At 72.1% G+C, this 55978-nt stretch carries 56 protein-coding genes (2 of these 56 only partly in view); 35 read left to right on the top strand and 21 right to left on the bottom strand.

Going from position 1 to position 55978, the window contains the following annotated elements:
• A protein-coding gene (locus tag LDL48_RS01535; RefSeq protein ID WP_225253119.1) for a non-ribosomal peptide synthetase crosses the window boundary here: on the bottom strand, nt 1–4 show its 5' end (the start). Its footprint begins 3221 nt before the window's first position; 4 of the gene's 3225 nt are visible here — the first part of the coding sequence; it begins with the start codon at nt 2–4; its stop codon lies off the left edge, out of view.
• Nucleotides 1–1806 carry a non-ribosomal peptide synthetase gene (locus tag LDL48_RS01530; protein WP_225253118.1) on the bottom strand — a complete coding sequence of 602 codons (1806 nt, stop codon included), beginning with the start codon at nt 1804–1806 and terminating at the stop codon, nt 1–3. Before LDL48_RS01530 ends, LDL48_RS01535 begins: the two co-directional genes overlap by 4 nt.
• A 545-nt stretch (nt 1807–2351) precedes the next feature.
• Between LDL48_RS01530 and LDL48_RS01525 the strand changes: the two genes are divergently transcribed.
• The 6 genes from LDL48_RS01525 (at nt 2352) to LDL48_RS01500 (ending at nt 9196) form a co-directional block, all read left to right on the top strand.
• Nucleotides 2352–5402 carry a non-ribosomal peptide synthetase gene (locus LDL48_RS01525; protein ID WP_225253117.1) on the top strand — a complete coding sequence of 1017 codons (3051 nt, stop codon included), beginning with the start codon at nt 2352–2354 and terminating at the stop codon, nt 5400–5402.
• A complete protein-coding gene (locus LDL48_RS01520; protein ID WP_225253116.1) occupies nt 5399–6172 on the top strand; it encodes an alpha/beta fold hydrolase in 774 nt (257 codons plus the stop codon). Before LDL48_RS01525 ends, LDL48_RS01520 begins: the two co-directional genes overlap by 4 nt.
• A 3-nt stretch (nt 6173–6175) precedes the next feature.
• Nucleotides 6176–6376: an MbtH family protein gene (locus LDL48_RS01515; protein WP_225253115.1), complete on the top strand. Its 201-nt coding sequence runs from the start codon at nt 6176–6178 to the stop codon at nt 6374–6376.
• A gap of 14 nt (nt 6377–6390) precedes the next feature.
• Complete coding sequence (locus tag LDL48_RS01510; RefSeq protein WP_225253114.1) at nt 6391–6885, top strand: YbaK/EbsC family protein; 495 nt, start codon at nt 6391–6393, stop codon at nt 6883–6885.
• Nucleotides 6886–6972: 87 nt separating this feature from the next.
• Nucleotides 6973–8166 (top strand): methionine adenosyltransferase, encoded by a 1194-nt coding sequence (gene metK, locus LDL48_RS01505; RefSeq protein ID WP_225253313.1) that lies wholly within the window; start codon nt 6973–6975, stop codon nt 8164–8166.
• 85 nt (nt 8167–8251) lie between these two features.
• The gene (locus LDL48_RS01500) at nt 8252–9196 is read left to right on the top strand and encodes a carbohydrate kinase family protein (RefSeq protein ID WP_255627139.1); all 945 of its coding nucleotides are present in this window, start codon (nt 8252–8254) and stop codon (nt 9194–9196) included.
• An 86-nt stretch (nt 9197–9282) separates the two neighbouring features.
• Here the strand turns inward: LDL48_RS01500 and LDL48_RS01495 are convergent, their stop codons facing one another.
• Nucleotides 9283–10104 (bottom strand): AfsR/SARP family transcriptional regulator, encoded by an 822-nt coding sequence (locus LDL48_RS01495; protein WP_225253112.1) that lies wholly within the window; start codon nt 10102–10104, stop codon nt 9283–9285.
• A gap of 774 nt (nt 10105–10878) precedes the next feature.
• On the opposite strand from LDL48_RS01495, the gene LDL48_RS01490 reads away from it, so the two are divergent.
• The 10 genes from LDL48_RS01490 (at nt 10879) to LDL48_RS01445 (ending at nt 23022) form a co-directional block, all read left to right on the top strand.
• Complete coding sequence (locus LDL48_RS01490; protein ID WP_225253111.1) at nt 10879–11949, top strand: hypothetical protein; 1071 nt, start codon at nt 10879–10881, stop codon at nt 11947–11949.
• Nucleotides 11950–12383: 434 nt separating this feature from the next.
• Nucleotides 12384–13121: an alpha/beta fold hydrolase gene (locus tag LDL48_RS01485; RefSeq protein WP_225253110.1), complete on the top strand. Its 738-nt coding sequence runs from the start codon at nt 12384–12386 to the stop codon at nt 13119–13121.
• A 106-nt stretch (nt 13122–13227) separates the two neighbouring features.
• Nucleotides 13228–13926 (top strand): type 1 glutamine amidotransferase domain-containing protein, encoded by a 699-nt coding sequence (locus tag LDL48_RS01480; RefSeq protein WP_225253109.1) that lies wholly within the window; start codon nt 13228–13230, stop codon nt 13924–13926.
• 62 nt (nt 13927–13988) lie between these two features.
• Nucleotides 13989–14681: a phosphoribosylanthranilate isomerase gene (locus tag LDL48_RS01475; protein ID WP_225253108.1), complete on the top strand. Its 693-nt coding sequence runs from the start codon at nt 13989–13991 to the stop codon at nt 14679–14681.
• A gap of 5 nt (nt 14682–14686) precedes the next feature.
• Nucleotides 14687–15358 (top strand): uracil phosphoribosyltransferase, encoded by a 672-nt coding sequence (gene upp / locus LDL48_RS01470; protein ID WP_225253107.1) that lies wholly within the window; start codon nt 14687–14689, stop codon nt 15356–15358.
• A gap of 23 nt (nt 15359–15381) precedes the next feature.
• Complete coding sequence (locus LDL48_RS01465; protein ID WP_225253106.1) at nt 15382–16062, top strand: NAD(P)H-dependent oxidoreductase; 681 nt, start codon at nt 15382–15384, stop codon at nt 16060–16062.
• A gap of 163 nt (nt 16063–16225) precedes the next feature.
• Nucleotides 16226–20284 (top strand): amino acid adenylation domain-containing protein, encoded by a 4059-nt coding sequence (locus LDL48_RS01460; RefSeq protein ID WP_225253105.1) that lies wholly within the window; start codon nt 16226–16228, stop codon nt 20282–20284.
• Nucleotide 20285: 1 nt separating this feature from the next.
• On the top strand, nt 20286–21251 hold the full coding sequence (locus LDL48_RS01455; RefSeq protein ID WP_225253104.1) for a pseudouridine-5'-phosphate glycosidase: 966 nt from the start codon (nt 20286–20288) through the stop codon (nt 21249–21251).
• On the top strand, nt 21251–22210 hold the full coding sequence (locus LDL48_RS01450; RefSeq protein WP_225253103.1) for a ribose-phosphate diphosphokinase: 960 nt from the start codon (nt 21251–21253) through the stop codon (nt 22208–22210). The genes LDL48_RS01455 and LDL48_RS01450 overlap by 1 nt, the downstream gene beginning before the upstream one ends.
• 80 nt (nt 22211–22290) lie before the next feature.
• On the top strand, nt 22291–23022 hold the full coding sequence (locus LDL48_RS01445) for a methyltransferase (protein ID WP_225253102.1): 732 nt from the start codon (nt 22291–22293) through the stop codon (nt 23020–23022).
• Nucleotides 23023–23120: 98 nt separating this feature from the next.
• Here LDL48_RS01445 and LDL48_RS01440 read toward each other — a convergent pair whose 3' ends face one another.
• From LDL48_RS01440 to LDL48_RS01430, 3 genes are all read right to left on the bottom strand, one after another.
• The gene (locus LDL48_RS01440) at nt 23121–24335 is read right to left on the bottom strand and encodes an MFS transporter (protein WP_225253101.1); all 1215 of its coding nucleotides are present in this window, start codon (nt 24333–24335) and stop codon (nt 23121–23123) included.
• 36 nt (nt 24336–24371) lie between these two features.
• Nucleotides 24372–25298, bottom strand: a complete 927-nt coding sequence (locus LDL48_RS01435; protein ID WP_225253100.1) for an EamA family transporter — start codon at nt 25296–25298, stop codon at nt 24372–24374.
• A 73-nt stretch (nt 25299–25371) separates the two neighbouring features.
• Complete coding sequence (locus tag LDL48_RS01430; protein ID WP_225253099.1) at nt 25372–26016, bottom strand: mycothiol-dependent nitroreductase Rv2466c family protein; 645 nt, start codon at nt 26014–26016, stop codon at nt 25372–25374.
• A gap of 177 nt (nt 26017–26193) precedes the next feature.
• Between LDL48_RS01430 and LDL48_RS01425 the strand changes: the two genes are divergently transcribed.
• Nucleotides 26194–27096 (top strand): LysR family transcriptional regulator, encoded by a 903-nt coding sequence (locus LDL48_RS01425; RefSeq protein ID WP_225253098.1) that lies wholly within the window; start codon nt 26194–26196, stop codon nt 27094–27096.
• A 79-nt stretch (nt 27097–27175) separates the two neighbouring features.
• Here LDL48_RS01425 and LDL48_RS01420 read toward each other — a convergent pair whose 3' ends face one another.
• Genes LDL48_RS01420 through LDL48_RS01400 form a run of 5 tightly spaced genes read right to left on the bottom strand, consistent with a single transcriptional unit; the run spans nt 27176 to nt 30614 of the window.
• Entirely contained in the window at nt 27176–27490 is a 315-nt protein-coding gene (locus tag LDL48_RS01420; RefSeq protein ID WP_504785482.1) for a hypothetical protein, read from the bottom strand.
• Entirely contained in the window at nt 27376–28182 is an 807-nt protein-coding gene (locus LDL48_RS01415) for a hypothetical protein (protein ID WP_225253096.1), read from the bottom strand. Before LDL48_RS01415 ends, LDL48_RS01420 begins: the two co-directional genes overlap by 115 nt.
• Nucleotides 28183–28235: 53 nt before the next feature.
• Nucleotides 28236–29072 (bottom strand): L,D-transpeptidase, encoded by an 837-nt coding sequence (locus LDL48_RS01410; protein WP_225253095.1) that lies wholly within the window; start codon nt 29070–29072, stop codon nt 28236–28238.
• Between the two features lie 57 nt (nt 29073–29129).
• On the bottom strand, nt 29130–30188 hold the full coding sequence (locus LDL48_RS01405) for a lipocalin-like domain-containing protein (RefSeq protein ID WP_308016417.1): 1059 nt from the start codon (nt 30186–30188) through the stop codon (nt 29130–29132).
• A 57-nt stretch (nt 30189–30245) separates the two neighbouring features.
• Nucleotides 30246–30614, bottom strand: coding sequence for a winged helix-turn-helix transcriptional regulator (locus LDL48_RS01400; protein WP_225253094.1), 369 nt, complete (start codon nt 30612–30614; stop codon nt 30246–30248).
• A 74-nt stretch (nt 30615–30688) separates the two neighbouring features.
• Between LDL48_RS01400 and LDL48_RS01395 the strand changes: the two genes are divergently transcribed.
• From LDL48_RS01395 to LDL48_RS01370, 6 genes are all read left to right on the top strand, one after another.
• Nucleotides 30689–31669: a zinc-dependent alcohol dehydrogenase family protein gene (locus LDL48_RS01395; RefSeq protein WP_225253093.1), complete on the top strand. Its 981-nt coding sequence runs from the start codon at nt 30689–30691 to the stop codon at nt 31667–31669.
• A gap of 101 nt (nt 31670–31770) precedes the next feature.
• Nucleotides 31771–32661: an aminoglycoside phosphotransferase family protein gene (locus tag LDL48_RS01390; RefSeq protein ID WP_225253092.1), complete on the top strand. Its 891-nt coding sequence runs from the start codon at nt 31771–31773 to the stop codon at nt 32659–32661.
• Between the two features lie 120 nt (nt 32662–32781).
• Nucleotides 32782–33537 (top strand): GNAT family N-acetyltransferase, encoded by a 756-nt coding sequence (locus LDL48_RS01385; protein ID WP_225253091.1) that lies wholly within the window; start codon nt 32782–32784, stop codon nt 33535–33537.
• Between the two features lie 164 nt (nt 33538–33701).
• On the top strand, nt 33702–34544 hold the full coding sequence (locus tag LDL48_RS01380) for a CPBP family intramembrane glutamic endopeptidase (protein ID WP_225253090.1): 843 nt from the start codon (nt 33702–33704) through the stop codon (nt 34542–34544).
• 75 nt (nt 34545–34619) lie between these two features.
• Entirely contained in the window at nt 34620–35567 is a 948-nt protein-coding gene (locus tag LDL48_RS01375) for a helix-turn-helix domain-containing protein (protein ID WP_225253089.1), read from the top strand.
• Nucleotides 35568–35713: 146 nt separating this feature from the next.
• Complete coding sequence (locus LDL48_RS01370) at nt 35714–36763, top strand: methyltransferase (RefSeq protein ID WP_225253088.1); 1050 nt, start codon at nt 35714–35716, stop codon at nt 36761–36763.
• A gap of 61 nt (nt 36764–36824) precedes the next feature.
• Here the strand turns inward: LDL48_RS01370 and LDL48_RS01365 are convergent, their stop codons facing one another.
• Nucleotides 36825–37697 (bottom strand): helix-turn-helix domain-containing protein, encoded by an 873-nt coding sequence (locus LDL48_RS01365; RefSeq protein ID WP_225253087.1) that lies wholly within the window; start codon nt 37695–37697, stop codon nt 36825–36827.
• Between the two features lie 147 nt (nt 37698–37844).
• Between LDL48_RS01365 and LDL48_RS01360 the strand changes: the two genes are divergently transcribed.
• Nucleotides 37845–38870 (top strand): zinc-binding dehydrogenase, encoded by a 1026-nt coding sequence (locus LDL48_RS01360; RefSeq protein WP_225253086.1) that lies wholly within the window; start codon nt 37845–37847, stop codon nt 38868–38870.
• A gap of 27 nt (nt 38871–38897) precedes the next feature.
• Here LDL48_RS01360 and LDL48_RS01355 read toward each other — a convergent pair whose 3' ends face one another.
• The 5 genes from LDL48_RS01355 to LDL48_RS01335 all read right to left on the bottom strand — a co-directional run bounded on the left by LDL48_RS01355 (nt 38898) and on the right by LDL48_RS01335 (nt 43749).
• Nucleotides 38898–39953, bottom strand: a complete 1056-nt coding sequence (locus LDL48_RS01355; protein ID WP_225253085.1) for a sensor histidine kinase — start codon at nt 39951–39953, stop codon at nt 38898–38900.
• Nucleotides 39946–40653: a response regulator transcription factor gene (locus LDL48_RS01350; protein ID WP_225253084.1), complete on the bottom strand. Its 708-nt coding sequence runs from the start codon at nt 40651–40653 to the stop codon at nt 39946–39948. The genes LDL48_RS01355 and LDL48_RS01350 overlap by 8 nt, the downstream gene beginning before the upstream one ends.
• A 2-nt stretch (nt 40654–40655) precedes the next feature.
• Nucleotides 40656–41216, bottom strand: a complete 561-nt coding sequence (locus LDL48_RS01345) for a DM13 domain-containing protein (protein WP_225253083.1) — start codon at nt 41214–41216, stop codon at nt 40656–40658.
• A 74-nt stretch (nt 41217–41290) separates the two neighbouring features.
• The gene (locus LDL48_RS01340) at nt 41291–42697 is read right to left on the bottom strand and encodes a hypothetical protein (RefSeq protein ID WP_225253082.1); all 1407 of its coding nucleotides are present in this window, start codon (nt 42695–42697) and stop codon (nt 41291–41293) included.
• Nucleotides 42694–43749 (bottom strand): NAD-dependent epimerase/dehydratase family protein, encoded by a 1056-nt coding sequence (locus LDL48_RS01335; RefSeq protein ID WP_225253081.1) that lies wholly within the window; start codon nt 43747–43749, stop codon nt 42694–42696. The genes LDL48_RS01340 and LDL48_RS01335 overlap by 4 nt, the downstream gene beginning before the upstream one ends.
• Nucleotides 43750–43891: 142 nt before the next feature.
• Between LDL48_RS01335 and LDL48_RS01330 the strand changes: the two genes are divergently transcribed.
• The 5 genes from LDL48_RS01330 to LDL48_RS01310 are packed head-to-tail and all read left to right on the top strand — an operon-like array spanning nt 43892 to nt 47649.
• Nucleotides 43892–44551 carry a glycosyltransferase family 2 protein gene (locus LDL48_RS01330; RefSeq protein WP_225253080.1) on the top strand — a complete coding sequence of 220 codons (660 nt, stop codon included), beginning with the start codon at nt 43892–43894 and terminating at the stop codon, nt 44549–44551.
• Nucleotides 44548–45192, top strand: coding sequence for a TIGR04282 family arsenosugar biosynthesis glycosyltransferase (locus LDL48_RS01325; protein WP_225253079.1), 645 nt, complete (start codon nt 44548–44550; stop codon nt 45190–45192). Before LDL48_RS01330 ends, LDL48_RS01325 begins: the two co-directional genes overlap by 4 nt.
• Nucleotides 45189–45866, top strand: a complete 678-nt coding sequence (locus LDL48_RS01320; RefSeq protein WP_225253078.1) for a methyltransferase domain-containing protein — start codon at nt 45189–45191, stop codon at nt 45864–45866. Before LDL48_RS01325 ends, LDL48_RS01320 begins: the two co-directional genes overlap by 4 nt.
• A complete protein-coding gene (locus LDL48_RS01315) occupies nt 45839–47185 on the top strand; it encodes a molybdopterin-dependent oxidoreductase (RefSeq protein ID WP_225253077.1) in 1347 nt (448 codons plus the stop codon). The genes LDL48_RS01320 and LDL48_RS01315 overlap by 28 nt, the downstream gene beginning before the upstream one ends.
• Entirely contained in the window at nt 47182–47649 is a 468-nt protein-coding gene (locus LDL48_RS01310; RefSeq protein ID WP_225253076.1) for a hypothetical protein, read from the top strand. Before LDL48_RS01315 ends, LDL48_RS01310 begins: the two co-directional genes overlap by 4 nt.
• Before the next feature lie 35 nt (nt 47650–47684).
• On the opposite strand, the gene LDL48_RS01305 is transcribed toward LDL48_RS01310, so the two are convergent.
• Nucleotides 47685–48629, bottom strand: coding sequence for an NAD-dependent epimerase/dehydratase family protein (locus tag LDL48_RS01305; protein ID WP_225253075.1), 945 nt, complete (start codon nt 48627–48629; stop codon nt 47685–47687).
• A gap of 68 nt (nt 48630–48697) precedes the next feature.
• On the opposite strand from LDL48_RS01305, the gene LDL48_RS01300 reads away from it, so the two are divergent.
• A complete protein-coding gene (locus LDL48_RS01300; protein ID WP_225253074.1) occupies nt 48698–49135 on the top strand; it encodes a MarR family winged helix-turn-helix transcriptional regulator in 438 nt (145 codons plus the stop codon).
• A gap of 46 nt (nt 49136–49181) precedes the next feature.
• Here LDL48_RS01300 and LDL48_RS01295 read toward each other — a convergent pair whose 3' ends face one another.
• Both LDL48_RS01295 and LDL48_RS01290 read right to left on the bottom strand, forming a co-directional pair.
• Nucleotides 49182–50129 (bottom strand): MerR family transcriptional regulator, encoded by a 948-nt coding sequence (locus LDL48_RS01295; RefSeq protein WP_225253073.1) that lies wholly within the window; start codon nt 50127–50129, stop codon nt 49182–49184.
• A gap of 72 nt (nt 50130–50201) precedes the next feature.
• Nucleotides 50202–51281 carry an epoxide hydrolase family protein gene (locus LDL48_RS01290; RefSeq protein ID WP_225253072.1) on the bottom strand — a complete coding sequence of 360 codons (1080 nt, stop codon included), beginning with the start codon at nt 51279–51281 and terminating at the stop codon, nt 50202–50204.
• 88 nt (nt 51282–51369) lie between these two features.
• Between LDL48_RS01290 and LDL48_RS01285 the strand changes: the two genes are divergently transcribed.
• The 4 genes from LDL48_RS01285 to LDL48_RS01270 all read left to right on the top strand — a co-directional run bounded on the left by LDL48_RS01285 (nt 51370) and on the right by LDL48_RS01270 (nt 54503).
• Nucleotides 51370–51894, top strand: a complete 525-nt coding sequence (locus LDL48_RS01285) for a CGNR zinc finger domain-containing protein (protein WP_225253071.1) — start codon at nt 51370–51372, stop codon at nt 51892–51894.
• A gap of 121 nt (nt 51895–52015) precedes the next feature.
• On the top strand, nt 52016–53035 hold the full coding sequence (locus tag LDL48_RS01280; RefSeq protein WP_225253070.1) for a hypothetical protein: 1020 nt from the start codon (nt 52016–52018) through the stop codon (nt 53033–53035).
• A gap of 63 nt (nt 53036–53098) precedes the next feature.
• Nucleotides 53099–54091, top strand: coding sequence for a glutaminase A (gene glsA / locus LDL48_RS01275; RefSeq protein ID WP_225253069.1), 993 nt, complete (start codon nt 53099–53101; stop codon nt 54089–54091).
• Between the two features lie 112 nt (nt 54092–54203).
• A complete protein-coding gene (locus LDL48_RS01270; RefSeq protein ID WP_225253068.1) occupies nt 54204–54503 on the top strand; it encodes a hypothetical protein in 300 nt (99 codons plus the stop codon).
• Nucleotides 54504–54590: 87 nt separating this feature from the next.
• Here the strand turns inward: LDL48_RS01270 and LDL48_RS01265 are convergent, their stop codons facing one another.
• Entirely contained in the window at nt 54591–54848 is a 258-nt protein-coding gene (locus LDL48_RS01265) for a hypothetical protein (RefSeq protein WP_225253067.1), read from the bottom strand.
• 237 nt (nt 54849–55085) lie between these two features.
• On the opposite strand from LDL48_RS01265, the gene LDL48_RS01260 reads away from it, so the two are divergent.
• Nucleotides 55086–55978 carry the start of a cation-translocating P-type ATPase gene (locus LDL48_RS01260; RefSeq protein WP_225253066.1) on the top strand. 1924 nt of this gene lie beyond the right edge of the window, so the window shows 893 of its 2817 coding nt (coding positions 1–893); its start codon is at nt 55086–55088; its stop codon lies off the right edge, out of view.

Raw genomic sequence — 55978 nt, 5'->3', positions numbered from 1 at the left:
TCACCGGGCATCCACCGGGATTCCGGGCGCGCCGGCCAGTTCCTCGGCCATCGCCGCGACGGCGGCGAGCCGTTCCGGCGCCGCCGTGCGCCGGGCCGCCGCGGCCAGGGCGGCGACGGTCGGTGCGGCGGCGAACTCCCGGACGCTCACCTCGGCGTCGAACAGCTCGTTCACCTGCGCGACCAACCGCATCATCAGCAGCGAGTTGCCGCCGAGGTCGAAGAACCGGGTGTGTACGGGGACCGTCTGCGCGCCCACGGTGTCGGCGACGAGGTCGGCCACGACCCGCTCCACCGGATCGCCGGCCGCCGGAACCGTCTCCGCCTCGCCCGCCGGCGTCCCGCTCGGGCCGAACGGATCGGGCAGTGCGGCGGTGTCGATCTTGCGGGCGGCGTTGCGCGGCATCTCGGGCAGCGGGACCACCACGTCCGGGACGTGGCTGCGGGGGAGCCGGTCCTCGAGCTCCGCCCGCACCCGCGCGGGCTCGGCGTCCCCGCCGGGAACCGCGGTGATGTACGCGACCAGCCGGGCGCCCTCGGCGTGCGGCACGGCGACCGCCTCGTGGACGCCGGGAGTGGCGACGAGCGCGGCCTCGACCTCGCCCAGTTCGACACGGACACCACGGATCTTGACCTGGCGGTCGCGCCGGCCCAGGAAGTCGATCCCGCCGTCGGCGCGCGCACGTCCCAGGTCGCCGGTGCGGTAGAGCCGGGCGCCCGGCGTGCCGCCGAGCGCATCGGGCACGAACCGCTCGGCGGACAGCGCCGGCTGCCCGAGGTAGCCCCAGCTGACCCCGGCCCCGCCGATGTGGATCTCGCCCACCGCGCCGGGCTCGACCGGTCGCTGCCGGTCGTCCAGCAGGTGCACGTCCACGCCCGGGAACGGCGCGCCGACGTGCAGCTCGGCCACCGTGCCGGGGAAGCGGGCCAGGGTCGCCGAGACGGTGCCCTCGGTCGGCCCGTACGAGTTGAACAACACCCGGTCCCGCGCCCATCTGCGGGCGACGTCCAACCGGCAGGTGTCGCCGGCGACCAGCACCGCGCGCAGCGCCGGCAGGTCCACATCGGGCAGTGCGGCGAGCAGCGACGGTGGGATGGGCGCGAAGGTCACCCCGGTGTCGGCCAGCAGGCGGGTCAACCGCACCGGGTCGAGCCGGGTCTCGTCGTCCGGCAGGACGATCGTCGCGCCGGCGTGGAGCGGGACGAACAGTTCGAACACGAAGCCGTCGAACGTCATCGCCGCGTAGTTCAGCGCCACGTCGCCGGGACCGATGCCGAGCAGGTCGGCATGGGTCGCCGCGAGGTTCGCGAGGCCGCGGTGCGGCACGAGCACGCCCTTGGGCGTACCGGTGGAGCCGGACGTGTAGATGACGTACGCCAGGTCGTCGAGCCGGGCCGGTGGGAACACCGCCCGGCCGGCCGCGGCGCCGGGTCCGGACACCGCCACCTGGTCCGCTCCGGACCCGTCCAGTACCGCGGACGGCTGATCCACCAGCACGGTGCGCACGGCGCATTCGCCGGCCATGTGCGCCAGTCGTTCCCGTGGTGCGGTGAGGTCCAGCGGCAGGAACGCTCCGCCGGCCCGCAACACCGCGAGCACCGCCACCACGCCGTCCACGCCGCGGCGACAGCCGACGCCCACCACCTCACCCGCCCGGACGCCGTGGCGGGCGATCAGCCGGGCGGCCAGCTCGGTGACCCGGTCGCGCAGCTCGATCCAGCTCACCGCGGACGTGGCATCCCGGACGGCCACCCGGTCGGGTGTGGACGCCGCCCACCGGTCGACGGCCAGGTCGGCCCTGCTCAAATCAATGGGAATCGAGCCACGCGGTGCCATTCATCAACCCCGTTCATTATTACCATCAGATAAATTCATCGCTCTGCGGGAAGGCATACTCGGCAGCCCGGGAATCCCGGGCTGTCCGTGGCTAATCAGTCACCGGCTTCGACGCTGAATTGCCTGGTGAGAAGGCCAATGCCGCACCCGGTCCCGGTGCGTGGCGGAGAGGATTGTCATCGGTGCGCGTCGATGGCATTGATCTCCCCTTGATCAATAGTCACAGCGACAACGGCGGTTCGGGACCAAGGTTCACACAGGCCCCCTAGGGTGTCAAGGAAACCGGACGGCCGCCGTTCTGCGGTCCCTTGACACTGTCGTGAGTGCCTGGTTACCGTCCTCGGCGGTGACCATGGACAAACGTCGGCATCGAAGGCCGGCATTACATTGGGGTCGTCTTGATTGTGAATACGGGGAATTCAAGAACGGACGCGCACCATTCGGACCCGCCGCTTCTTTCGGCGCCGGACACACATCTCGAGTCGCTTGCCGCAGGTTCGCTCTACGACGTATTCGTGCGGACCTCGGATCGGTATCCCGAGAAGACCGCCATCGTGGCCGGAGAACAGAGCGCGACCTATCGGGAATTGCGTGCCACGGTGGAACGCCTGGCCGCTCAGATCCGGGAGTCGGTGAATGTCGACGGGGTCGCCGCACCCCGAGTCGGGGTTTACCTGCCGCGCTCGGGGGCCGCGGTCGCCACCATTCTCGCCGTACTCGCGGCGGGCTGCACCTACGTGCCGCTGGACCCCTCCTATCCACCGGAACGGCTGCGGCACATGGTGTCCGACAGCGGGATCGTGCTGGCGATCAGCGGCTCGGGCACCGAATCACCGGTCGCGCTCGCGGGTCTGCCCCTCCTGCCCGGACCAGCCGCTCTGGTGGAAACCGGCGCCGATACCGCGCCCGGAACGCGGACCACGCCCGCTGCGGACGCGGACGCGTACATCATTTACACCTCGGGCTCCACCGGCGCTCCCAAGGGCGTGGTGGTCGGCCACGACAACGTTCTGGCACTCCTCAGAAGTACCTTGCCGCTCGTCCGGGCCACGGTGGACGACGTGTGGACACTCTTCCATTCCTGCAGTTTCGATTTCTCGGTGTGGGAGATGTGGGGCTGCTTCGCCACCGGCGCGCGGCTGGTCGTCGTGGACGAGGAGACGGCCCGCACGCCGGGGGAGTTCCTGGCGCTCGTCGAGCGCGAGGGCGTCACCTTCCTGAACGCCGTACCGTCCGTTTTCAAGCAGGTGAGCAGGTGGTACACCGAGGCCCGGCCGCATCTGGCGGTGCGCCTGGTGCTGTTCGGCGGCGAGCCGATCGACCGCCCGTCCATCCGCGCCTTCCTCGACGCCTGGCGCGGGCCGGCGCCGCGCATGGTGAACATGTACGGCATCACCGAGACGACCGTGCACACCACCATTCGCGACATCAGCGACGACGATCTGCAGCACGGTGGCCCGACAAATATCGGTCGACCGTTGCCGCATCTCTCCATTCACCTGATGGCGGACGACCTGACGCCGGTGCCGGACGGTGAGGTCGGTGAAATATTCGTGGGTGGAGCGGGCGTCGCACGCGGTTATCATGCCCGCCCGGAACTCACTGAGCAGCGGTTCCCCAGGTTGCTGACAGACGGAGCGCGGGAACGTTTCTACCGCAGCGGGGATCTCGGGAGGAGGCGGAGTGACGGCACCTTCGAATATCACGGCCGCGCGGACAATCAAGTCAAGGTACGCGGATTCCGAATCGAACTCGGCGAAATCGAGAACTGTCTCGTCGAGCATCCCGAGGTCCGGGAAGCCGTGGTGGCGCCCGGTCCGCCCGGGGCAGAACAACCGCGGCTGATCGCCTTTGTGGTGGCCGCCGGATCCGATCGCCGCGCGGCGGCCCTACGGGCGCACTGCGCCGCCCGGCTACCGGCGCACATGGTGCCGAACGACATCCTGTTCGTCGGCGAACTGCCGTTGACCGCGAGTGGCAAATTGGACCGCCGCGCGGTCTTCGGTCTGCCGACTCTCGCCTCGTCGGCGCAGGACGATCCCGCATCCGGAGTGCTGGCGGTATTGCGGGAGGCGGCCGACGTGCCCGACCTCGCGGCCGACGAGAATCTGTTCGCCGCGGGCGTGACGTCCCTGCAGATCGAGGCGATCGCCGCCCGGTTGATCGCCGCCCAGGGGCGCCGGGTGACCAGTGTGGACATCTACCGGAATCCGACCGCCGACGCGCTCAGTGTGTTCCTCGACACGGCGGCGCCCGTCACGGAGCCGGCGCCCGGCGCCGATCCGGACGCCCTGGTGCCGCTCACCCGAAGTCAGCGGCAGTTCTGGCTGGCCGAGCAGTTCCTGCCGGGCAGCCCGGCGCTGCGCGTCGTGACCGTGCTCGACGTCGACGGCGAGGTGGACCCCGCGGTCCTGCGCGCCGCGCTGGTGGACTGCGCCGCACGGCACGAGGCGCTGCGCACCGTCTACCCGCTGCACCGGGGGCTTCCCGGTCAGCGGCTCATCGACCCGGACTCCGCCGTCCGGCTGGTGGTGTACGACGCGGGACACGTCCTCGGCGACCTTGTCGAGGATGCGCTGAAGGCCCCCGGCGAGCTGACCGATCCGCCCGTGCTGACCGCACTGTGCACACCCGGCTCGCTCGCGCTGCTCACCCACCACATCGCCATGGACGGCCGGTCGCAGGCGATCCTGGTGCGTGACCTGGTGACCGCCTATCACGCGCGGCGGCACGGCCAGGCGCCGCGCTGGCCGGCCCGGGCCGGCAGTCCGCGGGGGTACGCCCTGGCGCAGGCCGGCCGGCCCGCGCCGGTGTCCGAGACGGACCGGGCCTGGGCGGCCCGGCTGCGCGGCGCCCCGGACCTGGCCCTGCCGGGCCTGCAGCCGGACGTCCCGCTGGCGGGGCAGGGGGTGCGGCTGCATCCGGTGACCGTCCCCGCGGACGTCGTGGCGGGCCTGCGGGCGCTGGCGGGCGGTCGGCGGGCCACGCTCTACGCGGCGCTCACCGCCGGGTACGTCGCCACGCTCCAGCTGGCCGGAGCACCGGCCGGGCTGTGCGTCGGCTGCCCGGTGTCCGGGCGCACCGACCCGGCGATCAGCGACGCGGTCGGGGTGTTCATCAACACCGTCCCGCTGCGGCCCGGCATCGATCTCGCGCGCGGGTTCGGCGACGCCCTGGACCGGACGGCCGCCGAGGTCCGTACCGCCCAGGAGTTCCAGCACCTGACCGTCGAGGAGATCGTCGCGGCGAACGGCACGCCACGCACCGGCCGGTCGCCGCTGTACCAGTCGGTGCTCGTCTACCAGGACACCCCGCTGCCCGCGGTCGGCCGGGACGGGTTCGGTGTGCGCCCGGTCCGGTGGCCGCCCACCGCACCGATGCACGAGCTGATGCTCGAACTGTGGCCGGCCGGCGACGGCACGGTCGCCGGTCACCTGCACTGCGCGGCACAGACCGTTCCGGAGCCGCTCGGCCGCGCGCTGGCCGAGAGCTACGTCCGAGTACTCGCGGACGGGCTGCGCGACGCGGAGCGGCCGCTGTCCCGGCTCGGCAGTCTGGTCCAGTGACCGGTCCCGTCGAGCGGACCTTCCGGGTGCACGGCGACACGGTGTCGGCCTACGTCCGGGGCGGGGCGGAGACGCTCGTCTTCCTGCACGGGCTGGGCTGCGCCAAGGAGTCCGCGCTGGGCGCGCTGCGGGAACCGCGGCTGGACCGGTTCGGCCTGTGCGCGATCGACCTGCCCGGCCACGGTGCGTCCACCGTGCCCGACGGCCGGGCGGTGACGGTGGAGTACTGCGCCGAGGTGGTCGACGCGGTGCTGGCCGAGGTGGGCGGCACCGTCACCCTGGTGGGGCACAGCCTCGGCGCGGCGGTCGGCCTGGTGTCGGGTACCCGCTTCCGCCGTTTCATCAGTGTGGAGGGCAACCTGGTCCCCGCGGACTGCGGCACCGTCAGCAGGCGGATCGCCGGACAGCCGCTGGCCGGGTTCCGCGCCACCGGCTTCGCCGACCTGCTCGCCGAGCTGGCCCGGCCGGACGCGGACGTACCGCCGGAGTGGGTGCGCTGGTTCGCCGGCTGCGACCCCACCGCAGTGCACCAGACCGCATGCTCCCTGGTCGCCCTGACCGACAGCGGACGACTGCTGACGCACTACCTGAGCCTGCGCAACCAGACCTACGTCTACGGAGACTCCGCCAGCCGGCCGGAGCAGGCGCTGTTCGCGCTGGCCGGCACGCGTACCCGTGGCATCCCGCGATCCGGGCACTTTCCCATGCTCGACAACACGACCCGGTTCTACGCGCTCATCGCCGATCTCGCCGAGTCAGAGGAGGACTGACCCATGCCCACGCCCGACACCTACCTCGTGGTCGTCAACCACGAGGAACAGCGATCGATCTGGAACGCCGACCTGCCCCTGCCCGCCGGCTGGCGCGCCGAGGGCACCCGCGGCAGCCGGCAGGAGTGCCTCGATCACATCGAGGCGACCTGGACCGACATGCGCCCGCTGAGCGTGCGCGGCGCGAACCCGGCGCCGAGCTGACGTGACCGAGCGCGATGTCGACCACCGGAGAACTCAGCGCATATGACCGCATCGTTCGGCTGCTCGACGAGTACGGCGCCGACTACCACCTGATCGAACACGAGCCCGAGGGGCAGACCGAGGCGGCCAGCGAGATCCGCGGCCACGACCTCGTCCAGGCGGCGAAGTCCATCGTCATCCTGGCCCGGCCGGACAAGCGGACCACCAGGTTCATCCTCGCGGTGGTGCCCGGCAACCGCCGGGTCGACCTGCGCCGGCTGAAGAAGATCATGTACCTGCGCAGCGTCGGCTTCGCCCCCCGGGAGGTCGCCGAGCGCCTCGCCGGCAGCGTCGCCGGCTCCATCATGCCGTTCGCCTTCCATCCCGAGCTCGACCTCATCGTGGACGAGGAGATGCTGCGGCAGGACGTCCTCTATTTCAACGCCGGCCGGCTGGACCTGTCGGTCGGACTGTCCACAAAGGACTACATCCGGATGGCGCAGCCCCGGACGGCCCGGATCGCCGAGTGAGACCGGACCCGGGCCCGAGCGAGTCTCGAGCCCGATTCGATCCGCCTGAGGAACGCTGCGAAGAGCAACTCGTCGAAAGGGTTGATGATGGCAAGCCGCCTGTTCACCTCCGAGTCGGTCACCGAGGGCCACCCGGACAAGATCGCAGACCAGATCAGCGACGGCATCCTCGATGCGGTACTGGCGCGGGATCCGCGCAGCCGGGTCGCGGTGGAGACGCTGATCACCACGGGCCAGGTGCACGTTGCCGGCGAGATGAGTACGACGGCGTACGTGGACATCGCCGGGATCGTGCGGGACGTGGTCCTCGAGATCGGCTACGACTCCTCGCAGAAGGGCTTCGACGGCGCCTCCTGCGGGGTGAACGTGTCGATCGGTGCCCAGTCGCCGGACATCGCCCGGGGCGTGGACGCCTCGATGGAGGTGCGGGCCGGCGACGCGGCCGAGGCGCTGGACCAGCAGGGCGCGGGTGATCAGGGCATGATGTTCGGCTTCGCCTGCACCGAGACCCCCGAGCTGATGCCCCTGCCGATCGCGCTGGCCCACCGGCTGGCACGCCGGCTCTCGGCGGTGCGCAAGGACAACGCCGTGCCCTATCTGCGCCCGGACGGCAAGACGCAGGTGACCATCGAGTACGACGGTTACCGCCCGGTGCGGCTCGACACCATCGTGGTGTCGTCGCAGCACGCCGGGGACATCGACCTGGAGGGCCTGCTCGCTCCCGACATCCGGGAGCACGTCATCGCGCCCGAGCTGGCCGGCCTGGGCATCGAGACCGAGGGTTACCGGTTGCTGGTGAACCCGACCGGGCGCTTCGAGGTCGGTGGCCCGATGGGCGACGCCGGCCTGACCGGCCGCAAGATCATTGTCGACACGTACGGCGGGTACGCCCGGCACGGCGGCGGCGCGTTCTCCGGCAAGGATCCCTCCAAGGTGGACCGGTCGGCGGCCTACGCGATGCGCTGGGTGGCCAAGAACGTCGTGGCGGCCGGTCTGGCCGAGCGGTGTGAGGTCCAGGTGGCGTACGCGATCGGCCGGGCACATCCGGTCAGCCTGCTGGTGGACACGTTCGGCACCGAGAACGTCCCGGTGCACCGGATCGAGCAGGCCGTCGGTGCGGTCTTCGACCTGCGACCGGCGGCGATCGTCCGGGACCTGGACCTGCTGCGGCCGATCTACCGGCAGACCGCGGCGTACGGCCACTTCGGCCGCGAACTGCCCGGCCTGGTCTGGGAGAGCACGGACCGGGCGCAGGACCTGAAGGACGCCGCCGCGGAATGAGCGGCAGTGCCGGAGCATCCCCGCCACCTGAGGAGACCTCGTGCCCGCCGTCATCGTGACCGGCTCCATCGCCACCGACTATCTGATGCGGTTCCCCGGGCGGTTCGCCGAGCAGCTGCTCGCCGACCGTCTCGCCGACGTCTCGTTGTCCTTCCTCGTCGACGACCTGGTCATCCGCCGGGGCGGGGTGGCCGCCAACATCGCCTACGGGATGTCCCGGCTCGGACTCGCGCCGCGGCTGGTCGGTGCGGCGGGCTCGGACTTCGGTGACTACCGGAGCTGGCTGGAGAGTCAGGGCATCGACTGTTCCGCCGTGCTGATCAGCGCCACCCGCCACACCGCGAGGTTCATCTGCACCACCGACGAGCAGATGTGCCAGCTGGCCTCGTTCTATCCCGGGGCGATGGCCGAGGCGCTGGACATCGACCTGGCCGCGGTCGTCCGCCGGGCCGGTGTGCCGGACCTGGCGGTGATCGCCCCGGACACCCCCGAGGCCATGGCCCGGCACGCGGACGCCTGCCGGCGGTTGGGCGTGCCGTTCGCCGCCGATCCGTCCCAGCAGGTCGCCGGGATGGCGGCGGACGACCTCCGGCGGTTCATCACCGGGGCGCGCTACCTGCTCACCAACCAGTACGAGTACGACCTGCTGCGGCACAAGCTCGCGGTGACGGAGGCGGAGCTGGCGGGCCTGGTGGACATCGTCGTGACGACCCGGGGGTCGGCCGGTGTACGGATCCGCGACGGTGCCGGTGCGGTCGACGTGCCGGCGGTCCCGATCACCGGCGCCGCCGACCCGACCGGCGCCGGCGACGCCTTCCGGGCCGGATTCGTGACCGGCATACTGAGCGGCCTGTCGCACGGCACCGCCGCGGCCGTCGGCTGCCAGATGGCCGCCTACGCGTTGCGGGCCACCGGTCCGCAGGAGTACAGCGTCGGCGTGCCGGACGTGTGCCGGGACCTGGACCGGGCCTACGGGACGACGCTGTCCCACGAGGTGCGCGCCGCGCTGGCCGCCCCGGTCTCGCGTTGAGTGCCGGCCGGGCGCTGCGAGCCGACGGTTCGGCGTCCGCCGCTACGCCGAACCGTCGCCGGGCCACCCGCCTTCCGGCCCGGCGGTCACGGCGCGCCCACCCGGCCGGAGGCGATCGGGTTGCGGTGCAGGGTGATCGGGGTGTCGTCGCCGAGCAGGTGGCGTACGTCCGGCGGGCCGTCCGACGTGGCGCGCAGCACGGCCTGCTGGGTCTGCTGGATGGACCAGGACGGCTCGAGGCCGAGGTCGCGGACGAGTGCCGACCGCAGCCGCCGATAGACGTCGAGAGCGTCGGACCGCCGCCCGGCGAGGCAGAGAGCTGACATCAGATGCGAGTGCAGACCCTCGTGCAGGGGATACCGCGCGGTCAGGGCGGTCAGCTGGCTGATCAGTTGCTGGTGCCGGCCGAGGCGCAGGTCGACCTCGACGGACCATTCCAGTGCGGTGAGGCGAGCCTCCTCCAGCTCGATGGCGTGGACCTTGAGCCGCGGACCGAGGCGTACGCCGGCGAAGGCGTCTCCGCGCCAGAGCCCGAGCGCCTCGCGGAGCAGCGCGGACGCGGCCGTCAGGCGCCGCTGCTCCATCGCCTCCCGGCCCTCCCGCACCAGGTGCCGGAAGTGCAGCAGGTCCGACTGCCCGGGCTCCAGGCGCAGCAGGTAGCCGAGCGGACGGGTGACCAGGGTTTCCCGGGCCCGGGCCCGAGCGCGGGCCGGGTCCGCCGGGTCGCCGGCCAGGTGCGCCAGCATCTTGCGGAGATGCAGGATGTACGTCTGCAGCGTGGTCGGCGCACTGGCCGGCGGGTCCTCCTCCCACAGCTCCTCGGTCAGCGCGTCGGTCGGCACGGTGGCGTTGGCGTTGGCCAGGAGAAGGGCCAGGACCGCGCGCGGCTTGGCCGCGGTCAATCGCACCGGAGAGGTGCCGCCCCGAATTTCCAATGGCCCAAGTACGTGAAACTGCACAAGTCCTCCCGTTAACTGTGCGGAAAGTGATAATTACTTCGGTCGCGCCGCTTCGATCGGCCGGCGGGAATGCATTCTCCGGAGTCCCTTATTTGTTTGCCTTCCCGTCCTCGCCCCGTCTCAACCGCCGGTGTCCTAATCGTCCGAACTGGCGGCCGCCGCGACCGGCGGGCCCCGCACGTCTCCGTCCGACCAGTGGGCTTTGACGTGCTGCGAGACGGTGATCAGGCGCTCCGGTCGGATTTCGGACCGGGTCGGTCCCACGTGCACGGCCTGCCACCCGGCCACGGCGGGGGCGCGCCGTGGCCGCTCGCATCGAAGATTCTTGGACTTTGTACGACGCGGCAAAAATACTATTGTTCTTCGGATTTAGTCAACGGGTCCGGATCTATACAATTACTGACACGTCCAATGACGAATTTGAATGACAGCCATGATTTCGATGGATCGGTGCGGCGTTTTCCGCGGGTACGCGGCCCGCCGACGGCCCGGAGAGCGTCCCGGGTGCCCGCCCGAGTGATGCTCGAGCCGGATTCGACGTGCCCGGGGAACGGTTGACGGACATGACGCGGAGAAGATCGACGATTCCGCCCGAGGTCCGCACCGCACACGTCGACCGGTGCTCCGGACCGTTTCACCAAGCCCACGACCGGCCGACGAGCCACGCGCTCGCCGGCCTCTGACGTGATCACGCTCGATTGTTCGAGATATGGGGGGTTCACGATGAGGGTGCCCGACGTGCTGCCGGACGTCGACTGTTCCGGTCCGCTGCCACAGGTGGACAGCGAGACGCTGACGCTGTACCGCCGCGTTCTCGAGATGGACGTCCTCGACACCGCCGCCCTGGAGCGGGAGTTCGGGCCGGACGAGGCGCAGCGGGTGGTGCGGAAGCTCTCCGACGCGCTCCTGCTGCGCCCGGTTCCCGGCGGCCTGGCGGTGCTGCGCCCGGACGTGGCGGCCTCGGCGGTGATCCATCCGCTGGAGACCACCATCCGCGAGGCGCAACGCCGCATCGAGCAGGTCTCCGGCGACTTCGACCGCGTCATGGCGGTCTACCGATCCACCGTGGAGAGACGCAACCAGCAGGAGGGTCTGCTCGACACCGTCACCGATCCGGCCACCTCGCGGGCCCTGGTCCGCGAGCGGATCGCCGGCGCCCGCCGGGAGGTGCTGCTGATGTGCGGCACGGATCCGGAGTCCGAGCACCGGTTCGAGCTGATCCCGGCGGCGGACGGACTGCCGACCCGGCCGGGCGTTCGCCTGTGCGTGCTGCACCAGCACGCGGCCCGCTATCAGCCGGCGGTGCAGGACCACGCCGCCTTCATCTCCCGCGCCGGCGGTCAGGTGCGGACCATCGAGAAGCTGTGGAACCACATCTGCGTGATCGACCAGGAAGTTGTCTTCCTGTTCGACAGCTCCGGCGTGGTGTCGGTCAACCACCCCACGGTGGCCTCGGCGATGACCGCCCTGTTCGAGCAGATCTGGTGCCAGGCGCGACCGTTCCAGGGCGAGTTCGTGTCCCGGTCGGAGGGCGTGCAGCTGCGGGAGGACGTGCAACGGGCGATCGTCTACTTCCTGGCCGAGGGACTGCGGGACGAGAGCATCGCCCGCCGGATCGGTGTCTCGGTCCGGACGTGCCGTCGTCACATCGCGGAACTGCTGGAGGAGATGGGGGCGGAGAGCCGGTTCCAGGCCGGTTACCTGACCGCCAAGCTCGGGTTGCTCGAGTCCTCGCCGAACGGCATCGCCGATCGGGTGCACGACGGTGCCGCGCCGGATCGGCTGAACGGATGATGCGCCACCGGGCACACGGTGTCCAACCGTGGAGGTGACCATCTTGATGCATGGCTACAACGTGTCCGCATGGCCGTGCTCCCGTTGTTGCCATGCAACACCCTGAAGGCATCGACGGTGGCCGATCGATACGGGCCGTGTAAGTGTTGTCACTGTTGGCCGATCAAGTTCGGCCGTGTTCCACCGGGTGCTCCGGCGACGGCCGGGCTCCGGTCGCCGGAGTCCTCAGCCAGGTGAGTTCCCGGCGCGTTTCACTCGTCCCGCAGTGCTGCGGCGAGCCGGCTCCCTGCCGTCCCCGGACCGTGCGCCTGGCGGTCCCTCCGGAAACGCCGGAGACGACGGCACGCGAGCGAGAACCGTCCTTCACATCACGGTCCGGAAGGGGATCAATCATGCCCACGGTGTCAGTAGGAAACGCACGCGTCCCTTACACGGTGACCGGGTCGGGACCGAGCCTGGTGCTCGTACACGGCGTCGGCAAGGGTGGGCAGAGTGCCTTCGGCCACCTGGTCGATCAGTTCGCGGAGCGCAACACGGTGATCCTGCCGGAGCTGGCCGGCAGCGAGGCGGCGGAGGACGACGGTGGCGACCTCACCATCGAGGCGCTGGCCGAGCAGGTCTCCGCGGTCATCACGCACGCCGGCACGGAACCGGTCGACCTGCTGGGCTTCTCCCTCGGCGGCTCGGTCGTGGCGGCCACCGCGGCCCTGCACCCGGAGCAGGTGCGCCGGCTGGTCCCGGTGGGCGGTCTGGTGCGGACCGACGCGTACATGCGCAATCTGATCGGGCTGACCCTGAGCCTGGCGCACGACCCGGTGGCCTTCGGACGGGTCCTGACCACCACCGCGTTCAGCCCGCGGTACATCAACAGCCTGGACAGCATGGCGGACATCGACAAGCTCGGTGCCGAGTTGAGCCCGTCGCGGGGCCGCCTGCGCCAGCTCGAGCTGCTCATCCGGATCGACCTGCGCGGCCTGGTGGAGAAGGTGCAGGCGGAGACGCTCGTGGTCGCCTGCAACCCGGACGCCGCGGTTCCCACGGAGCACTCCCGCGAGCTGCACGCGGCCATCCCGAACTCCGCGTACCTCGAGATGGACAGCGGGCACATGGTGCTCTTCGAGCAGCCGCAGGAGTTCCTGAAGCTGGTCAACGAGTTCCTGCACAAGCCCTGACCCGGCACACCCGCGGCGGGACGGGTGCGGCCTCCGCGGCCGCGCCCGTCCGCCCCGGCACCCGTCGCACGTTCGGTCCCACCCACACACCTGTCAGGGGAGAGAAATGGCCAAGATTCTGCTCGCCGTCAGCAGTCATGACGTACTGGGCGACACCGGTAACCGCACGGGCTACAGCGTTTCCGAAGCGGCCCATCCGTATCACGTGTTCACGTCCGCCGGGCACGAGGTGGACTTCGTGTCGGTGCGCGGCGGTGAACCGCCCGCCGTGGTGTTCGACGGGGAGGAGGACGACCCGCAGGTCGTCGCGTTCCTCACCGACGCGGAGATCCAGGCGAAACTCGCGGCGACCCGGCCCGCCGCACAGGTGCGGTCCGACGGGTACGCGGCGATCTTCTACGCCGGCGGGCACGGCGCGATGTGGGACTTCCCGGCCTCGCCGGACCTGGCCCGGCTGGCCGTCGAGATCTACGAACGCGGCGGGGTGGTCTCGGCCGTCTGCCACGGTCCCGCCGCACTCGTCGACCTCCGCCTGTCGAACGGGTCCTATCTGGTGGACGGCAGGCGGGTGAGCTCCTTCACGAATGAGGAGGAGCAGTCGCTCGGCCTGGTCGAGGTCATGCCGTTCCTCCTGGAGGACCGGCTGAAGGAGCGCGGTGCGCGGCACACCAAGGCCGCGAACTACGTCGCCCACACCGAGAACGACCGCCGGGTGATCACCGGCCAGAACCCGGCGTCGGCCGGCCTGGTGGCGGAACTCGTGGTGGCCGAGATCAAGCAGGTCGGCGGCGACCAGCCGCGCTGAGGTCCGGACCGATCCACCGCTGACGGTCGTCGGGGACGGCCGCGATCGAAGGAGAGACGACGATGCAGGGTTTGATCCAGGTCGCAGGCATCAAGGACCAGGCCGAGGCGGACCTGATCCTCGAGGAGGGTGCGGACTGGCTGGGATTCGCGCTACGCCTGCCGGCGAAGAACGAGGACCTGTCGGAGAGCGATGCGGCCGCCATCATCAAGAACCTCCCACCGGCGAACAAGGGCGTCATCATCACCTACCTGACCGACGCCGACGAGATCGCCGCGTTCTGCGCCGAGATGGGCGTCGAGACCATCCAGCTGCACGGCGACGTGACCCCCGCCGAGTTGCGCCGGCTGCGGCGCAAGGCACCGAACCTGTACCTGCTCAAGAGCCTGGTGGTGAAGGCCGACAACATGGCGGAGCTGTCCCGGACGGTCGCGGACGCCGCCGACTGGGTCGACATGTTCATCACCGACAGCTTCGACCCGGCGACCGGCGCCAAGGGCGCCACCGGCCGCGTCCACGACTGGGAGGTCAGCGCCGCCCTGGTGCGGATCGCGCCGCGCCCGCTGATGCTGGCCGGCGGGCTCAGTCCGGCGAACGTCGGTGCGGCCATCGAGCGGGTACGCCCCGCCGCGGTGGACGCGCACACCGGCCTGGAGGACGCCACCGGGCGCAAGGACCGGTTGAAGGTACGCACGTTCGTCGAGGAGGCGCGCCGGGCCTTCACCCGGACGGCCGCCGAGGTACCGGGGAGGTGAGCGCGATGACCCACGCGACGGAGGCGGCCACCGAGACGGTGCACCTGCTGCCGCAGACCAGGCACCTGCGTGCGCTGCACACCGGCATGCGGGACCGCGACGCGGACCGGGCGGTGTTCGTCCGCAACGCCGGCCGCATCCACCGCCGGCTGGTGGAGGCCGGACTGGAGTTGCTGCCGTTCGAGCCGTACGACGTGCAGACCCCGGTCGGCCGTACCTACCGCGGTGTACGGCTCACGTCCCAGGTCTGTGGCGTGTGCATCGCCCGGGCCGGCGACAGCATGGAGACCGCGCTGACCGAGGCGGCCCCGAGCGCCCGGATCGGCAAGATCCTCATCCAGCGCGACCCGGTGACCAAGCTGCCGCGCCTGTACTACGCCAAACTGCCCGACGACGTCGCCCAGCGGCACGTGCTGCTGCTCGACCCGATGCTGGCCACCGGCGGCACCGCGCTGGCCGCCATCGACATCCTGCTCGACCGGGGGGTGCCCGAGGCCCACATCGTGCTCGTCAACGTGCTGTCGGCGCCGGAGGGCATCGCCGCCGTCCGCAAGCGCTTCGCCCGGGTGCGGATAGTCACCTCCTCCATCGAGGAGCGGTTGAACGAGAACGCCTACATGCTGCCCGGCATCGGCGACTTCGGCGACCGCTACTTCGGAACCGACCCCGTCCGGTGAAGCGAACCGCCAGAGGAGCAACCATGTCGACCGAGGACACCGCCGGAACCGTCCGGATCGCGATCGTCTACTACTCCGGAACCGGCAACATCCACCGGCTCGCCACCGCCGCGGCCGCCGCGGCCGAGCAGACCGGTGCGCAGACCCGCCTGCGCCGGGTGCCCGAATACGTCAACGAGAGCCTGGCGCCCGGCTTCACCGAGTGGACCCAGGCCTGGTCCGAGCACGCCGAGGCGGTGCGGCACCTGCCCGCGGCGGACATCGACGATCTCGAGTGGGCGGACGCGATCCTGTGGGGCAGCCCGGGGCGGTTCGGCCTGCTCGCCGCGCCGCTCAAGCACTTCATCGACCGGGCCTGGCCGCTGGCCGCGCGCCGCGGGCTGGTTAACAAGGTCATGTCGTCGTTCACCTCGACCGGCGCGCCGCACGGCGGACAGGAGGGCACCATCCTGTCCCTGAACACCGTCTTCTATCACTGGGGCGCGATCATCGTCCCGCCCGGCCTCGCCGACGACATCCAACTGGCACCGAGCAACGGCAACCCGTACGGAGTCAGCTCGGTGTCCGGGCCGAAGGCGGTCCCCGGCCGGCTGGCGGAGAACGTGACCGACGACAACCTCGCCGCCATCGCCTTCCAGACCCGCCGGACGATCGAGATCGCCACCGCGTTGCGGCTCGGCTCCCTGGCGGGCGCAACCCGATAGAGCAACGCCGCGCCCGCGGCCCGTTCCGCGCCCGCGGCCGGCCGCTTCCGGACGCCGCCATGACCGGCCGCTGACGCGGGCTCCGGTCTCCGCCGGAGCGTGGCCCGATCCGTCCCTGGTGATCCCCGGCGTGCGCGATCGCCACCGATCCGAGGAGGAACCGATGAACGTAAACCGTGAGGCCGGACGGGAACCGTCCATGCCACCCCACCTGCCCGAGTTGCTCCGCGCCCAGGCGCTCAGACGGCCGCGGGACACCGCAGTCGTGTCCGGCGACGACCGCCTGACCTTCCGGGACCTGGTCCAGCACAGCTCCGAACTGGCGGGCTGCCTGCACGATCTCGGCGTTGCCGCGGACGACTGCGTCGGCCTGTTCGTCGAGCCGTCGACCGACCTGATGGTCGGCGTCTGGGGCATCCTGTTCGCCGGCGGCGCCTACCTCCCGCTGTCGCCGGAGTATCCCGAGGAGCGCCTGCGCTACATGATCGAGGACTCCGCCACCCGGGTCACCGTGGCCCAGGCGGAGCTGGCCGACCGCCTCGCCGCTCTCGCGCCGCCGGACACCACGATCATCACCGTTCGGGACGCCGCCGGGCACCCGCCCGCTCCCGCCACCGCCGGCCCGGAGGACCTGGCATACGTCATCTACACCTCCGGCAGCACCGGCCGGCCGAAGGGCGTGATGATCGAGCACCGCAGCATCGCCAGCCAGATGCGGTGGCTGTCCGCGGCGTACGGCCTGAACGACGAGACCGTCGTGCTGCAGAAGACGCCGATGAGTTTCGACGCCGCCCAGTGGGAGATCCTGGCCCCGGCGTGCGGAGCCGCCGTGGTGATGGGCCCGCCCGGCGTGTACCGGGACGCCGAACGGCTGATCGAGACCATCCGGGCGCACGGCGTCACCACCCTGCAGTGCGTGCCCACCCTGCTGCAGGCGCTGCTGGACACCGAGGAACTGGCGACCTGCAAGTCGCTCACGCAGATCTTCACCGGCGGCGAGGCGCTACCCGCGACGCTGGCCCGGGCCTGCCTCGACGCCGTGCCGTGGGCCGACCTGATCAATCTGTACGGGCCGACCGAGTGCACGATCAACTCGTCGTCGTTCGTCGTGCAGCGGGCCGTTGTCGGCGACGGTCCGAACGTGATCTCGATCGGTACCCCGGTGGCCGACACCGAGTACCACATCCTCGACGAGTCCGGCTCCGCGGTGGCCGTCGGTGAGATCGGTGAGCTCTACATCGGCGGCGTCCAACTCGCCCGTGGCTATCTGCGCCGGCCGGAGATGACCGCGCAGCGGTTCGTGGACAACCCGTTCGGCGCCGGGCGGCTGTTCCGGACCGGCGATCTGGTCCACTGGAACTCCGACGGCACCGTGCAGTTCGTCGGCCGGGTGGACAACCAGGTGAAGCTACGCGGCTTCCGGGTCGAGCTGGACGAGATCAAGCTGGCGATCGAGACCCACGACTGGGTCCGGCACGCGGCGGTGCTGGTGAAGGACGATCCGCGCAGTGGTCACCAGAACCTGATCGCCTGCGTGGAGCTGAACCCCCGGGAAGCCGCGCTGATGGACCAGGGCAACCACGGCGCCCATCACCAGTCCAAGGCGAGCAAGCTCCAGGTGAAGGCGCAACTGTCGAACCCCGGTTGCCGGGACGCGGCGGAACTGCGCGACCGGCCGGCGGTCGACCTGCCCGGCAGGACCGCCACCGAGGCGCAGCGCCGGCAGGCGTTCGCGCGCAAGACCTACCGGTTCTACGAAGGCGGTGAGGTCACCGAGGCGGACATCCTGCGGTTGCTCGACCGGCGGGCGCCCAGCGCGGCGGCGCGGCCCCTCACCGACGTGAGCCTCGCCGAGTTCGGCGAGATCCTGCGCTACTTCGGGCAGCACCTCAGCTCGGAACGGCTGCTTCCCAAGTACGGCTACGCGTCTCCCGGCGCGCTCTACGCCACCCAGCTCTACCTGCAGTTCACCGGCGTCGGTGGCCTGCGCCCGGGCTTCTACTACTACCACCCGGTCCAGCACCGGCTGGTGCTGATCACCGAGACGGACCCCGCCCCGGAGACCGGCGTCCGGCTGCACTTCATCGGCAAGAAGCGGGCGATCGAACCGGTCTACAAGAACAACATCCAGGAGGTACTCGAGATCGAGGCGGGCCATATGGTCGGCCTGTTCGAGGAGATCCTGCCGTCGTACGGGCTCGGCATCGTCGACGGGGAACCCGTGCCGGCCGTGCGGCAGAGCCTCGACGTCGCCGAGGACGACTACTATCTCGGGACCTTCGACCTCGTCCCGTACCCCGGTCCCGCGCCGGACCACGGGCTGGACGTGTACGTGCAGTCCCACCCGGGCAAGGTGGCGGACCTGCCGGCCGGGCTGTACGCGTACACCGGCGGCCGGCTCGAGTCGGTCTCACCCGAGGTCGTCCTGCGCAAGCAGGTCATCGCCATCAACCAGGCGGTGTACGACCGGGCGAGCTTCGGGGTCACCGTGATCAGCCGGTCCGGTCCGGACTGGCGGCGCTACCTCGACCTGGGCCGCAAGCTGCAGCACCTGTCGATGAACGACGACAACCTCGGCTTCATGTCGTCCGGGTACAGCTCGAAGTCGGGCGACGACCTGCCGTCCGCCCGGCGGATCGACGACATCCTGCGGTCGCTGGGCCGGGACACCGGACCGTCGTACTTCTTCCTCGGTGGCCGGGTGAGCGACGAGCAGCGGCTGCACGAGGGCATGAAGGAGGACACCGTGCACATGCGCGGCCCGGCCGAGATGATCCGCGACGACCTGATCACGCTGTTGCCGGACTACATGATCCCGAACAAGGTCCTGATCCTCGACGAACTGCCGACCACCGCCAACGGCAAGATCGACGTTCGGGCGCTCGCCGCCTCCCCGCTGACCGACGTGGGCAGCGAGGAACGCCCGTACGTGGCGCCCCGCACGAACGTCGAGCGCCGCATCGCCGAGCTGTGGGCGCGGGCCATGAAGCGGGAGACCGTGTCGGTGCAGGACGACTTCTTCGCCTCCGGCGGGAACTCCCTGGTCGCCGTCACGCTGGTGAACCGGCTCAACCGGGAGTTCGGTACCGAGCTGCCGCTGCAGGTGCTGTTCGAGTCGCCGACCGTCGAGGCGCTGGCCCGGCGGATGGAGGGGCCGGACGCGGAACGTTCCTCCCGGCTGGTGCCGCTGTACACCGGGGGCGAGGCGGAGCCGATCTTCTGCTGGCCCGGGCTGGGCGGCTACCCGATGAACCTGCGACTGCTGGCCGAGAAGGTGGGCGTCGACCGGACGCTGTACGGGATCGGGGCGTACGGACTCAACGCCGGCGAGGACCCGTACCGCACGATCACGGAGATGGCGGCCGCGGACGTCGACGCCATCCGGCGCGTGCAGCCGGCCGGTCCGTACACGTTGTGGGGCTACTCCTTCGGCGCCCGGGTCGCCTTCGAGACGGCCTACCAGCTGGAGCGGGCCGGCGAACAGGTCGCGAACCTGTTCCTCATCGCACCCGGCTCGCCGCGGGTCCATGCGGACGACGGGCCGGACGGCGTGCCCACGTACGACAACAAGGCCTACGTGACGATCCTCTTCTCCGTCTTCGCGGGCCGGATCAGCGGTCCGCTGCTGGACGAGTGCCTCGCCGTGGCGGAGGACGACGAGAGCTTCGCCGCGTTCATCAGCGAGAGCTTCCCGGAACTCGACATCGAGCTGGTGCGCCGGATCATCCGGGTCGTCGGTACGACGTTCGAGTTCAGCTACACGTTCCGGGAGCTGACCGAGCGGCGGATCGCCGCGCCCATCACCATCGTCAAGGCGCGCGGCGACGACTACTCGTTCCTGGAGCGGGTCAGTGGTTACTCGGACCTGACCCCGACCGTCATCGAACTCGAGGCCGACCACTACTCGATGCTGCGGGTACCGGACGTCGAGGAGCTGGCGTCGGCCCTGCGCCAACGCCTCGGGATGCGAAAGGAGACTGTCATGCCGCACGTCAACATCAAGCACTTCCCGGTGTCGCTCAGCCCCGATCAGCAGTCCCGGCTGGTCTCCGACGTGACCGAGGCGCTGACCAACGCCTTCGGCTGCGACGCGGGCGCGGTGTCGATCGCGCTGGAGCCGGTCGCCGAGGAACTCTGGAAGGAGAAGGTCTACATACCGGAGATCGTCAACAGACGCGACATCCTCGGCAAGGCGCCGACCTACGGCTCGGACTTCAACTGACATGGCGGCGACGATCCCGCGGACCGCACGTCCGCCCGAGACCATCCCGCTCACGGTCAGCGCCGAGGTGACCGACGCACTGCACGACGGCCGTCCCGTGGTGGCACTGGAATCCAACGTGATCACGCACGGCCTGCCGTACCCGGAGAACGCCGCGACGGCGCGCAAGGTCGAGGCGGCGGTCCGGGCCGGCGGCGCGGTCCCGGCCACGGTCGCCGTGGAGGACGGCCGGATCGTCGTCGGCATGACCGACGCCGACATCGAACGCTTCGCCTCGGTGCCGGGCATCCCCAAGATCAGCAGCCGGGATCTGCCGGTCGTGCTGGCACAGGGCGGGATGGGCGCGCTGACCGTCGCCTCCTCCGTGGTGGCGGCCGAGCTCGCGGGCATCGCGTTCTTCGCCTCGGCCGGCATCGGCGGAGTGCACCGGGGCGCCCACCGGACCATGGACGTGTCCTCCGACCTGATCCAGTTCACCCGCTCCGCGGTCGCGGTGGTGTGCGCGGGCGCGAAGAAGATCCTGGACCTGGGCCTGACTCTGGAGTATCTGGAGACCCAGTGCGTGCCCGTCGTCTCGTACCGGTCCGACGACTTTCCGGCCTTCTACTGTGTCTCCAGCGGCTTCCGCAGCCCGATGCGGCTGGACGACGACGAGGTGATCGCCCGGTCGATCGAGAACCACTGGGCGCTCGGCAACCACAGCTCGTTCCTGATCACCACGCCGGTCCGGCCGGAGGAGGCGATCGACGGCGCCGAGGTGGACGCCGCCATCGCCGAGGCGGCCACCGCCGCGGAGCGGGACGGCGTCCGGGGCCAGGCGGTCACCAAGTACATGATGCGCGCGGTGGACGCGGCCACCGAGGGCCGCTCGGCCCGGGCCAACATGGCCGTGCTCATCAGTACGGCGGAGGTCGGCGGCCGGCTCGCCGCGGCGCACGCCGAGTACCGCGGGAAGGTGCGCGGCTGATGGACACCAAACTCGTGCTGATCGCCGGGCGCAGCCACCCGGAGCTGGCGGAGGAGGTGGCCAAGCGCCTGGACGTGGCGCTGACTCCGCAGGCGGTGTACGACTTCGCCAACGGGGAGATCTTCGTCCGCTTCGAGGAGTCGGTCCGCGGCAGCGACGCCTTCGTCCTCCAGAGCCACTGCGCGCCGATCAACACCTGGCTGATGGAACAGCTCATCATGGTCGACGCGCTGAAACGGGCCAGCGCCCGGCGGATCACCGCGATCATGCCGTTCTACCCTTACTCCCGGCAGGACAAGAAGCACCGCGGCCGGGAGCCCATCTCGGCCCGCCTGATCGCCGACCTGTTCAGCGCCGCCGGTGCGCACCGCATCATGACCGTCGATCTGCACACCGCCCAGATCCAGGGCTTCTTCGACGGCCCGGTGGACCACCTGTTCGCCCAGAGCCTGCTGGCCGACTACGTCGACGACAGGTACGGCGACGCCCCCATCACCGTGGTGTCGCCCGACTCCGGCCGCACCAAGCTGGCCGAGAAGTGGGCCGACCAGCTGGGTGGCCGGCCGATCGCGTTCATCCACAAGACCCGCGACCCGCTGCAGCCCAACCAGGTCGTCACCCATCGCATCGTCGGCGAGGTCAGGGGGCGTACCTGCGTGGTGATCGACGATCTGATCGACACCGGCGGCACCATCGCCAAGGCGGTCCACCGGCTCCTCGACGAGGGCGCCGCGGACGTGGTCATCGCCGCCACCCACGGCGTGCTGTCCCACCGGGCCACCGAACTGCTCGCCGCCAGCGGCGCCCGCGAGGTCGTCATCACCAACACCCTGCCGATCCCGGCGGAGAAACGATTCCCCGGGCTGACCGTGCTCTCCATCGCCCCGCTGCTCTCCCGGGCCGTCCACGAAGTCTTCGAGGTCGGCTCGGTGACCAGCCTGTTCGACGGAGACGCCTGACCAGGGAGGTCTATGGAAACCACCAGCACCACGGCACCGCAGCATCAGTTCGACTCATCTCGCGGAAGGAAACCGAGACCATGACAACGCACCAGGCAGCCGGCGACGCCGGCACGGTCCAGATGGACGAGTACCGGCCGCTGTTGCCGCCGGAAGGCGTCGAGCGGATTCGGGAACTGCGCCAGACCCTCCTGCAGGGACAGAGCGACGAGGCCGGCGAGGAGACCGTCTCGTTCCTGCACCTGACCCTGAAGGTGCCCGCCGAGGTCATGACGCCGTGTCCGGTGTCGCCCCTGTTCGGCCAGGCGATCGTGGCCGAACTCGACGAGGGCGAACGGATGCTCGACATGGGGACCGGAAGCGGCTCGCTCAGCGTCCTCGCCGCCGGAACGGCCGGACACGTCCTCGCCGTCGACCTCAACCCGCACGCGGTGGAGGCCGCCCGGGTCAATGCCGCGCTGAACGGCGTGTCCGACCGGGTCGAGGTGCGCCAGAGCGACGTCTTCACCAACGTCGACGGTACGTTCGACCTGATCGTGTTCAACCCGCCGTTCCAGTGGTTCGCCGCCCGTGACGTGGCCGACGCCGCCACCCAGGACGAGAACTACGGCGCCCTGACCCGGTTCTTCCGGGAGGTCCGCGGATACCTCGCGGACGACGGCCGGGTGATGGTCTTCTTCAGCACGATGGGCGACGTGCACTATCTCCACAAGCTCATCGCCGATGCCGGGTTCCAGCGCGAGGAGGTGCTCCAGCACAGCGCGCCGGTGGCCGGTACGCAGGTGGACTTCTTCGCCTACCTGCTGAGGTGACCGACCCGCACACATCGTGAGGGCCTTCCCACCGGATTCGCGGATCCCGGTGGGAAGGCCCTCACTCAGTGCACCAGCGGATGCAACGGGGGCGGAGCCTATCCGCTGGTGGCCAGCGCCTCGTCGGCGGCGGGCTCGGCCGCACGCCGGCGAGTGCTGAGGGTAACTAGCAGGGACAGCGCCGCCAGCGTCACACCGAACCAGACGGCGCTCTCGATACCGAGATGGTCGGCGAACAGCCCGCCGAAGAGCGCACCGAGCGCGATCGACAGGTTGTACCCCATGGTGTTGATGGCCAGGGCGGCCTCGAACTTGTCCGGTGCGGCCCCGAGCGTCATGTTGATCTGGCACAGGTTCGCGGCGCCGAACGACAGTCCCCAGACCACCACGGCAAGGATCAGACCGGGCCGGGTGTTCCCGATCGTCAGCAGCAGGAGCATGGCCACCACCAGGCCGCTGCAGGCGGTGATGAAGCTGGCCCGCAGGTTCCGGGTCACGGTGTACCCGGCGATGAAGTTTCCGGCCGCGCCACCGATGCCGTAGATCACCAGCAGGAGCGAGATGAAGGCCGGCGTGACGGCGGCGTTCTGCTCCGCGAGCGGCCGGATGAACGTGTACGCCGCGAAGTGGCCGAGCACGTACAACGTGACGGCGATGATCACGAGACGCAGCTGCACGTTCTTGAAGGGCAACGCGAAGACCTCGCGGGCCGGGACCGCGGTCTGCGAGGGCAGCGACGGAATGACGACGGCGACGGCGACGAACACCACCGCGCTGAGACCGGCCCAGATCAGGAAGGTCGTCCGCCAGTCCGTCAGGCTCTCCAGGAACGTGCCCAGCGGGATACCGGCCACCGCCGCGATCGAGATGCCGGACAGCGCCACCGCGGACGCCCGGCTCGCCAGGCGCCCCGGCACGAGCCGCATCGCCATGCTCACGCCGATCGCCCAGAACACCCCGTTGGCGAAGCCCATGACGAGCCGGGTCACCAGGACCAGGGCGAAGCTGGGCGCCAGGGCGGTGATCAGGTTGCCCACGGCAAGGATGACCAGGAGGACGGAGAGCAGTACGCGCCGGTTGACCCGCCGGGTCCAGGCGACGAGGAACGGGGCCCCGATGCCGGCCGAGATGCCGTACAGCGTGACCATGAGCCCGGCGATCCCGACTGTCACGTCCAGGTTCGAGCTGACCGGGGTGAGCAGACCGACGGGCATCAGTTCGGTGGTGACGAAGGTGAACAGACTGGCGGTGATGACCGCGACACCCAGCCACGACCTCGTCGCCGAGTACGGGTGTTCGTCGTTGGTGACCATCTCTTCTCTCTTATCGTGTGAGGTGCGTCCGGGGCTTCATCGGGAGCCGGGCGCCGCGACGTTCCCGCTGTCCGTGGTTTCCGGGGCAGCGGACCGGCGCGGTCCGGGCGGTCGGGGCTGCGCGAGCAGCACGGCCACGACGATCACGAGAATGCCGACGAACTGCAGGACGGACAGGGTCTGCTGCAGGAACACGTAGCCGAGGAGGGTGGCGACGACCGGGCTGCCCAGGGCGAGGAACGAGACCGCCAGAGCGGGCAGCTTCCCGATTCCGCGGAACCAGAGCAGATAGCTGATGATGGCGCCCAGTGAGATCAGATAGCCGAAGCCGATCAGGTTCGGCACGGTGATGCTGCTCGGCAGTCCTTCGAGGACCAAGGTGAACGGCAGCGTCACCAGTCCGCCGGCGGTGAGCTGCCAGCCGGTGAAGGGGAGCAGCCCCACCCCGTCCGGGCGTCCCCACAACTTGGTCAGTGTGATGCCGGTCGCCATGCACGCCGCCGCGGCCAGCGCCGCCGCCACTCCGACGAGGTCCAGCGCCGCCGAACCCCGGAATACGAGCAGCACCACGCCGGCCGCGCCGAGCCCGCAGGCCAGCACGTGGATCGGCCGGATCCGGTCCCCGATCAGCAGTGCCGCGAGGATCAGGACGACCATCGGCTGCACCGCCATCACCATCGCCGCGACCCCACCCGGCAGGCGGTAGGCGGCGACGAACAGCAGAAAATTGAACGCGCCGATGTTCAGCGTGCCCAGCACCGCGGTCCGCCACAGCCAGGTCCCGTTCGGTCTGCGCCGGCTGAAGGGCAGCAGGATCAGGCCCGCGGGCAGCGCGCGTACCGTGGTGGCCAGCAGGGGACGGTCCGGAGGCAGCAGCTCGGTGGTCACCAGGTAGGTGCTTCCCCAGATGGCCGGCGCCAGTGCCGTCACACCGGCGGTGACGAGTTGGTGGCCACTTCTCATGTCCTGCCTCCACGGCCGAGGGACGAATGAGCGTTCACGTTCACCCTTCGTGGCCTGGGACGACCGTTGCCGGTCAGTCGAAGATGGCTTCGCGGTCGCGAGTGCGCTTCAGTTCGAAGAAGCCGTCGGTGCCGGCCACGGCGAGGACGCCGTCCCAGAGCCGCCCGGCGGCCTCGCCACGCGGGATCGGCGTGATCACCGGCCCGAAGAACGCGATGAGGTCGCCGTCCGGCCCGGGCACGTGGATGACCGGGGTGCCGACCTCCCCGCCGACGGGGTCCATGCCGGCGTGGTGACTGGCGTACAGCTCCTTGTCGTAGTCGGTCGTGTCGGCCACGTCGGCGAGTTCCGCCGGAAGGCCGGCGTCGGCGAGCGCGGCGAGCAGCATGTCGCGCTTCAGGCCGGCCTTGCGGTGGTGGATCCGGGTGCCCATCGCGTTGTACAGCCGCCGCAGGGCATCGGGACCGTGCTGCTGCTCGGCGGCGATGCAGACGCGGACCGCCCCCCAGCCCTCGATCTGAGCCTGCTTGTACTTGTCCGGCACCTCGCGGCCGTCGTTGAGCACGGAGAGACTCATGATGTGGAACCGGGACTCGACGGCACGTACCTGTTCGACCTCGAGGAGCCAGCGGGAGGCGATCCAGGCCCACGGACAGCGGGGGTCGACCCACATGTCCGCGACGGTGGCCACCCGCGGCTCCGGTGGTGTGGTGGTCATGGTGAGCTGGTCCTTCCGGATGAGAACGGCCTGCGCGTGCGCGCAGACGCGAGAAGCGGCACGGGCGCCGCGCCTCGCGGCTTCCGGCCGACTCATTCAACGGAAGTCTCACCCGGCGGTGATTGATGAGTCCAACACATCTTTGTCACCCCATCAATCTTGATGGAAGATAGGTCCATGGAGCTTCAGCAGATGCGGTACGTCGTCGCCGTCGCCGAGACCAACAGCTTCACCCGGGCGGCCGAACGATGCCTGGTCGTCCAGTCGGCGCTCAGCCATCAGATCGCCCGCCTGGAACAGGAACTGGGCGCGAAACTGTTCGAGCGCACCAGCCGCCGGGTGCGGCTGACTCCGGCCGGCGCGGCGTTCCTGCCCGCCGCCCGGCAGTGCCTGGACGCCGCCGAACGCGCGGCCGCCGAGGTCGCCGCCGCGGTCGGCGAGATTCGGGGACGGCTCGCCGTGGGCCTGATCCCCACCGTCGCCGCGGTCGACATCCCCGCCGCGCTGCGCGAGTTCCGCCGGCGGTATCCGCAGGTACGGATCAGCCTGCGGGTGGGCGCCAGCGAGGATCTCGTCGATCAGGTCAAGGCGGGCGCCATCGAGGTGGCGTTCCTCGGGCTCCCGACCACCACGCGGCCGGAAGGGGTGGAGGCCCGGGAACTCGCCCGGGACCGCCTCGTCGCCGTGGTCGCGCCGGACCACCCGCTCGCCGGAGAGTCGTCCGTCGATCTGCGCCGGCTGTCCTCCGAGGTCTTCGTCGACCTGCCGGCCAACACCGCCGGACGGATCCAGTCCGATCTGGCGTTCTCCGCCGCCGGACTGACCCGCGACGTCGCCTTCGAGGTGACCACCGCTTATCTGACGTCCCGGCTGGTCGAGCAGCATCTCGGCGTGGCCATGCTCCCGTCCGCCTACGCGCCGCAGCTCACCGGCGTGACCACGGTGGAGGTGATCGACGCGCCGGCCCGGGTCGAGTACGCCGTCTGGAGCCGGGTCAGCCGTACGCCGGCGGCGACCGCCTTTCTCGCCATCCTGGGCATCCCGGCCGTCTCCGGCCCGGAAGCGGAGGGACCCCGCTGACGACGGTTCGCGGAACCGCGATCAAGGACTACCGTGACGCAGTCCTTGATCGCGACCAGTAACGCGTTGGCGGAATCCGTCAGCGGACGAACAAATCGAAGGAATTTCCGCTTACCGCGCACCGCCAGAATTCCCACCGGTGCTCATTCGACAGCTGCCTTCCGGTGTTGTCGCATACCGCCCTCGGGTTGGTCACGCCGTCCCGGTGCTGGTACAGAAGTTCGGTGGCCGAAGTGTTGTAGTTGTCGACCGAGAATTCGCCGAGTTCGGTGCCCGGATTCAGCACGCTGTCGGCATCGAAATGCCAGTGCACGCCGAGCCAGAGCCGGCTGTGGGCGTTCTCGTCGGCGGCCGCGCTGAAGCTGGCGAATGTGCGCCGGACGCCGGGTGCCACGTCGGGGTCGTCGGTGTCGCGCCACTGGTCATCGCGAAGGGCTGCAGCGCGCCCCACTGCGGGGTCACCGGGGGATTGCCGCCGATCTGCTGGTGCGCGCCGGGTACGCCGTCGAACGTGTAGGACATCGGCGCGTCGGCACCGTCGTTCGCGCGGTCCTGCAGGATCGCCCGGGCCGCCTGCTCGCCGACCGATCTGCCGGCGGCCTGCTCCGGTGAACTCGGGATGCCGTCCTGGGCCTCGGCCAGCTTGTCCTGGAAGAAGGTCGCCAGCGCGGGGAACTGGCCGGCGGGGTACAGGTTGGTCAGCGCGGTGTAGGCGGCGTAGTCCAGGGCGGTGTGGAAGTCCCCGCTGCCGGGCACCCGGATCACGTAGGGCTGGCCGAGGCAGTCGGCGGCCAGCCGTGCGCACAGCACCGAGTTGGCGGCGTCGTACATCGCGACGTGCATGATCGCCCCGGACCGGCTGATCCGGGTGGGGCTCGCCGGGTCGAGCCGGAGCTGCCGGTAGGTGTCCAGCAGGACGGTGTTCCAGAACGTGGTGTGATCTGTGGAAATGACCGCGTGCGCGGGCCGCGCCGGCGGGATGATCTGAATTGATCCGATGAAAAGGAGTGCGACGACGGCCAATGCACCAATTCGGCGCGGCTGGTGCGAATTCTCCCGGCGTACCCGGTGCGCGGCGCGGACCATTCCATGTCTTTACGGAGGAAACCGCGACGGGGGTTGCGGCGGCCGTTCGGCCGTCACTCGACGACGGTGAGCACGACCCCGCCGGGAAGATGGCGCAGCAGGGTGCGCTGCACCTTCGGCGGCACGCGGATGCAGCCGTTGGAGACGCTGCGGCCGAAGGTGGACTTGTCGTGCCACGCGTGGATCGCGGTGTGCCCGGCGCGCAACGATGCGGCGACGGCGTCGCGGTCGTCCGGGACGGCGCCCAGCACCAGGGCGTCGAGGCCGGCATAGACACCGCCGCGGGTGGTCGTGCGTCCCATCACGTACGTCCGTCCCAGCGGGGTGGGCGTTCGCGACGCGCCGATCGCGACCGTCCAGTCGTCGTGCGTGCGCCCGTCGCGCAGCCAGGTGAGCCGCCGTTCGCTGAGGTCGACGACGAGCTGGTCGCGCAGCGGCCGCACGGTCCCGGAGGTCTCCGGGACCCAGGCGACCCGCCGGTTGACCGAGGGCATCAGCACGGCGAACCAGCCGGGCCGCCGCTCGACGATCGGCACGGTGACCGGCATCCCGCTGATCGACCGGGGGAGCCACGCCCGTGCCCGGCCACCGGGGGCGTCGTAGGCGGCGATCTTCCGGTGTGGCCGGAGACCCTCGGTCACGGGCGCGAGCGAATGGGCCGCCGGGTCCCGCGGGAATCCCGGGGCCGCCCGCCAGTACGAGATCTCGGGCAGGCCGGGCGGGGCGGGCGCGGCCGCGGGCACCGCGGCTACCGTCGGTGCCGCCGTGGCGGGGACCCGACGCGCGGCCAGCACCCCGTCGTGCTCGTGTTCCGCGTACGCGATGACGGCGCACGCCGCGACCGCCAGGGCGAGCGCGCCGCCGGCCACGACCCGAGGGATACCCGACATGCCTCCACTATGCCGCCAGGACCGCGGAACGTGGGCCCTCGCCACACGGGTGCGCTGTCAGGGCTTCCACTCGCCGGTCATCTCGACGTAGTTCTCGCCACGGACCGTCCTGCCCTGGTACCGGCCGGCGAAGGTCGCCGCCGCCTCCAGATAGCCGCCCCCGTCCGGAGTCTGGATCTCCTGGTCGGGATTCCCGGTGACCCGCACGTCGAGCTCCGAGTCGAGGGCGGGCATCCGGATGCGCCACCGGGTGGGGTACACCTGGCCGGTGGCCGGGCTGGTCCACGGGCGGGAAGCGCCCCGCGCGAGCGGCTCGACGTGGACCACGTCGTAGGAGCCGTCCGGGTGCAGCACCGTCGCCCAGCTGTGCTTCGTCGCGGCGCCGATCGTGTCCCAGATGGCGACCTTGTCACCGCCGGGCATGGTGAGGTTCATCCACGTCCACCGGGTCAGCGACGGCGGCATCTCACCCCATTGCCGGTCCACCCAGGAGGTGCCCCGGACCTGGTGCCTCCTGCCGCCGACCACGAGCGCTCCGGAGGTCCGCATCGCCGGCAGCGCGAATTCGTAGTTCGGTACGCCGTCGACCAGATTGAAGACACCGGCCGCCGCGTAGTTCATCGCCGGGCCGGTGGGTACCAGCTGGACGTCCAGAGCCCCCCACGGCGTCGCGACCCGCACCGACTGGCGCCTGGCGTCCCCGGTCCAGCTCAGCCCGGGCGCGGTGATGTCGAGCCTGCCCTCGCTCCACCGGTAGTCCCCGGGTTCGACCATCGCGTCGTAGTCCCGGTACCACCCGGTCGTCTTGTTGATCACCGAGAAGGTCCAGCGGTAGGTGGCCTCGTCCCGGTTCGGGACGACGCGCGTGTGGACCTGGAGGCCGAACTCCTGACGGCCGGCCGTCACCGAGCTGGTGAAGTAGATCGAATCGAACCAGGTCGGCTCGGGCCCGGGCGCATGCCGTCCCAGATCGGCCGCGGGATCGACCACGGCCGGGATACCCGCTGGGGCGGTGCGGACGGCCGGTGGTGCCTGCGGTGCGGTCGCCGGGGCCGACGAGCTGACGAACACGCCGGACGCCACCACGGCCGCCGTCGTGATCAGGGCTGCCGCCACGCGCTCGGTCCGGACAGAGGGCCTGTGGGTACCGCGGCCCGCGCGCTGCGGTGCCGGTCAGGGACGTGCGGGCCGGTGGTTCTCCTGGAAGTCGACGATCGCCTCGCCGTTCTCCCGCGCCCAGTCGGTGAGCGCCGTGATCGGCTTGATCAGCGTGGCGCCCAGCTCGGTGAGGCGGTACTCCACCCGTGGCGGCGCTTCCGCGTACGCCTGTCGTTCGACCAGGCCGTAGGCCTGCAGCCGGCGCAGCGTCTGGGTGAGCACCTTTCCCGAGATGCCGCCGATGAGCCCGGCCAGGTCGCCGGGCCGCCGCGGTTCGAGGCTGAGCGCGAACAGGACGATCACCGCCCACTTCTCGGCGATGATCTCGACTGCCAGCCGGGTGGGGCAGTCGGCGAGGAAGACCTGACCGTGGGCGTTCTGCACAAGGCCGAAAGTTACCAGCGGGTTCCTATCGGCTCCGTAGCGTTCCCGGCGAATCCCGAGGAGAGGAACCGTCCATGCCCCGAGTAGTGGTGTTCGACCAGACCGGTGGTCCGGAAGTGCTGCGCATCGTCGACGAGCCCGTCGTCGAACCCGCGGCGGGAGAGGTGCGGGTACGGATCGAGGCCTTCGCCGTCAACCCGCTCGATCAGCTGGTCCGGGCCGGCCGGTCGCCGCGGCCCGTCCGGTTGCCGCACGCCCGGCTGGGCGTCGAGGGCACCGGCGTCATCGACGCGCTCGGCCCGGATGTCGCCGGGCCGGCGGTCGGCGACCCGGTCCTCCTGAGCGCGCTTCCCGATTTCGAGACCCGGGGCGCCTACGCCGACTACACCACGGTGCCGGCGGACCGGGTGGTGCCCCGGCCCGCCGGCCTGAGTGTGGCCGGCGCGGCGGCGCTCTGGGTGGCCTACTTCACGGCGTACGGTGCGCTGGTCGAGAAGGCCGGGATGCGGCCCGGCGACCACGTCCTGATCACCGCGGCGTCGGGCGGGGTCGGCCGCGCCGCGATCCAGATCGCCAACCAGATCGGCGCCGTGCCGATCGCGGTCACCCGGCACAGCGCGAAACGGGAGAGCCTGCTCGCGGCCGGCGCCGCCGCGGTGATCGCCACCGACCGCGAGGACGTGGCCGAATCCACCCGGCGGCACACCGGCGGGGTGGGCGCCGACATCGTCCTGGACGCCGTGCTGGGCCCGGGCCTGGCCGACCTGTCGCTGGCCGCGCGGCTCGGCGGCACCCTGTCCGCCGTTGGCTGGCTGGACCCGAGGCCGGCGTCGTTCCCGGCCAACCCGTCGCTGACCCTGCACCGCTACATGGCCTTCGCGGACATGGTGGACCCGAAGGTCACCGGGCGCGTCGCGGCCTTCCTGACCGCCGGCGTCCGGACCGGCGTGCTGCGGCCGGCGGTGGACCGGGTGTTCCGCCTGGACGACGTCGTCGAGGCGCACCGCCACCTGGACCGGGGATCGCCGGCCGGCAAGATCGTCGTGACCACGTAACGGAAGCGGGCGTCTCCGCCCGGGTGGTCGGTCGCCGTCGAGTGGAGCCCGCGCGGGGGAGGCCCTAGAGTCGGAGTCCGGCCCAGCCGGAGGGATCGCCGTTGCCCACCCCGAAGATGCACGAACACGAGCTGTCCATCGACCAGGCGCTGGTCGAGCAACTGGTCGCCGGTCAGTTCCCGCAGTGGTCGGGCCTCCCGGTCCGGCACGCGTCCTCGGCCGGTACGGACAACGCGATGTTCCGGCTCGGCGACACGATGGTCGTGCGCCTGCCCCGGATCGACTGGGCCGCGGAATCGGTGGTGCACGAACAGACGTGGCTGCCGGTCGTCGGCCCGCGCCTGCCGGTCGCCACGCCGGTGCCGCTGGGCATGGGCGAGCCGGCGTACGGCTATCCCTGGCGCTGGTCCGTCTACACCTGGCTGGACGGCGTGAACCCGAGCACCGGGGACCTCACCGAGCAGCTGGTGCGCGACCTCGCCGACTGCCTCAACGCGATCCATGCCCTGGACATCCCCGGCGGCCCGGTGAACACCCGCGGCTTCGGCTTCGCGGCGCGGGACGAGGCGACCCGCACGTCGATCGCGGAGATGGCCGGGATGGTCGACACCGCCGCGGTCACCGCGGTCTGGAACGAGGCCTTCACCCTGCCGCCGTGCCGGCCGCCGGGCACCTGGATCCACAGCGACACCGCACCCGGCAACCTGCTGGTGCGCGACGGCCGGCTGGTCGGCCTGATCGACTTCGCCGGTGTCAGCCGCGGCGACCCGGCCGTCGACCTCGGGCTCGCCTGGAACCTGCTGCCGGCCCGGCTGCGCCCGGCCTTCCGGGAGCAGCTCGACGTCGACGACGCGACCTGGTTGCGCAGCCGCGCGTGGGCGCTGTCGCAGGCGTGTCTGCAACTGCCCTACTACCACGAGACGAACAAGCCTCTGGCCGCGCAGGCGCGGTACGTGATCGGCGAGGTCCTCGCCGATGCCCGCGCGGCCTGAATCCGGCGCGGCGCCAGGAAGCCGCGGTCCCTGCAGGTGAGTCCCGCGCCGCTGCGCCGGCCCGGTACGGTGACGCATCCGGCTCTTACCCGTCACGATCAAGCGTGTCAGCATCCGGGTATGACTCACGACGCGGACCAGGTCTCCGGGGCCTATCTGGATGCCATGGAGATCCTGACGAGGACCGCTCCCGATGCCCACTTCGAGCGGGCGGCGAACGGCAGTGCCGTCGTCATCAGCGGCGTGCCGGTTCCCGCGCTGAACGGCATCCTGGCGACGCACCGCGCGTCCGAGGTGGACCTCGCCGAGGTCGCGACGCTGGCGAAGGAGATGCCCCGCTTCGAGGTGCCCTGGTCGATCCAGTTTCCGGGCGAGCCCACACCCCAGATTCTCGAGGTGGCCGCCGGCCTGGGCCGGCCCGTCAACCACGGCATGATGGTGATGACCCGGCCGGGGCCGACCGTCGCGGACGCCGCGGAGGTGAGCCGGATCGACGGCACCCGAGCCGCCGAGTATCTCGACGCGCTCGCCGCCGGATTCGGCGTACCACCGGCGATCTTCCAGAGACTCGCCGCCCCCGCGATGTTCGACGCCGCGGGCGTGACCGGCTATCTCCGCGAAGCGGACGGCGGAGCCGTCGCCACCGGTCTGGGCATCCGGACCGGCGGGTGGACCGGCATCTTCAACATCGCCACCCGGCCGGACCATCGCGGGCGAGGGTACGCGAGCGCGGTGACGCGGGCGGCACTCGCGGACGGCTACGCCTCCGGGGCGGCTGCGGCGTATCTGCTGTGCGAGCCGGAGGTCGCACCGGTCTACCGGTCGGTCGGTTTCGTGGCGGCCGGCCACTGGACGATGCTGCTGCCCGCCGGGTGACCGGGCGACCGCCGACGGCGGTGTGCGGGGGAGCACCCGGCCCGTTGTCCCCCGAGCGAGCTACCCGCAAGTGTCCACCGCACGGTGACGATCTCCGCCTCGACGATCCATAGCGTTCTTCCCAGCCGCGGCACCCCCGCTGCGGACCTGGTGAAGGAGTCGTCATGCGTTTCGTGAAGCAGTTCCTGGCCGTCTTCGTGGTCATGGCCGTCTGCGGTCAGGTCACCGTCGCGGTGCAGGAGGACCAACCGTGGCTGACGCTGGTGGCCGGCGTGCTGTCGGCGGTCCTCACCATCCTGACCTACCGGTGGGTGGTGCGGCGCACCGAGCGCCGTGCGGTCACGGAACTGGCCGGTGGCGGTTCCCGGTTCGGCGCGGGGGTGCTCATCGGAGCCGCGATGTTCGGGGCGGTCGCGGTCAACCTCGCGTTCAACGCCGGGTTCGACGTCCACGGCATCGGCTCGGTGCCGAACACGTTCGGTGTCCTCGGGGTCATGGCGGCCGCGGCCGTGACCGAGGAGGTGTTCTTCCGGGGCGTGCTGTTCCGGATCCTGGAGGAGAAGGCCGGCACCTATGTCTCGCTGCTGCTGACCGGCGTGGTGTTCGGCGCGATGCACCTGTTCAACGAGGACGCCACCGTGTGGGGGGCGCTCGCCATCGCGGTCGAGGCCGGGTTCATGCTCGCCGCCTGCTTCGCGGCGACGCGCAACCTGTGGGTGCCGATCGGCCTGCACTTCACCTGGAACTTCCTGCTCGCCGGGATCTTCAGCCTCACGTCCTCCGGTAACGGTCTCGGCAAGGGCCTGCTGGACGTCACGCTCTCCGGCCCGGAGGTCTTCACCGGCGGGGAGTTCGGCCCCGAGGGCGGCGTGGCGGCGGTCGGCGTGGGTGTCCTGCTGACCCTGAGCTTCCTGGTGATGGCGCACCGTCGCGGTCACATCGTCCGGCCGGGCGGCCGGGGCGCCGTCGCGGTCGGGCCCGGGGCCGGTCACGGCACTCGGCGGTGAGCCGTACCGAATATTGTGGTCACCTCGGACGCGCGCCGACGCACCAGCCCGACCCGACCGATTGGCGTGATCACCGTGGCACACGACCGACGACGCCGGCTCACCACCGCCGAACGGATCGACCGGTGGTCCGACGTGCTCGCCGCCTCCGCGGCGGTCGACCACGTCGACCCGCCCGGTTACTGCGCCGACCTGCTGGCCGTCCCGGCCGAACGACACGGCCTGCGGACGCTGAGCCTGATCGACGAGCAGAAGGCCGCCGGTGGTTCCCCCGAGCACCCGGCCGCGGACAACGACAACGTGATCGCAATGATGCTGATCGAGGCCGGGCACGCCACCGCGGGCTACGCGGACCGTGGCTTTCCGCTTCAGCCCGGTGACGTCCTGTTCTGGGACGGTGGCGTCGCACTCCGGCTCGACGTGACCGAGCCGGTACGCCGACGCACCCTGCTGTTCCCCCGCGCCCCGGTCATCCAGCTGTGCCCCGAGTACGACGCCCTGCTGGGCCGGCCGATCCCCGACCGGAGCGAGCCGGTGGGCACCCTCTTCGAGGTGGTGCACCTGCTCAGGCGGAGGCTTCCGGCGATGGAGGCGAGAATCCGGCACACCGCCGCGGAACTGCTGCTGCAACTCGTGGGCATGCTCGATCCGGCCGGGAACCGGTTGCACGACCGGCGGCAGGTGCAGCTGCTCGACCGGATCCTGCGCTACATCGACGACAACCTGGCGGACCCGGCGCTGTCACCGGCCGGCATCGCCGCCGCCCACGCCGTCTCCGAACGCACCCTCTACTCGTTGTTCCGCGAGATCGGTACGCCGGTCGGCGCGCACATCCGCGAACGCCGGCTCGTCCACGGATACCGCGACGTCGTCCACAACACCGACGACACGTTGACCCGGATAGCCGGTCGCTGGGGCTTCGCCAGCGCGGCCCACTTCAGCCGCCTCTTCCACCAGCGCTACGGCAAACCACCCAGCCATCTACGCCGCACGACGCCGCGCCGCGGTGAACTGAACCGCTGAACCGTCGCGTCAGACCGGATCCGGCGGGCGGGTGACGGTGCGGGAAACGGCAAGTGGTCTGCAGGCGTCGGCAAACAGGTCCGGGACGCCGGATCTAGCGTGGGCCACGTCGTTCGTCAGATCAAACCAGTGAATGGAACCGTCCCATGCCGTTGTCCGGATCCCTGCCGGCTCCGAGTGCCCTGGAGGCCGAGACCGCCCGGAACACCGACGTCCTGTTCCAGTTGCTCACCGGGCACTGGGTGGCGCAGACGGTCCGCGCCGTGGCCGAGCTGCGGGTGGTCGACCACGTGGCGTCCGGTGCCGACAGCCCCGGTGCGATCGCGGACCGGGAGGGCAGCGACCCCGCCACCACGTACCGTCTGATGCGGGCCGGTGCGGCGCTCGGCCTGCTGACCGTGCACGACGGTGGGCGGTTCCGCGTGACTCCGCTGGGCGGCCTGCTCCGCGAGAACGTTCCGGGCTCGCTGCGGGATGCGGCGCTGGTGCAGAACGCCGACGGGATGTGGCGGGCGTGGGCGACGTTGCCGGCGGCGGTCCGCGCCGGCCGGACCCAGGTGGAGTCGGCGGTGGGCACCGACATGTTCGGCTACCTGGCCGCGCATCCCGAGGAGGGCGCGTTGTTCGCCAAGGCGATGTCGAACATGACGGGACTGGTGGTGGCGGACACGGTCGCGCTCCTCGACCTGGGCTCCGCCCGCCGCGTCCTGGATGTGGGTGGCGCTAACGGCGCGCTGCTGCTCGGCCTGATGCGGGCCAACCCGCAGATCGAGGGCGTTCTGCTCGACCTGCCGCACGTCGTCGAGGGCGCGCGGCAGGCCGCCGGGGAGGCGGGCCTCGGCGACCGGTTCACCGCGGTCGCCGGAGACTTCTTCGAGGAGGTTCCCCCGGCCGACTACTTCCTGCTGAAGTGGATCCTGCACGACTGGTCCGACGACGACTGCCTCCGGATCCTGCGCACCTGCCGGCTCAGCGCCCGGGTGGGCGCCCGGGCCCTGGTGGTCGAGGGCCTGGTCGGCGACGCCGATCGGCCGGGCACGGTGGCGCTGCTGGACCTGAACATGCTCGCCATGACCGACGGCCGGGAACGGGATCTGGCCGAGTTCGACGCGCTGTTCGCGGCGTCGGGCTGGCGCCGGACCGGGGTGAGCCCGACGAGGTCGCTCTACAGCCTGATCGAACTCGAAGCGGTCTGAGGCCTGCCGTCCGGCCGGGCACGGCAGCCACCACTGTGGACACGGTCGCGGCGCCCGCCGGTCATGCCGTACCGGCCGGGCTGCCGGCGCCGTGGTCCGCGGCGGCCCAGCTGGCCAGCAGCCGCAGTCGGTCCGCGGAGTCGCTTCCGGGTTCGGCGCTGTAGGCGACCAGCGCCAGGTTGTCGGCGGACAGGTCGAGGGCCTCGTAGGTCAGGTGCAGGGTGCCCACGACCGGATGGTGGAAGGGTTTGGCGCCGTGGTGGTGCAGGCGGACCTCGTGGCGGGCCCAGCGGGCGCGAAAGTCGTGGCTGCGCGTGGACAGCTCGCCGACCAGGTCGCTGAGCTGCCGGTCCAGCGGGTCCCGCCCGGCCCGTGCCTGCAGCAGCGCGACGGTGTCGTCGGCGGCCGACTCCCAGTCGCCCCAGAAGTGGCGCGAGCGCGGATCGAGGAAGGTGAAACGGGCGTGGTTGGGGACGCCGCCGCCGGCGGACTCGATCATCGGCGCGAACAGGGCACGGCCCAGGGCGTTGGTGGCGAGCTGGTCCCCGCGACGGTTCGTGATCTGGGCGGGTGCCTCGGTCATCGCGTCCAGGAGCCGTTGCAGCGAGGGCCGGACCGTCAGCGCGGCCGGCCGGGCGCGGCGGCGTGGGGCCGGACCCGCGGCACGGGCCAGGTCCTCCAGGTGGGTCCGGTCGTCGTCGCTCAGCCGCAGGGCCCGGGCCAGCGAGTCCAGGACCTGGTCGGAGACGCCGGACAGGTCGCCGCGTTCCAGGCGGGAGTAGTACTCCACGCTCACGCCGGCGAGCTGGGCGATCTCGGCGCGGCGCAGGCCGGGAACCCGCCGGGTGCCGTAGGAGGCCACCCCGGCCTGCTGCGGGCTGATCCGCGCCCGGCGACTGGTCAGGAACTCACGGATCTGCCTGCGCTGGTCCACAGATCCAGGTTAGGCCGGGCACCGCGGGGCTGGGGTGCCCTGCCAGTACACCTTTCACCAGTTCCTTTCGCGTGCTCCAGGCACCGGTTTCGATGGGGCCGTCCGGGACACCCGGGCGCTTCCCCGACAGACCTGGAGACCTCCACCATGCGTGCCACCTTCCTGTACGGTGCCGGCGACGTCCGCGTCGAGACGATCGCCGACCCCGCCGTCCAGCAACCGACCGACGCGATCGTGCGCGTCGTACGGGCGTGCGTCTGCGGCACCGACCTGCACCCGTACCGTTCGGCACCCGCCTCCGCGCACGGCCGGCAGATGGGTCACGAGTTCCTCGGCACCGTCGAGCGGACCGGTACGGACGTGGCCGGCGTCCGGGCCGGTGACCTGGTCGTGGCCTCGTTCTCGTACCAGGACAACACCTGCGAGTTCTGCCGGGCCGGCGTGCAGACCGCCTGCGTACACCCGCAGTCCGGGTTCTTCGGCGGTGCGCAGGCCGAGCTGGTCCGGGTGCCCCTCGCCGACGGCACCCTGGTCAAGCTGCCGGTGGACGCCGATTCGGAGCTGCTGCCGTCCCTGCTGACCCTGGCCGACGTGTACGGCACCGGTTACCACGCGGCCAAGCGCGCGAACGTGGGCGCGGGGGACACCGTCGCGGTCATCGGTGACGGCGCGGTCGGCCTGCTCGCCGTCCTGTCGGCCAGGCAGCTCGGCGCCGAACGCATCATCCTGATGGGCCGGCACCGGGCCCGCACCGACCTGGGCCGCGAGTACGGCGCCACCGACGTCGTCGCCGAACGCGGGGAGGAGGGCATCGCCGAGGTCCGCGACCGCACCGGCGGCGGCGCGCTCAAGGTCCTGGAGGCCGTCGGTCACCGGCCCGCCTACGACCAGGCCGTCGGCATCGTCCGCCCCGGCGGCGTGATCAGTCGCGTCGGAGTGCCGCAGTACGAGGAGGCCCCGATCGGGTTCGCCAGCCTGTTCGCCCGCAACATCACCCTCAACGGCGGCCCGGCGCCGGTCCGCGCCTACATCGATCGGCTGCTGCCGGCCGTGCTCGACGGCACGGTGAATCCGGGGAAGGTGTTCGACCGCACGGTGTCGCTCGACGAGGTTCCCGACGCCTACCGCGGCATGGACGACCGCGCGGTCCTCAAGGCGCTCATCGCGTTCTGACCGCGCGGCGGGACGGAAGCGACGGGGTCACCGGTGCCGTGCCGCGACCGGTTCGCCCCGGGGGATCCGGACCTCGAACCGGCAGCCGTCGGAGGTGTTGCGTACCCCGACGTGCCCGCCGTGGGCTTCGATCAGCCCGCGGACGATGGCCAGGCCGAGGCCGCCGCCCGCGGTCGCGCCGTCCGGACCGTCGTCCTGCGGGGCCGGGGTACGGGCCCGTTCGCCGCGGAACGCCACGTCGAAGACTCTCGGCAGGTCCGGTTCCGGAATCCCGCCGCAGGTGTCGGTGACCGCCAGCCAGACCTCGTCCTGTTCGGCCCCGGCGTCCACCGTGACCGTGCCGTCGGGCGGGGTGTAACGCACGGAGTTGACCAGCAGGTTCGCCACCACGCGGCTCAGTTCCGGCTCGCCGCCGGTCACCACCGGCCAGCCGGTCTCGGACGCGAGGATGCGCACGCCGCGGCGCGCGGCGAGCGGCGCCGTGGTCGCGATGGCGTCGGACACGACGTCGCGCAGCGGTACGGCGGACAGCGCCAGCCGCAGGGCTCCCGCGTTGATCCGGGACAGCTCGAACAGGTCGTCGACGAGGTAGGCCATCCGGTCGGTCTCGACCCGGATGCGGCGGTGGTACTCGGCCATCGTCTGCCGGTCGTGCACCACGTTGTCCTCCAGCGCCTCGGCCATGGCGCGCAGTCCGGCCAGCGGGGTGCGCAGGTCGTGCGAGACCCAGGCCACGAGGTCGCGCCGGCCCGCTTCCAGCTGCCGCTCCCGCTCGCGGGCCTGCGCCGCCCACACCGAGGCGTTGGCGAGCCGGCGGCCGAAGGCCGCGCCGACGGCGAGGCTCACCGCCGCCGACGCCGCCACCGTGATCAGCACGACCTGCAAGTCGTGCGGGGAGAGGAACATGGCGTGGGCCACGGCGGCGACCCCGGCGGCGACCGAGGCCACGGTGATCGTCAGTAGCACGGCGACGTGCAGGAGGATCGACCGCTTCCGCAGCAGCCGGAGGGTGAACGCACCGGCCACGCCGACCACGGTGCCCGCGGCGAGGGCGTAGAGGCCGATTAGGAGCAGGTCAGACATGGCCGGGCGTCCGTTCGTAGCGGTAGCCGACGCCCCATGCGGTGAGGATGCGGCGGGGCGCTGCCGGATCGATCTCGATCTTCTCCCGGAGCCGCCGGACGTGGACGGTCACGGTCGACTGGTCCCCGAACTGCCAGCCCCAGACCTTGTCCAGCAGTTCGGCGCGCGACCAGGCCCGGGCGGGATGCCGCAGCAGGAACGCGAGCAGGTCGAACTCCCGGGTGGTGAGGGACAGTGCCCGCCCGCCGAGCCGGGCGATCCGGCGCCCGGTGTCGGCGGTCAGGTCCCCGTCCACCAGGAGAGCGGCCTCGGGTGCCGGTACCGCGCCGGACGCGGTGCTCCGGCGCAGCACCGAGCGGATCCGCAACACCAGTTCGCGCGGCGAGAACGGCTTGGTGACGTAGTCGTCGGCGCCGACCTCCAGTCCGACGACCCGGTCGGCCTCGTCGCCGAGCGCGGTCAGCATCACCACGGGCAGCTGCGGCAGCTGCCGGCGGAGGCGACGGCACACCTCGAGGCCGTCGATGCCGGGCATCATCAGGTCGAGAACCACCAGATCGGGCGTGTCGGCGGCCACCGAGGCGAGAGCGGCCAGGCCGTCGCCGACCAGCTCGACCCGGTAGCCCTCCTGCTCGAGGTAGCGGCGGACGACGTCGCTGACGGTCGGGTCGTCGTCGACGACGAGTACGCGGCAGTTCACGACTACGACGCTACCGAAGCCAGCGGGGCGGCCCCGAACGAGACCGAGAAGCGTTTGCACCAGACGCTGACACTGCGGTAATCCCGCACGTCGATGTCGTCCGGCACGGGATAGACCTGGTCGCCGCGATTTCCCTTCAGCCGGCCCAGTTCGACGTGCCGGCCGTCGTCGAAGACGCGCCAGGCGGCGGAGCCGGTCCGCACGTTCTGGTCGGTCAGCCAGATCCGCAGGTCGGGCCCGTCCGAGGTGTCCAGACCGACCAGCTCCAGCTGGTGGCTGCCGTCCGCGTTGCGGACCAGGCGGGCGGTACCGGTGGTCGAGTGTTCGTGGGTGACGAAGGTGCCCGCCCGGACCACCGCCGGCCCGCTCGGGGAGGCGGGCGCCGACGCCGGGCTGCTGGGCGCGCCGGTGGCCGGGGGCGATGCCGAGGACAGCTGCTCGACGACCGTGGTGGTGGTGAACAGCCGCCAGGGCTGGAACCAGTACAGGCCGACGGCGCTGCCGGCGCCGATCAGCAGGATTACCGCCCATGCCGCAGGTCTGGTGAGGAGACGCCGGATCATGGAACGAGTAAACCCGGCCCGGACGGCGAGGGTAAGGCGGCGCCTGCTTACGGACCGCTTACGGCGGCGCGCCGTCACCAGGTGGTGAGCAGGAGGTGATTGATCAGCAGGGCGGTCGCCGCCTGCACGGCGAGCCATCCGCGCCTGGTCGCGGGTGGGAGCAGGGCGGCACCGGCCATGAGCCAGACCGCGAACGGCAGCCAGATCCGCTCCACCTCCGCCTTGCTGAGCCCGGACAGGTCGGCGGCCAGGATCGCGACCAGGCCCGCCAACGGCAGCAGCACGACCGGAGCCGGTGCGGTGAGCGAGGACGGCCCGCGCAGCCGCACGGCGGGCGCGGCGCGGAGGACCACCCGCCGCAGGATGGTCGCGGCCACCGGTCCGGCGCAGGCGACGACCAGGGCGAGGTTCGCCCACATCCAGTACGCGTACGGCCGGTCGCTGGCGATGCCCTGGTAGTAGCGGTCGACGACCAGGTGGTAGCCGTCCAGCCAGCAGAATCCGGCGAGGGTGAACGCGGCGACCACGACGCCACCGGCGGCGAGCGCGGCGCTGATCGTGGACCATGGCAGCCCGCCGCCGCGTCGCGCGAGGACCAGGATCGCCAGCGCCGGCACGATGATCAGAACCAGGCCGTAGGACAGATAGAGGCTGGCGACCAGCAGCGCGCCGGCGGCCGCGCCGACCAGGATCCGGCGGCGGGTCAGGGCCACCGCGAGCAGTGCCAGCCCGCTCGCGGTCACTCCGGCGAACAGCCCGTCGGCGGACGCGCCGATCCAGACCGCGCCGGGGAACAGCACCAGGAACGGCACCGCCGCCCGGGCGGCGTCCTCGCCGCCGAGGGCCCGGATCGTCACCGGTACGGCCACCGCGAGGAGCGCGCCGACGGCGGCGCAGGCGAGCGCGGCCCAGGCGCCACCGCCGAGCCCGATCCGATCGAGGCCGACGAACAGCAGGAGCGCTCCGGGCGGGTGACCGGCGACGTGGGTGGTCCACGAGTCCGGCTGGAAGTCCAGGATCCGGCCGGTGAACCCGTCCAGCATGGCCGGGATGTCGGTGACCCCGCCGACCTCGCTGAGGTACTCGTGTCCGGTGGTGAGGCGGCCGGCGAACCCGCGCTGCCAGCCGTCCACCAGGGCGAGCGAGAGGATCCACGCCAGCGCGGTGCCGTAACCGGTGAGCATCAGCGGTCGCCAGCTCAACGTCTCGGCGAGCCGGAAACCGTGCCACCCGGCCAGCACCGCGACGGCGAGCGCCAACGGCGTGCCCGGGCCGGCGTGTGGCAGCCAGATCGCCGTGAAGGGTGCGGCGCTGGCGTGCACCGGCCGCCCGGCGAGATACGACGCGGCACCGACGACGGCGGCCAGCGCGACGAGCGCGAGAGCACCGCCGCCGGCGATCAGGTCGGCCCGGACCGGCGGCGGGGCGTCCGCCTGGCCGCCCGGCCGGGTGGTGCCGGCGGACGTTTCGCGGCCGGTCATCCGCGCAGTGCGGCGTGCGCGAACTCGGTCACGCCGGTGACCAGGTCGATCTGGGCGCGGAAGCCCAGTTCGGCGTCCGCGCGGGCCGGCGAGGCCACCACGTGCCGTACATCGCCGAGCCGGAACTCGCCGGTGACCACCGGCTCCGGGCCCGCCATGACGCGGGCCAGCGCGGCGGCCATCGCACCCACCGTCGTGGGCCGCCCCGAGGCCACGTTGTACGCACGCAGCCCGGCGACGTCGGCACGGGCGGTCGCGGCGAGCGCGGCGACGTTGGCCCGCGCCACGTCGCCGACGTGTACGAAGTCGCGGCGCTGCGCCCCGTCCTCGAAGACCCGGGGTGCCCGGCCGGCCTCGAGCGCGGACCGGAAGATCGCGGCCACGCCGCTGTAGGGGGTGTCGCGGGGCATCCCCGGCCCGTAGACGTTGTGGTACCGCAGCGCCACCACCGAGCCGCCGCACTGCCGGGCCCAGGCCGCGCCGAGGTGCTCCTGGGCGAGCTTGGTGGCGGCGTACACACTGCGCGGTTCGAGCGGGGCGTCCTCGTCCACCGTCCCGGGCGTCAGCGGGCGACCGCAGGACGGGCAGGCCGGCTCGAACCGGCCCGCGGCCAGATCGGCGACGGTGCGGGGGGCCGGACGGGTCGGGCCGTCGGCCGGGCAGGCGTAGGCGCCCTCCCCGTAGACCACCATCGAGCTGGCCAGCACCAGGCGGTGCACCCCGGCGCGGGCCATCTCGGCGAGCAGCACGGCGGTGCCGAGATCGTTGCAGCCGACGTACTCCGGCAGATCGTCGAGGTCGACACCCATGCCGACCATCGCGGCCTGGTGCACGACGGCATCGACGCCGCGCAACGCGGCGGCGACCGCGGCCCGGTCCCGCAGGTCCGCGCGCACGACCGGTACAGAGTGGACGGTGGCGGGCGGCGGGGAGCGGTGTGCGGCCGGGTGTCCGACGTCGAGGATGCTCACCTCATGCCCGGCTTCCCGCAGGGCCGAACTGACATGGGTGCCGATGAAGCCGGCGCCGCCGGTCACGAGTACATGGGTCACCGCGCCGACGCTAGGCGAGACGCGGGGTACCGGCCGCCGATCGGCGCGTCATGTCAGCGGATCGTAAGAACTGCGCACGCGTAAGGAACCCGTAATGCCCGACGACGGCCGGCGGCCGGGGCCCGCGGGCTAACTTCCGTCCGTGACCGATGTCGTTCTTCCCTGTCTCAACGAGGCTCCCGCGCTGGTCTGGCTGCTGGAGCGGATGCCCGCCGGATACCGGCCGATCGTCGTGGACAACGGCTCCACCGACGGGTCGGCCGCGGTGGCCCGCCGCTTCGGTGCCCGGGTCGTGACCGTGCTGCAGCCCGGATACGGCGCCGCCGTGCACGCCGGCGTCGTCGCCGCCGACCCGGCCGACGGACTGGTCTGCGTGATGGACGCCGACGGCTCCTTCGACCCCGGCGAGTTGCCGCTGGTCGCCGATCCGGTCCGGGGCGGTGCGGCCCGGCTGGCGGTCGGCCGGCGCCGGCCGGTCGGCCGGGGCGTGTGGCCGCCGCACGCCCGGCTCGGCAACGCCGTGCTCGCCCACCGGCTGCGCCGTACCACCGGCCTGCGGGTGCACGACATCGGGCCGATGCGCGCCGCGCGCCGCGACGATCTGCTCGCACTGGGCCTGCGGGACCGCCGGTTCGGCTATCCCCTGGAACTGCTGATCGCCGCGGCCCGGGCCGGTTGGCAGGTGACCGAGGTCGACGTGGCCTACCACCGCCGGACCGCGGGCACCACGTCGAAGGTCACCGGCACGGTACGGGGCACCGTCCGGGCGATCCGCGACATGAGCGCGGTGCTGGCCCGATGAGCGTCCAGATGCTGGTGCTGGCCAAGACGCCGGTGCCGGGCCGGGTCAAGACCAGGCTCTGCCCACCGCTCACCCTCGCGCAGGCCGCCCGGGTGGCCGCGGCCGCGCTCGCCGACACCCTGGCCGTGGTCACCGCCGCGCCGGCCGTGCGGCGCTGCCTCGTCGTCGACGGCGACCATCCGGCGCCGTCCGGCTGGCACCGGACGGCCCAGCGGGGAGCGACGCTCGGCGACCGTCTCGCCCACGCCTACGCCGACACCCGGATGGACGGCACCGGAAGTCTGCTGATCGGCATGGACACCCCGCAGGCCGGCACCGGGCTGCTCGCGGCGGCCGTCCAGCGGCTCGGCGGGGACGGCACCGACGCGGTGCTCGGGTTCGCCGAGGACGGCGGCTGGTGGGCGCTGGGGCTCCGGGATCCGTCCCACGCGCGGGCGCTGGCGGACGTGCCGACGTCCACCCCGGACACCGGCCGGCTGACCCTGGCCGCCCTGCGGGCCCGCGGGCTCCGGGTGGCGGCGCTGCCGACACTGCGCGACGTGGACACCTACCCGGACGCCCGGGCCGTCGCGGCGCTCTGCCCCGCGGGCGGCCGGTTCGCGGCCACGGTGTCCGCGCTCGCCCACCCGGTGACGGCATGACCACCGCCACCACGGCCCCGGCCGCCCCGCCCGCCGCGCTGGCCGTCTTCGACGCGGCGATGCGCCAAGCCGATGCGGGACGGCCCGGCACGTTGACGATCACCGACGATCGCGGTGCCGACCACCGGATCGACGCCGCCGCCTGGTGCCGCACCCACCTGCCGGGCGACCGCGGCCTGCTCGCTCGTTGCGCCGGACCGACCCTGGACATCGGCTGCGGGCCGGGCCGGCTGACCCACGCGCTGAACCGGCTCGGGCATCCCGCGCTCGGCATCGACGTGAGCGCGGCGGCGGTGCGCCTGGCCCGGGCGCGCGGCGCCACCGCGCTGTGCCGCGACGTCTTCGGACCGCTGCCGGGACAGGGCCGGTGGCGGCACCTGCTCCTCGCCGACGGCAACATCGGCATCGGCGGTGACCCCGCGACGCTTCTGCGCCGCTGCCGCGAACTGCTCTCCCGGGACGGCCGGTTGCACGTCGAACTGGCCCCGCCGGGAACCCGCAGCTGGTCCGGCCACGCGAGAATCCGTCACGGGACCGGCACCCCGAGCGTGCCGTTCCGCTGGGCGCGACTGGCGGCCGGCGATCTGCCCGGGGTCGCCGACGCGAGCACGCTGCGGATCCGGGCCACCTGGACGGAGGCGAGCCGATGGTTCGCGACCTTGAGCCAGGACTGAGCCCCGGCCCCGCGGCCCGGCCGGGCGGCCGGTCGCGCTCGTCCGCCGCGCGCCTGGCCGGCCCGGCCCGGACCGCCCTCCGGTGGCTCCGGGCGCCGCTTCCGCCGCCACCCGACTCGCTGCGGCGCGGACCGCTGCGGCCCGACGCCTTCCCCTCGGCACTGCGCTCACCACGGCTGACCAGCCTGCTCGGGATCGCCCTGGCGGTCGCGTTCACCGTCTGTTTCGGCACCGGGCTGATCAGCCACCTCATCCAGCACCCGCCCGCCTGGTTCTGGTGGCCGTCCCGACCGGTCGGCCTCTACCGCGTCACCCAGGGCCTGCACGTGGCCACCGGGCTCGCCACCGTCCCGCTGCTCGGCGCGAAACTCTGGTCGGTCTATCCCCGCCTGTTCGGCTGGCCGCCCGCCCGCGACCTGGCCCACGCGGCCGAGCGGGCCAGCATCGCGGTGCTGGTCGCCGCCGCACTGTTCCAACTGGTCAGCGGCGTCCTCAACATCGCACGCTGGTACGAGCCGATGCCGTTCTTCTTCACCGCGGGACACTACTGGTCGGCGTGGCTCGCGGTCGGCGCGCTCATCGCCCACATCGGCGTGAAACTCCCGACCGTCCGCCAGGCTCTCGCCCGCCAGCCCGACGGGCCCGCGCTCGACGGGCCGGCGCTCGACCGGTCCGCGCTCGACCGGTCCGCGCTCGACCGGCCCGCCGCGGGCGAGCTGACCCGGCGTGGTCTGCTCGGCACCGTCGGCGTCGCGGCCGGCGTCATCACCCTCGCCACGGCCGGGCAGACCGTCGCCCCGCTGGCACCCGTCTCCGTCCTCGCGCCGCGCCGTCCCCAGACCGGGCCGCAGCGCCTGCCGGTGAACCGGACGGCGGCCGGCGCCGGTGTGCGCGACGCCGCCTTCGACCCGCGGTACCGGCTGACCGTCGCCGGCCCGGTCCGGACCGTGCACCTCGGCCTGCCCGAGCTGGCCGCGCTGCCCCAGCACACGGTCGTCCTGCCGATCAGCTGTGTCGAGGGCTGGAGTGCCACCGGGACCTGGACCGGCGTCCGGCTGCGTGACCTGCTCGGCCTGGTCGGCGTCGACCCCGCCGACGCCGAGGCGTACGTCGAGTCCCTCGAGGTCCGCGGACGGTACCGGGCGACGACCGTGCCGCCCCCGCACAGCCGCGATCCGTTCACCCTGATCGCGCTGCGGCTCGGCGGCGAGATCCTGCACCCCGACCACGGGTACCCGGCCCGGCTCATCGCCCCGAACCGTCCCGGTGTGCTGCAGACCAAGTGGGTCGCCAGAATCACCGCCCGGAGGCCGGAGTGAAGACCGCGCGGCGTGCGCTGGTCGTCTCCGGCGTGCTCATCATGGGGTACGCGGTTGGCGGCGCCCTCACCGATACGGCCGTCCGGGCCGGCGTGCTGGTCTTCCTGGTCGCCGTCCTGATCGCCCACGACGTGCTGCTGCTGCCGCTGGCCATCGCCGCCGGTGCGCTGATCAGCCGGATCGTCCCGCCCGGGCTCCGTTCGCCGGTACGGGTGGCGGCGGTGATCAGCCTGGCCGTCACCGTGGTGGCGGTCCCGCTGGTGCTGGGCCGGGGCCGGGTGCCGGACAACCCGTCCCTGCTGCCCCTGGACTACGGCCGCGGCCTGCTCGTGGTCTACGCGCTGATCGGGACGACGACCGCGGTGGCCGTCGTGGTACGGCGCCGGCGCCGCCGCCCGCACGGTGACCGTGATGATCCCGGCTCCGGTTCCGCCTCCCGCTCCGGCTCGGTGGACCCCCGGTAGGGGCCCGAGCGGGTTTCCCGTCGGCGCGGCGCGGGCTACCGCTCGTTCCCGGCGCGGAACCAGGCGATGTAGTCGGCGACACCGGCGGCGATGTCGTACCGGGGCTCGAATCCGGTGTCCGCGCGCAGGCGGCCGATGTCGAGCCAGGTCCGCGGGCGCTCCCCGGCCGCCGGCAGCGCGAACCGGAAACCCGGCTCGACGGCCCGGATCGCGGCGATGACCTCGGCGTTGCTGGTGGCCCGGCCGGACGCCACGTTGTAGGTCGAGTGCTGCAGGCCGTCGGCGAGCTGCAGAAGGGCGAGCGCGCGACCGGCGTCCCTGGCGTAGAGGAGGTCGAGGGCGTCCTCGGCGCTCGGCGGCGTCCGGAAGCCGGACAGATCGGGTTCGCGGTGGCGCGCCGCGGCGTGCACGAGTGTCGACGTGACGAAGAACGGGTCGGGCAGGTGCCCGCCGGGTCCCCAGATGCCGGCGATCCGCGCGTTGACGATCTCCACGGAGGTCTCCGCCGACAGGTGACCGGCGAGCAGTTCGAAGATCTTCTTGAACGTCGGGATGGCGTGGGTGTGGTCCAGGGAGAGTGGCATGGACTCGGTGAGTGCGCCGGTGTTGTCGAAGCCGTAGACGCCGATGGTGCTCGCGGTCACGATGCGGCGCACGCCCCAGGCCCGCCCGGCGCGCACGACGTTCAGGAACTGCTCCAGCGTCCGCGCGGAGGCGTCGATCGGGTCGGTGCCGGTGTCCGGGCCCGGCAGGGTGACGGCCAGGTGGACGATTCCGGTGATCGGGTACTGCTTGCCGACGGCGAGCAGCGCGTCGAGGTCGGCGAGGTCGGCCCGCACGGCGTGCACGGGCAGGCCGGCGAGGTGCGCGGGGACCTCGGGGGAGCGGCGCTGCACCAGGACGCACTCCTGGCCGGACTCGGCGAGCGCGCGGGTGGTGTGGGAGCCGATGAAGCCGGCTCCTCCGGTAACAAGGATCATGACTCAACTCCTGCGGTTGCTCTGATCGTCAGTACTACTGACGATCAGGCTACGCATAGTATGGGGCGATGTCCACCGGGAACAGCGACGCTGCCGATCCGCACGACGTGCTGGGTTATCTCCTCAAGCACGCACACCTGCAGCTCACCGCGCGGACCGACGAGGCGCTGAAGCCGCTCGGAATCGACAGCAAGGATTTCGGGGCGCTCCGGGTCCTGGCCCACCGCAAGCCCGCCTCGCAACTGCAGGTGGCGCAACGGCTCGGCATCGACCGCACCACGATGGTCGCGATCCTGGACGTCCTGGAACGCCAGGGCCTCGTCGCCCGGCGACCGGATCCGGAGGACCGGCGCCGCAACATCGTCGAACTCACCGATCAGGGCGTGCGGACCTGTGCTGCCGCGGAGGCGGCGTACCGGGAGACCGAGAGCGCGTTCCTCGCGGTGCTCGGCCCGCGTGCGGCGGATCAGTTCCGCCGCACGCTCCGGGCGCTGCTGGAACGCTGAACGGCGGGATGGGCTGCCGGGCCCGCGCCGAACGGCGGAGGGGCCGTCAGGGCAGAGCGGCGACGGCCGCGTGGAGCCAGGCGGAGGCCGGCGCGCCGGATACCGGTTGCGGTGCGCCGTTGACCGTTGCGGTCAGCGCGTGGTACCGGCCGAGCAGTTCGACCTGCCGGGCCACCTGCGGCCCCGGATCGGCGTCGGCGAGCCGGCGCCGGACGTCGGCGATATTCCGGTCGCCGGCCCGCGCCGCCATGCACGCCACCCACCGGCCGGCCAGCTCCCGGGCGCGGGGCGAGTCGACCGGGAGTCCGGCCTCGGCGGCCGCCCGGGCTTCGGCGAGGATCGCGACCTGGTGCGCGACGTCGTCATCCGCCGGCGTGCCCTCCGGCCCGGACCCGGCCGCGGCGAAGGTTTCCGCGAAGAACCGGCGGACCGCCTCGCGGAACGCGACGTCGTGCGCCAGGTCGGCCAGTTCGATCCAGGCCTCGAGCTGCTCAACGGTCGGCTCCGGCGGCAGCTGCGGCCACCACGGGCGGAGGTACTCCACGAAGAAGCCCTGCACCTCGAGGCCGGCGGTGACGTCGGTCCAGAACTCCTCGATGAGCCGGGCCCGGTCGTCGTCGGACATCGACGCCAGCTTGTGCAGGAGGCTCACCTGCGCGGTCGTACCCTGGTGCCGGACGATGGTGCGCAGCACGGCCCGCCGGGCCTGGAAGCGGCCGAGCTGGCGTTCGACGAGTGCCAGGTGGGCGGACGCGAGATCCGGCAGCGTGATCTTGTCGGCCAGCAGCTGCCGGATGTCGTCGAGACCGGCGCCGAGCTCGCGCAGGGTACGGACGAGTTCCAGGCGCGCGACGGCACGGATGTCGTAACGCCGGTAACCGGCGGCGGTGTGCTCGGCGGGCGTGACGATCCCTGTGTCGGAGTAGAACCGGATCGCACTGACGCTCAGGCCGGTACGCCGGGCCACCTCCCCGATCGAATACAAATCCTCCATGGCAGGCACTATCGCGTCTCAAGCGACTGGAGAGTCAAGTGCGTTCCCGGGCTGACCGCCGCGGCGTCCGCGTCAGGCGGCGGGCAGTCGTGCGGCGTCGTGGACGCCGGCCGCGTACCGGGCCGGTTGTTCCCAGGCGGCGAAGTGGCCGCCCGCACGTTCCTCGCGCCAGATGCGAACGTCGAAGAAGCGTTCGGCGAACTCCCGCGGCGCGTTCACCAGGTCGTGGGGGTAGATGGTGAACACCGCGGGCGGCGTGCGGCGGGCGGACCCGGTGCTGGCCGTGGCGTACGGCGTGAAGGACGTGCCGATGGTCCCGGTGACCCAGTACGCCGTCACCCAGGTCAGTATCTCGTCGCGGGTGAAGACGGACTCCACGTCGCCGTCGCAGTCGGTCCAGCCGCGCAGCTTCTCCACCAGCCACGCCGCCAGTCCGGCGGGGGAGTCGCCGAGGGCGGCGGCCAGGGTGTGCGGCTTGGTGGACTGCTCGTGCATGTAGCCGCCCTCGCGGGCCTGCCAGTCCTGGCCGCGCCGGACGTAGGCGCGCTCGGCCTCGGACAGGTCGCCGGGCAGTCCGAACCGGAAATGGTGCTGGGAGACGTCGGTGAGGTGCAGGGCCGCGACCCGGGCGGGATGGCGGGCGGCGAGCGCCTCGGCGACGTCGCAGCCCACGTCGCCGGCCGAGACCACGTACCGGTCGTGGCCCAGTGCGGCCATCGTCTCGGCGACGGCGACGGCCATCTCGTCGGCCGACATGCCGTACCCGGGGACCGGTGTGGCGAACGGGAAGCCGGGCAGGCAGGGCGCGACCACGTGGAACTCGGTGAGCAGCGGCAGGAGGCGCTCGAAGCGCAGCACCGAGTCCGGCCAGCCGTGCAGCAGGACCACCGCCTGGGCGCCGGCGCTCGGGGACCGCTGGTGGATCGCCCGGGTGGCGGTCGATGTCCAGGGCAGCCGCCGGATGCGGTCCTCGTGGACGCGCCAGTCGTACGAGTCCGCCCAGTAGGCCACCAGGTCCGCGAGGTATTCCGGGTCGACGCCGCGCCGCCATCCCCAGCCGCCGGGCAGGGGCACCGGCCGGAACGCGCGCAGCCGCGCCCGCAGGTCGTCGACGACGTCCTGGGCGACCGGCTCGGGTGCGTGGTGGTTCATCGGAGTCCTCCCTCGGGTTGTCGACACCGCCTAACCGTATTACCGGTGTCGGGAGCTCGCAACACCAGCTATGCGATATGGTGGTGTCGTGGCGACGTTGTCCCTGATCGCGGAGTTTCTCAACACGGTCGACCACCGGACGTTCAGCCGGCACGGGGAGACCCACGTCGCCGCCGACCACCTCACCTCGCCCCGGGCCCTGGCGGACTGGCTGGCGGACCACGACCTGCCCGTCCCGAGGGCCGGACTGCGGCCGGCCGACGTGACCGCCACCGTCGCCCTGCGCACGGCGTTGCGGCAGGTCCTGACGGGCGAATCCGACGGCCCGGCGGCCCTGGCGGGCTACCGGCTGGGTCTCGCCCCGGCGCCCTCCGGCGGCCTGCGGATCGCCGCCCGCTCCGGCCGGCCGTGGCTGGACGCCATCGTCGAGACGGTGGCGCACAGTGCCGCCCGGGGCGACTGGGGGCGGGTCAAGTTGTGCGCGGCGCCGGACTGCCGCTGGGCGTTCCACGACACCTCCCGCAGCGGCCGCGGCCGGTGGTGTGCCATGGAGATCTGCGGTAACCGTCACAAGACCCGTACCTACCGGGAGCGCCACCACCAGGCCGGCTGACCGGCCGGCGGGCGCGTCGCCGGTGGTCGTCCGCGGGCAGAATCATCAGCGCGGAATGATCCGGCCGTTTCGGCGCCGGGGCTAGCGTCGCCGCTACCACTCCGGCGACTGGGAGCCCCGCATGGCGTCCACGCATGATCATCGACGGACCGGTACCCGGACCGTCCTCGCAGCGTTGCTTCTCGGCACGGTCCTCGCCACGGCGGCCTGCGGCGCCGGCGGCGAGGATCCGCCGGCCCGGCCGTCGGGCGGTGCATCGACACGGGCCACCGACCGGACCACCGCCGACGAACCGGACCCCACCCGGACGCGCGACGCGGAGCGGACCGCCGCACCGACCGAGACCACGGTCCGGCCGCCGACCTCGCCCGCGGCCGAGGAGCCGGCGCCGACGCGGACCACGCGGACCGCCGCACCGGCCGAGACCACGGACCGCCCGCCGACCTCCCGCGCGACCGAGGAGCCGGAGCCGGACCAGACGACCCGGACCACGGTGCCGGCCGCGGCCACCGCCCGGCCGCCGGCCCCGACCGTCGCCGCGGAGCCGGAACCCGTTCCGACCACCCGTACCACCACGCCGGCCGCGACCACCACCCCGGCGCCGGCCGGGTCCGTGTCCGCCGCCGTGGCGGTCGCCGGAACGTCCGGCCCGAGCCTGCTCGCCTGTACGGCACTGCTCCTGCTCGTCGGCGCGCTGGTCGTCGGCGGGGTACTGCTCAGCCGGTCGCAGCAGCGATCGGCGTGGGACACCGAGGCCCGGGCGCTGGAGTCGGAGACCCGCACCGTCACCGCGGTGCGTCTGCCACCGGTGCTCAGCACCAGCGCCGCCGCCCGCCGGGGGCTGGCGTGGCCGCCGGTGCGCGCCGACCTCACCGACGTGCAGGGCCGGTGGAACTCGCTCACCGAGCGCGCCTCCGGAGACGCCCGGCGGAACTGGTCGCTGCAGCTGAGCGGCCGGCTCGCGGAACTGATCGCGGCCGTGGACGCGGAGAGCGAGGAGATGGCGGCCGGACGAAACTGGATGCTGCTCCGCCCCCGGGTCAATCGGGCGGAGCACGCGCTCGCCGCGGTACTCGCCGGCCGGCCGGAGCCGGAGCCGCCCGCGGCCGGGGACCCGGGCACGCCGGCGTTCCAGCCCTGACCGGCGGCACCGTCCGCGGACGACCGCGGCCCCGGTGCGCCGGGCCGGCCTGTGGAGGGCACCATGGACCTGTTCGACTCCGACGCCGCCCCGTACGTCTCGACCGGTGAACTTCCCTCCCCGGAACAGGTGCGGCGACTGCTCGACGAGGCGTACGAGCGCTACCGCGGGGAGACGACGGGAGAGCGGTCGCAGGTCTACCCCGCCCTGGCCGGTGTGCCGGCCCACCTGTTCGGCCTCTGTGCCGCCGGAACCCGCGGCGGCCGGCACGCGGTCGGTGACGCCGGGTTCGAGTTCACCATCATGAGCGTGGCGAAGCCGTTCGTGTTCGCGCTGCTCTGCGACACGCTCGGCCCGCAGGAGGTGCGGCGGCGGCTGGGGGTCAACGCCACCGGGCTTCCGTTCAACTCGCTGGCGGCGGTGGAACAGGGCCGGGACGGGCGTACCAACCCGATGGTGAACCCCGGCGCGATCGCCACCGCCAGCCTGGCCCCGGGCGACACCGCGGAGGCCCGGTGGCGCTTCCTTCACGACGGACTGTCGCGGTTCGCCGGGCGCGCGCTGGCGCTCGACGACGAGGTCCACCGGTCGGCCTCGGCGACCAACCACCGCAATCGGGCGCTCGCCGACCTGCTGCGGGCCTTCCGGCTTCTCGGCTGCGACCCGGTCGACGCCGTCGACCTGTACACCCGGCAGAGCTGCCTGCGGGTCACCGCGATCGACCTCGCGGTGATGGGCGCGACCCTGGCCAACGGCGGAGTCAATCCGTGGACGAAGGAACGGGTGGTGCGTGCGCCGGTCTGCCAGTTCACGCTCGCGGTGATGGCGACGGCCGGCCTGTACGAGACCACCGGCGACTGGCTGTACGACGTCGGAGTGCCCGGCAAGAGCGGCATCGGTGGCGGCATCATCGTCGTGTCACCCGGCAAGGGTGCTCTGGCCACCTTCGCCCCACCGCTCGACGGGTACGGGAACAGCGTGCGGGGCCAGTTGGCGGCCAGGTTCCTGTCCCGCCGGATGGGCCTGACACTGTTCGCCTCGGAGCCGGCGACCTGACCGGCGGCGCCGGGGTCCCGGAAGTCGCTCCACCGGGATGACGCCGGGCCGCGCGGTGCCTGCCAGGGTGGGCACAGCGCAACTCGACGCGGTCCAGAGTGGAGGCTCGACGATGGTACGAAAACTGCCACAGTCCGCACGGTCGGTCCGCCGGCTCCTGGTCGCGGCGGCGGTGCTGGAGGCGACCGCCGGCGCTCTCGGGATCGCCGGGCTGGCCCTGTGCACCGTCGCGGTCGCGTCCCTGACCCGGAATCGTGTGGCGCGGATGGAGATCCCGCCGTCGGAGCTGGCGCGGCGGCAGTGGTTGCGGGCCAGGGCGGCCGGGTCCGCCGGGATGGGTGCCTGGCGCGGCGCGCCGGTCGGTCCGCGCGCCGACGGCACGCGACGGGAGCGCGCGACGTCGCCGCTGTGACCCCATGGCCGGCATGTCCGGCACGTCCACCCGGGCGTGCCGGACAGTCTGCGTTCCGGCCCTTCCGGACCACGGCCGGCGTCGCGGTTATCGCCCGCAGACCAGGATGCTTCCGATCCGGCCGGGTGCCGGGGCGCCGGGCCCGGCACCCGTCGCGGGAGGTGGTCCGGCCGGCTCGTCGAGCAGGACGACGATCGGGAAACACTCCGCGGAACCGGTCCCCACGTCCTCGGGATGTGTGCGCTGGGCGCTCCACCCCGCGGTCCACGGCACGACCAGCACCGCGGCCGTCACCGCGGCGACGGTGAACAGGGTGTCGGCGCGGGCTCCACGGCTGGGGTCCATCCCCTGAGGATCGCCGAGGGTCCGGCCGGCGCACGCCATCCCCGGGGAATGAACGCCGCGCGGCGGGCCGCACCCGCCGCAGGGCCGGCGGCGGCGCCGGTTCGGGCGGCGGTGCGGATGCGGATCCGGCGCCGAACCGAAACCATCCGCCCGGGGTGAGGGGCGGGTGTCGATCAGGCGTGAACGTGAACCCGTACACCGGGCGGGATCGGCCTGCTCGGACCCTGGGGGCGCGTGATGACCGAAGCGACCAGCATGATCGATCAGCAGCGGTCCGGCGCTGTGGCCGACCGGCCACCGTGGTACGCCCGTACGGCGCCCGAGGTGGTGTCGGCGCTGGGCACCGATGCCGAGCGCGGGCTGGACCGCGCGACGGCGGTCGACCGGCTCGGCCGGCTCGGGCCGAACCGCATCGCCGAGGAGAAGGCTCCGCCGGCCTGGTCGGTGGCGATGCGGCAGCTGCGCGATCCGATGAACATCATGCTGGTGGTCGTGGTGGCCGCGGGAGTCGTCATCGGCGAATTCTCGACGGCCGTGATCGTGGCGCTCCTGGTGCTGCTGAACGTCGTGCTCGGTGCCCGGCAGGAGCTCGCCGCCCGGGCCAGCGTGGACGCGCTGTCCAGGATGCAGGTGCCGGCCGCGCGGGTGGTCCGCGACGGCCACGTGGTGCTGCTGCCGGCCGTGGAGCTGGTCCCCGGCGACGTGGTGCGTCTGGAGGCGGGCGACATCGTCCCGGCGGACGGGCGGGTGCTGCGGTCGAGCACGCTGGAGACCCAGGAGGCGGCGCTGACCGGGGAGAGCGCGCCGGTGGCCAAGGACGCCGGTGTGCTGCCACCGGGTGAGGTGGCCCTCGGCGACCGGTCCAACATGCTGTTCCAGAACACGTCGGTGACCCGGGGAACGGCGACGGTGGCGGTCACCGCGACCGGCATGCAGACCGAGATGGGCCGCATCGCCACCATGCTCACGCAGGTCGAACGGACCCGTTCGCCGCTGCAGCGGGAACTCGACGCGCTGACCAAGGTGCTCGGCGTCATCGCCTGGTCCGCGGTCGCGTTCATCGTCGTGGTGGGCTGGATCCGCGGACTGGAGCTGGACCAACTGCTCCTGCTGGGCACCGCGGTGGCGAT

The organism is Jidongwangia harbinensis (assembly GCF_020216025.1).
In the GTDB taxonomy this organism is placed as follows: Bacteria; Actinomycetota; Actinomycetes; order Mycobacteriales; family Micromonosporaceae; genus Actinoplanes; species Actinoplanes harbinensis.
This window is presented reverse-complemented; position numbering and strand designations above follow the sequence as displayed.

Coding starts and splice junctions, on each gene's coding strand:
- LDL48_RS01515 (WP_225253115.1), top strand. CDS start 6,176: ATGCCCACGCCCGACACCTACCTCGTGGTCGTCAACCACGAGGAACAG.
- LDL48_RS01510 (WP_225253114.1), top strand. CDS start 6,391: ATGTCGACCACCGGAGAACTCAGCGCATATGACCGCATCGTTCGGCTG.
- metK (WP_225253313.1), top strand. CDS start 6,973: ATGGCAAGCCGCCTGTTCACCTCCGAGTCGGTCACCGAGGGCCACCCG.
- LDL48_RS01500 (WP_255627139.1), top strand. CDS start 8,252: ATGCGGTTCCCCGGGCGGTTCGCCGAGCAGCTGCTCGCCGACCGTCTC.
- LDL48_RS01490 (WP_225253111.1), top strand. CDS start 10,879: ATGAGGGTGCCCGACGTGCTGCCGGACGTCGACTGTTCCGGTCCGCTG.
- LDL48_RS01480 (WP_225253109.1), top strand. CDS start 13,228: ATGGCCAAGATTCTGCTCGCCGTCAGCAGTCATGACGTACTGGGCGAC.
- LDL48_RS01475 (WP_225253108.1), top strand. CDS start 13,989: ATGCAGGGTTTGATCCAGGTCGCAGGCATCAAGGACCAGGCCGAGGCG.
- upp (WP_225253107.1), top strand. CDS start 14,687: ATGACCCACGCGACGGAGGCGGCCACCGAGACGGTGCACCTGCTGCCG.
- LDL48_RS01465 (WP_225253106.1), top strand. CDS start 15,382: ATGTCGACCGAGGACACCGCCGGAACCGTCCGGATCGCGATCGTCTAC.
- LDL48_RS01460 (WP_225253105.1), top strand. CDS start 16,226: ATGAACGTAAACCGTGAGGCCGGACGGGAACCGTCCATGCCACCCCAC.
- LDL48_RS01455 (WP_225253104.1), top strand. CDS start 20,286: ATGGCGGCGACGATCCCGCGGACCGCACGTCCGCCCGAGACCATCCCG.
- LDL48_RS01450 (WP_225253103.1), top strand. CDS start 21,251: ATGGACACCAAACTCGTGCTGATCGCCGGGCGCAGCCACCCGGAGCTG.
- LDL48_RS01445 (WP_225253102.1), top strand. CDS start 22,291: ATGACAACGCACCAGGCAGCCGGCGACGCCGGCACGGTCCAGATGGAC.
- LDL48_RS01440 (WP_225253101.1), bottom strand. CDS start 24,335: ATGGTCACCAACGACGAACACCCGTACTCGGCGACGAGGTCGTGGCTG.
- LDL48_RS01435 (WP_225253100.1), bottom strand. CDS start 25,298: ATGAGAAGTGGCCACCAACTCGTCACCGCCGGTGTGACGGCACTGGCG.
- LDL48_RS01430 (WP_225253099.1), bottom strand. CDS start 26,016: ATGACCACCACACCACCGGAGCCGCGGGTGGCCACCGTCGCGGACATG.
- LDL48_RS01425 (WP_225253098.1), top strand. CDS start 26,194: ATGGAGCTTCAGCAGATGCGGTACGTCGTCGCCGTCGCCGAGACCAAC.
- LDL48_RS01415 (WP_225253096.1), bottom strand. CDS start 28,182: ATGGTCCGCGCCGCGCACCGGGTACGCCGGGAGAATTCGCACCAGCCG.
- LDL48_RS01410 (WP_225253095.1), bottom strand. CDS start 29,072: ATGTCGGGTATCCCTCGGGTCGTGGCCGGCGGCGCGCTCGCCCTGGCG.
- LDL48_RS01395 (WP_225253093.1), top strand. CDS start 30,689: ATGCCCCGAGTAGTGGTGTTCGACCAGACCGGTGGTCCGGAAGTGCTG.
- LDL48_RS01385 (WP_225253091.1), top strand. CDS start 32,782: ATGACTCACGACGCGGACCAGGTCTCCGGGGCCTATCTGGATGCCATG.
- LDL48_RS01380 (WP_225253090.1), top strand. CDS start 33,702: ATGCGTTTCGTGAAGCAGTTCCTGGCCGTCTTCGTGGTCATGGCCGTC.
- LDL48_RS01370 (WP_225253088.1), top strand. CDS start 35,714: ATGCCGTTGTCCGGATCCCTGCCGGCTCCGAGTGCCCTGGAGGCCGAG.
- LDL48_RS01360 (WP_225253086.1), top strand. CDS start 37,845: ATGCGTGCCACCTTCCTGTACGGTGCCGGCGACGTCCGCGTCGAGACG.
- LDL48_RS01355 (WP_225253085.1), bottom strand. CDS start 39,953: ATGTCTGACCTGCTCCTAATCGGCCTCTACGCCCTCGCCGCGGGCACC.
- LDL48_RS01345 (WP_225253083.1), bottom strand. CDS start 41,216: ATGATCCGGCGTCTCCTCACCAGACCTGCGGCATGGGCGGTAATCCTG.
- LDL48_RS01340 (WP_225253082.1), bottom strand. CDS start 42,697: ATGACCGGCCGCGAAACGTCCGCCGGCACCACCCGGCCGGGCGGCCAG.
- LDL48_RS01325 (WP_225253079.1), top strand. CDS start 44,548: ATGAGCGTCCAGATGCTGGTGCTGGCCAAGACGCCGGTGCCGGGCCGG.
- LDL48_RS01320 (WP_225253078.1), top strand. CDS start 45,189: ATGACCACCGCCACCACGGCCCCGGCCGCCCCGCCCGCCGCGCTGGCC.
- LDL48_RS01315 (WP_225253077.1), top strand. CDS start 45,839: ATGGTTCGCGACCTTGAGCCAGGACTGAGCCCCGGCCCCGCGGCCCGG.
- LDL48_RS01305 (WP_225253075.1), bottom strand. CDS start 48,629: ATGATCCTTGTTACCGGAGGAGCCGGCTTCATCGGCTCCCACACCACC.
- LDL48_RS01300 (WP_225253074.1), top strand. CDS start 48,698: ATGTCCACCGGGAACAGCGACGCTGCCGATCCGCACGACGTGCTGGGT.
- LDL48_RS01295 (WP_225253073.1), bottom strand. CDS start 50,129: ATGGAGGATTTGTATTCGATCGGGGAGGTGGCCCGGCGTACCGGCCTG.
- LDL48_RS01290 (WP_225253072.1), bottom strand. CDS start 51,281: ATGAACCACCACGCACCCGAGCCGGTCGCCCAGGACGTCGTCGACGAC.
- LDL48_RS01280 (WP_225253070.1), top strand. CDS start 52,016: ATGGCGTCCACGCATGATCATCGACGGACCGGTACCCGGACCGTCCTC.
- glsA (WP_225253069.1), top strand. CDS start 53,099: ATGGACCTGTTCGACTCCGACGCCGCCCCGTACGTCTCGACCGGTGAA.
- LDL48_RS01270 (WP_225253068.1), top strand. CDS start 54,204: ATGGTACGAAAACTGCCACAGTCCGCACGGTCGGTCCGCCGGCTCCTG.
- LDL48_RS01265 (WP_225253067.1), bottom strand. CDS start 54,848: ATGGACCCCAGCCGTGGAGCCCGCGCCGACACCCTGTTCACCGTCGCC.